Below are 57,671 nucleotides of genomic sequence, written 5' to 3' on the forward strand. Positions count from 1 at the left end.
CTCGCCTCGCGCCGCCGCAACGTCGTCGACCCGCTGCAGCTGAAGGCCGGCGACTACGTCGTGCACTCCACGCACGGCATCGGCAAGTTCGTCGAGCTCACGCAGCGCGAGGTGTCCAGCGGCGGGCGCAACCCGGTCAAGAGCACGCGTGAATACCTCGTGCTCGAGTACGCGCCGAGCAAGCGCGGGCACCCGGGCGACAAGCTGTACGTACCCACCGACCAGCTCGATCTGCTCTCGCGCTATGTCGGCGGCGACGCGCCGAGCCTGTCGAAGATGGGCGGCAGCGACTGGGCGCAGGCCAAGGGCAAGGCCCGCAAGGCCGTGCGCGACATCGCCGTCGAGCTCGTCAAGCTCTACTCGGCGCGGATGGCGTCGAAGGGGCACGCGTTCGGGCCCGACACGCCCTGGCAGCGCGAGCTGGAAGAGGCCTTCCCGTTCGCCGAGACGCCCGATCAGCTGCAGACGATCGACGAGATCAAGGCCGACATGGAGAAGCCGATCCCGATGGACCGGCTTCTGTCGGGCGACGTCGGCTTCGGTAAGACCGAGGTCGCCGTGCGCGCCGCGTTCAAGGCCATCCAGGACGGCAAGCAGGTCGCGATGCTCGTGCCGACGACGCTGCTGGTCAAGCAGCACCTGGAGACGTTCACCGAGCGGTTCGCGGGGTTCCCGGTGAAGGTGCGGCCGCTGTCGCGCTTCCAGACCGACAAGGAGGCGCGTCAGACGCTCGCCGGCCTCACCGACGGCACGATCGACATGGTCATCGGCACGCACCGCATCCTGACCGAGAAGGTCATCTTCAAGGACCTCGGCCTGCTCATCATCGACGAGGAGCAGCGGTTCGGCGTCGAGCACAAGGACGCGCTGAAGAAGCTCAAGCTGGGCGTCGACATCCTCGCGATGAGCGCGACGCCGATCCCGCGCACCCTCGAGATGGCGGTCACCGGCATCCGCGAGATGTCGACGCTGCAGACCCCGCCCGAAGACCGGCACCCCATCCTCACGTACGTCGGGCCGCGCAGCGACAAGCAGGTCGCCGCGGCCATCCGGCGCGAGATCCTGCGCGAGGGTCAGATCTTCTACGTGCACAACCGGGTGCAGTCGATCCAGAAGGTCGCGTCGCAGCTGGCCGAGCTCGTGCCCGAGGCGCGCATCGCGGTCGCGCACGGCCAGATGGGCGAGCACCAGCTCGAGCAGGTCGTCGACGACTTCTGGGAGCGCCGCGCCGACGTGCTCGTCTCGACGACGATCATCGAGACGGGGCTCGACATCTCCAACGCCAACACGATCATCATCGACCGCGCCGACAAGTACGGGCTGTCGCAGCTGCACCAGCTGCGCGGACGCGTGGGGCGCGGACGCGAGCGGGCGTATGCGTACTTCCTCTACGACGAGATGAAGCCGCTGAGCGAGACGGCCGCCGACCGGCTCGAGACGATCGCGGTGAACAACGATCTCGGATCGGGCATGCAGGTTGCGTTGAAAGACCTCGAGCTGCGTGGCGCCGGCAACATGCTCGGTGCCGAGCAGGCCGGCCATATCGCCGGAGTCGGCTTCGACCTGTACCTGCGGATGGTCGGCGAGGCCGTCGCCGCGTTCCGCGGTGAAGAGAACGAGGGGCCCGCCGAGCTGCGCCTCGAGCTGCCCGTGCAGGCGCGCATCCCCGAGTCGTACATCGACAGCGAGCGGCTGCGCCTGGAGGCCTACCAGAAGCTGTCGGCCGCGGCGGCAGTGACCGCCGCCGACGACGCGATCGACCTCGTGATCGACGAGCTGCGCGACCGCTACGGCGAGCTGCCCGGCGAAGTCGAGGGACTCGTGGCCGTCGCCCGGCTGCGACGTCGTGCCGCGCGCTCGGGGCTGGCCGATGTCGTGGCGATGGGACCGAACCTGCGCGTGGCACCCGCGAACCTGCCCGACTCGATGCGGGTGCGGCTGCAGCGGCTGTACCCGAAGGCCAAGCTCGTGGCCGGGGGAGAGGCGGTCGTCGTGCCGTTGCCGACGGCGTCGGGCGAGCGTCTCGCCGATGCCGAGCTGATCGCCTGGGTGGGGCAGCTGCTCGACCAGCTGTGGCCGCTGCCGGCGGCGGTCGCGGCCGCGGGGGTCGCGGGGGCCTGAGCGGGCGGTTCGCCGCGCACATCTGTCGCTGTTGCGCGGGGTAGGGCCGGAAAACGCGCAGCGCCGACAGATCTGGAGAGTGGATGCCGCGGGCCGCGGCATCCCCGTGTCCCGGTCACGCCTGCACAGCACAGTGGCCGCGATCCCGCACTGCCGAGGTCATCGGCGGGGGATCGCGGCCACTCTGCAACACAGCGCGCGGCGCGCGAGCGCCGCAGGTGCGCGTCAGCTCAGATGACGCCCTGCGCGTACATCGCGGAGGCGACGCGCTCGAAGCCGGCGCAGTTCGCGCCCACGACGTAGTCGCCCTCGTGGCCGTAGCGGCGCGCGGCGGCGAACGACGCGGCGTGCACATCGCGCATGATCGCGCGGAGCTTGTGCTCGCTGTCGGCGAAGCTCCAGTGCTCGCGGCCTGCGTTCTGGGTCATCTCGAGCGCGGAGGTCGCCACACCGCCGGCGTTGACGGCCTTGCCCGGTCCGAACAGCACATCCGCCGACTGGAAGACCTCGACGGCCTCGGGCGTCGAGGGCATGTTCGCGCCCTCGGCGACCGCACGCACGCCGTTGGCGACCAGCACGCGCGCGTCGTCGGCGTCGATCTCGTTCTGCGTCGCCGACGGGATCGCGACATCCATCGGGACTTCCCACGGCCGACCGCCGTCGACGTACTGCGCGCCGGGGCGGCGGGCCGCGTACTCGGAGATGCGGGCGCGCTCGACCTCTTTGATCTGGCGCAGCAGGTCGACGTCGATGCCGGCCTCGTCGATGACATAGCCCGACGAGTCGGAGGCGGTCACGGGCAGACCGCCGAGCTGGCGCGCCTTGTCGATCGCGTAGATCGCGACGTTGCCCGAACCCGAGACGCCGACGCGCTTGTCTTCGAGGGTCTCGCCCTGGACGGCGAGCATCTCCTGCACGAAGAAGACCGCGCCGTAGCCGGTCGCCTCGGTGCGCACCTCGGCACCGCCCCAGCCCAGGCCCTTGCCGGTGAGCACACCCGACTCGTGGCGGTTCGTGATCTTGCGGTACTGACCGAACAGGTAGCCGATCTCGCGGCCGCCCACGCCGATGTCGCCCGCGGGAACATCTGTGTGCTCGCCGATGTGGCGGTACAGCTCGCTCATGAACGACTGGCAGAAGCGCATGACCTCGGCGTCGGAGCGCCCGTGCGGGTCGAAGTCGCTGCCGCCCTTGCCGCCGCCGATGCCCTGACCGGTGAGCGCGTTCTTGAAGATCTGCTCGAAGCCGAGGAACTTCACGATCGACAGGTTCACCGATGGGTGGAAGCGCAGACCGCCCTTGTACGGGCCGAGTGCCGAGTTGAACTGGATGCGGTAGCCGCGGTTCACGTGCTGGACGCCGTCGTCGTCGACCCACGGCACCCGGAAGATGATCTGCCGCTCGGGCTCGACGAGGCGATCCAGGATGCCGGTCTCGACGTACTCAGGATGCTCGTCCAGCACCGGACCGATCGAATCGAGGACCTCGTGGACGGCCTGCAGGAACTCGGGTTCATGCGGATTTCTGGCGACAACGGTGTCGTAGACGGAGCGGACGGAGAGGGGAAGTGCAGTCAGAGTCGTTGTCACAGTGGGGGGCTTTCTGCCGAGATGCGGCGTGCCCACGGGGTGCGGGCCGTTTCACTTTACCCGGCGGTACTCTGTGACGGACGCGGATCGTCGTAACACAAGGGGTGCGGGATGCTGTTCGAACACGTGGGTGCGGGTCCGAAGATCGACGCGAGTGCGGTCGTGGCGCCGACGGCGGTGATCAGCGGAGACGTCACGATCGGCCCCGACTGCCAGGTGCTGCACGGCGCCGTCATCACCGCCGAGGGCGGGCCGATCACCCTGGGCACGAGCGTCATCGTGATGGAGAACGCCCTCATCCGCGCGAGCGCGACGAACCCCGTGCACATCGGCGATCACACGCTGGTGGGCCCGATGGCCAGCATCTCGGGCGCCACGATCGGGCAGGAGGTGTTCCTCGCGACCGGCACGCGCGTGTTCAACGGTGCGCACATCGACGACCGGTGCGAGGTGCGCATCAACGCCGTCGTGCACCTGCGCACGCACCTCGCGGCATCGACCGTGGTTCCGATCGGCTGGGTCGCCGTCGGCGAACCCGTGCAGATCCTGTCGCCGGACCGCCACGAGGACATCTGGAACGCCCAGCAGGAGCTCGACTTCCCCGGCTACGTGTTCGGCCTCGACCGCGAGACGCCCGACCTGATGGTGCAGCTGACCGAGCGCTACGGGCGCAGCCTCTCGCGGCACGCCGACGACCGGCGGGTCGACTGACCCGCCGCATCCGGCCGACCCGGCTCACCCGGTGTTCTGCAGTCCCGCCGCGACGCCGTTCACGCTGAGCAGGAGCAGCCGCTCGAGATCGGGGTCGGTGTCGTCCGGACCCGTGCGGATCGCACGCAGCGCCCGCAGCTGCAGCAGCGACAGCGCGTCGACGTAGGGGTCGCGCAGCCCGACCGCGCGCTGCAGCACCGGCTTGTCGGCCAGGAGCGCATCCACGTCTTTGACGATCGTGATCCACTGCCGTGTGAGCGCCATCTCGGCGAGCACCTGCTCGGTGAGGTCGTCGCGCCCGCCGAGGGCGAGGTAGCCATGCGCGATCCGCTCGTCGGTCTTGGCCATGCTCATCGCCACGTTGTCGATCATCGTGCGCAGCAGCGGCCACTCCCGGTACGCGGCGCGCAGCAGCGCGACATCGCCCACCGCCTTCAGCGCGGTGCCGAGACCGAACCAGCCCGCCAGGTTGATGCGCGCCTGCGACCACGAGAACACCCAGGGGATCGCGCGCAGGTCGTCGAGCGAGTCGACCGACAGGCCGCGACGAGCCGGGCGCGAGCCGAGGGCGAGGCGTCCGATCTCGGGCATCGGGGTGACGGTGGCGAACCACGCGGCGAATCCGTCGGCGTGCACGAGGGAGAAGAAACGATCGCGGGATGCCGCATCCATCGTCTGCGCGACGTCGGCGAACCGGCGCGCCGCCGTGCTGTTGCGGGTCTGCACCGACGGTGCCGAGGCCAGCAGCGTGGCAGCGGCGACCTGCTCGATGTGCCGCATCGCGATCGCCGGCTCGCCGTAGCGGGCGAAGATGACCTCGCCCTGCTCGGTGAGCTTGAAGCGGTCGTCGACCGAATGCGGCGGTTGTGCGAGGATCGCGCTGTTCGCGGGCCCGCCGCCGCGGCCGAGGGCGCCGCCGCGGCCGTGGAAGAGGGTCACCTCGATCCCCGCGTCGCGCGCCCAGGTCGAGATGCGCTCCTGCGCGGTGTAGAGCGCGAGGGTAGCGGCCACCGGGCCGACGTCCTTCGACGAGTCGGAGTAGCCGAGCATGACCTCCAGGCGCCGCCCCGTGCGCTCGAGCGTCGCCGCGAACTCGGGGGAGCGGACGACCTCGTCGAGGATCGCCGGCGCCGCCTGCAGGTCGGCGAACGTCTCGAACAAGGGGATCACATCGAGCACCGGGGCGTCCTGCCCGTCGCCTGTCGCATACGCGGCGAGGCGGTGCACAGCCAGCAGATCGGCGGCCGAACGCGTGAACGACACGATGTACCGGCCCGCGGCGGCGGGTCCGAACCGCCGCTGGACGTGTGCGACCGCGCGGAAGGTCGCCAGCACCTCTTCGGTCTGCGCGTCGAGCTCGCCGCCGGCGTCGAGCTCGGCCAGCGCCTTCGCGTGCACGGCCGAGTGCTGACGCACCTCGAGCTCGGCGAGATGGAACCCGAACGTCTCGACCTGCCAGATCAGGTGCTGCAGGTGGCCGTAGGCCTCGCGTGCGGCACCCCCGGCGACGAGCGACTTCTGCACGACGCGCAGATCGGCCAGCAGCTCGTCGGGCCCGGTGTAGGCGAGGTCCGCATGGCGCGCCGCGGTGGCGGCGATGCGCCGAGCGATCAGCAGCACGAGACGGCGGTGCGTCTCGTGCGGTGCGTGCCGGGCGATGCGGGCCGCGGCATCCTCGTCCTGATCGCGGTAGCGCCCCCAGAGCGCCGCCGCATCCGCACTCGGCGGGGTCTGCTCGTCGTCGAGGGTGAGGCTGCGCCCGGCACGGGTCGCCGAGCGCTCGAGCGCCTCGAGCGCATGTTCGGAGGCCACCTCGGCGGCGCGGCGCGTCACCGAGGCGGTGACGAAGGGATTGCCGTCGCGGTCGCCGCCCACCCAGGTGCCCAGCCGCAGGAACGGAGGCACGACCGGGGCCGTGCGGCCGGACGCATCGCCCTGCAGCGCATCGTCGGCGCGCCGGTACACGTGGGGCGCGCCGGTGAAGAGCGTCTCGTCGAAGACGGCGGTGACGGCGGTGACCTCATCGACCGGCGACGGCTTCTCGGGCCGCAGCGGCGACGTGCGCCAGAGCGTGTCGATCTCCTCCAGGATGCGGCGCCGGGCGCGGCGGCTGTCGGCGCCGTCGGGCACGGCGGCGTCATGCGAGTCGAGCAGGGCCGCCAGGCGCCGGATGCTCGTCGACACCGCGCGCCGACGCGCCTCGGTCGGGTGCGCGGTGAACACGGGGTGGAAGCGCAGCCGACCCAGGTGTCGGCGTGCCTCGTCGTCGCCGACCTCGGCGGCCAGCTGCACGAACGCCGCCGCCAGCGAGTCACCCGCGTCCTCACGGTCGGGCCGGCCCTCGCGCTCGCGCAGCACGCGGACGCGCTGGTGCTCCTCGGCGAGGTTCACGAGGTGGAAGTAGCAGGTGAAGGCGCGCGCGACCTCGTCGGCGCGGGTGACGTCGAAGCCGTCGACGATGCGCGCGGCGTCGTCGAAGGCCTCCTGCGTGCCCTCGGTGCGCGCCCGGAGCGTCGCGATGCGCAGCCGCTCGACGTCGCCGTACAGTCCCTCCGAGCCGCTCTCGCGCAGGACCTGGCCGAGCAGCCCGGCCAGCAGGCGCACATCGGCGCGCATTCGCTCGGGGACGTCGTCCGCACGTTCAGACCTCCCGAGGAGGGCGATCGCTTCGGTCGGGGTGGGTTCACGCATGCTTCCACGCTAGCCGGGTCGGGCGGTGTGGTTACGCCCGCTACGATGGAGCGCGGTGTGCCGGGAAGTCTGGTCGGCGGGCGTCGCGCGCGCGACGTCGACGACGATGACGGAGGCGATATGTCCCACCCCCTGCGTTCGCCCCGGCTGGCGGCGATCCTCCTGCTGGTCGCGGCCGCCTGCGGCATCCTGCTCGCCAACTCGCCTCTCGCCGACGCGGCCTTCGCCGCGCAGCACGTCAGCTTCGGCATCCCGCACACCCCGTTCGTGCTCGATGTCGGCGAGTGGATCGCCGACGGCCTGCTCGCGGTGTTCTTCTTCGCCGTCGCCGTCGAGCTGCAGTTCGAGCTGACGAGCGGCCAGCTGCGCTCGGCACGCAACGCGCTCCTACCGGCGATCGCGGCGGCGGGCGGCGTGGCGATGCCGATCGTCGTGTACCTGCTCATCGCCGCGCCCGCGGGCTGGCCGCAGGGCTGGCCGGTGCCGACCGCCACCGACATCGCCTTCGCCCTCGGCGTGCTCGCGGTGGTCGGACGCGGACTGCCCGCACGGGTGCGGGTCTTCCTGCTGGCGCTGGCGATCCTCGACGACATCATCGGCATCGTGTTCATCGCGGTGCTCTTCGCCCACGATGTGAGCTTCGGGATGCTGCTGCTCGCCCTCGTGCTCATCGTGGCGTTCGGGCTGCTCAGCCGTGCGCTGGGCGGGCGCGGCGGCCGGCTGATCGTCGCCGCCATGATCGTGCTGGCGCTCGCCGCGTGGGCGGCGATGCTCGCGTCGGGCGTGCATGCGACGATCGCCGGGGTGCTGTTGGGACTGGCGGTGTCGCAGCGGCCCGGAGTACGGGCGTCGCACGTGCTCGAGCCGTGGGTCAACGGCGTCGTGCTGCCGCTGTTCGCGCTCTCGGCGGCGCTCGTGGCGATCCCGAGCGCGGGCACGCTCTCGCCGGTCTTCTGGGGCATCGCCCTCGCTCTCCCGGTCGGCAAACTCGTCGGCATCGTCGGCACGGCGGCGATCGCGCAGAAGGCGCTGCGGGTGGCGCCGATCGACCGCATCCGCTTTTCCGATCTGATCGCCGTGGGGTCCCTCGGCGGCATCGGGTTTACCGTCTCCCTGCTGCTGGCGGACCTCGCCTTCCCCGCCGCCCCGGAGATCCGCGATCACGCGGTGCTCGGCGTGCTGTGCGGGTCGATGACGGCGCTCCTCGTGTCGGCGGTGGTCGTATCGTGGCGTGCACGAGCGCACAGGAGGCAGCAGGCATGACGACACGCATGACGTGGACGGTCGAGGGTGAGGGCCCTCTCGTCGTCTTCGGGCACGGGCTCACGAACGACGGCCGCACGATGGAGGACGCCGGCATCTTCGACTTCGCTCCGATCGTGGCGGCCGGCTTCCGCCTGCTGCGGCTGGACTGGCCCGCGCACGGGGCGTCCGATGGGCCGCTCGAGGACACCGCCTACACCTGGACGAGCCTCGCCGACGACGTCCTCGCCCTGATCGACGAGGTGCAGCCCGATGCGCCGGTCGCCGCCGTCGGCTGCTCGATGGGCACCGGATCGATCCTGACGGCCGCCGTGCGCCGGCCCGACCGCTTCTCGCATCTCGTGCTGACGGCGCCGCCCACCGCCTGGGAGACGCGCGCAGCCCAGGGCGACATGTACCGGCAGATGGCCGAGCTCGTCGAGACGCAGGGGCTTGCGACCCTCGAGCGTGCGCAGGCCGCGATGCCCGCGCCGGGCATCTTCGCCCAGCTCGACGCCCCGCTCCCGATGCGGGTTCCCGAGCGCCTGCTGCCCACGGTGCTGCGCGGGGCTGCGCAGGCCGATCTGCCGCCGCGCGACGCGGTCCGAGGGCTGGACGTGCCGACGCTGATCCTCAGCTGGAGCGACGACCCCGGGCATCCCGTCTCCACCGGTGAGCAGCTGCACGAGCTCATCCCCGACTCGCACTTCTCCGTGGCAGGCACTCTTGCCGAGACCCGGGCGTGGGGAGCGGTCATCGCCCGCTTCCTGGCGGAGGGGGACTGAGGATGCCGCAGCCCGGCCCCGCAGCATCAGATCCGCTCCGTCGGGTCGCCGAAGTGATGCAGGCGGTGCGCGACCGCTGCGTCTGGACGCAGCAGATCACGCACCGCGACCTCGTCCCGTACCTGGTCGAGGAGAGCGCCGAGCTCATCGACGCCGTCGAAGCGGGCACGCGCGACGACATGCGCGAAGAGCTCGGCGACCTGCTGTGGCAGGTGCTGTTCCACGCCGAGATCGCCGCGCGCGATCCCGACGAGCCGTTCGACATCGACGATGTCGCGCGCGGGCTCGAGGAGAAGATGGTGCGCCGGCACCCGCACGTGTTCGGCGATGCGGTGGCGCGCACGCCCGACGAGGTACTCGTGCTGTGGAATGCGGCGAAGGCGCAGGAGAAGCACGAGCGCCGGTCGGTGCTCGAGGGCGTGAGCGAGCGGATGCCGTCGCTCGCGCTCGCAGAGAAGCTGCTGGGGCGCGCGGGGGCGGTCGTCGAGACGCCGGCGCCGGCCACGCCGCCGCCGGCCACCGAGAGTGAGCTCGGTGACGCCCTGCTCGCGCTCGTGGCGGCGGCGCGGGTCCACGGCTGGGACGCCGAGCGCGCACTGCGCGAGCGGCTGCGCGCTCTGGAGGACGAGGTGCGGGCGGCCGAGGCATCCCCTCGCGACACGGATGGACGCGGCGACCTGGAAGAATAGCCGTCGTGCCCACCGTGAATCCGCCGCGCGGCATGCGCGACTTCCTCCCCGCCGACAAGGCCCGCCGCGAGCGCGTGCTCGCCGTCATCCGCGAGCGCTACCGCGCCCACGGCTTCGACGAGATCGAGACGCCCGTCATGGAGGAGTACGGCCGGCTGCATGCCGGCGTCGGCGGCGACAACGAGAAGCTCGCCTACAACATCCTGCGGCGCGGCCTGGACGCAGAGGCCATCCGTGCGGCGGCCGACGACCCGGCGGCGCTGACCGACCTCGGCCTGCGCTACGACCTGACCGTGCCGCTCGCGCGCTTCTACGCCAGCCACCGCGGTGAACTGCCGACGGTGTTCCACGCGATCCAGATCGCGCCGGTCTGGCGTGCGGAGCGCCCGCAGAAGGGCCGCTACCGGCAGTTCATGCAGTGCGACATCGACATCATCGGCGACGCCTCGGCGCGTGCCGAGGCCGAGCTCGCCGTCGCCACACTCGACACGCTCGACGCGCTCGGGCTCGACGGCGGCGGCATCCGGATCAATGACCGGCGGCTGCTCGACTGGATGCTGGAGCATTTCGGCTTCGCGGCAGACACCCGCCCGGGCGTGCTCATCACGATCGACAAGCTCGACAAGATCGGCCCGGAGGGCGTTGCCGCCGAGCTGCGCGAGCGCGGGGCGGATGCTGCCGCCGTCGACGCGTTCGAGGCGTTCCTGCGGCGCCCGCAGACGCTCGAGTACCGGCCGTTCGGCGAGGGGCAGATCCGCAAGGCGCTGCCCGAGGGTGCGCCCGACGACGTGGTCGCGCACCTGGTCGGCATCGGCGAGGCCGTCGCGGCGGCGCGGCCCGAGGGCGACGGCCCGGGCGGCGTGCCGCTCGTGTTCGACCCGTTCCTCGTGCGCGGCATGGGCTACTACACCGGCACGATCTTCGAGCTGGCGCACCCGAGCGTGGGCTATTCGCTGGGCGGCGGCGGGCGCTACGACGGCATGATCGGACGCTTCCTCGGGCAGGACGTGCCCGCGGTCGGGTTCTCGATCGGATTCGAGCGGATCGTCGACCTCGTCGAGCAGGGGGTGGATGACGCGGTCGAGGCGATCGTGCTCGTGCACGATAAGGACGTGCCGGTGTCCGAGCTTGCGGCCCACAAGGCGCGCCTGATCGCGGCCGGCGCCCGCGTGCGGCTGGAGACGCGCACGAAGAACCTCAAGGGACTGCTCGAGCGCGCGTCCGCCGACGGCTACACGGCGTTCGCCACCGTGTCGGCCGGGCAGGCCGAGCTGGAGACCAAGCCGCTGGGCTGAGAGGTCAGGATGCCGCAGCCTGCGTGATCCGCTTCTTCTCGCGGATGTACACCTCACGGCGCACATGCGCGACGACGTCGCCGTCGCGGTCGGTGATGTCGGTCTCGAACCACTCGAGCACCTTCGCCCCGCCCTGCGCCCGCTCGCGGATGTCGGCGACGCGCTCGGGCGGCACCTCGAAGTGCGCGGTGAGCACACCGCGCCCGGGCTTGACGAACTCGATCTCGCCCCTGGTGTCCCAGATCACGTAGCCGGGGCCGAGCTGGTGCATGACCAGCATGAAGTAGTACGGGTCGGTCATGGCCGACATCGAGCCGCCGAACGCCGTCTTCACATAGTTGCGCGTGAACACGTTCACGTGCAGCTCGACGGTGACGCGGGTCCAGTCGTCGGAGAAGCGTTTCACGCGGATGCCGCTGAACAGGTTGGGGATCCACAGGCTCATGCCGACGGCAAGACGGCGAGGGGTGACGCGCATGAGATTCAGGATGCCGAATCCGCCGCCGCTGCGGAGCATTCGCTGTGCTGAAGGCACAAAGAGTGCGGCTAGTTGTTCTAGTTGAAGTAGAATAGGCATGTGCTCATCCGGATAGACCCCGCCAGCGACACCGCGCTGTACGACCAGGTCGCGGCGTCGGTGCGTGCGGAGATGGCCTCGGGGCTTCTGACGGCGGGTGACCGGCTGCCGGTGGCGCGGGAGGTCGCGGCATCCCTCGGAATCAATGTGCACACCGTGCTGAAGGCCTACCAGAACCTCCGCGAGGAGGGACTGGTCGACATGCGCCGAGGACGCGGAGTCGTCGTGACCGACGCCGCCGCGTCGCTGGCGCTGCTCGCCGATGACATCCACGCCCTCATCGGGCGCGCCGCAGCCCTGGGGCTGTCGCCCGCCACCGTCGCCGCCCTCGTGAAGGAGACCGTCGTATGACCCCCGACGTCCGTGCTGCCCGCCGCGCCTTCCTGTGGGTCGGGGTGATCGTCCCGGTCGTGATCACGCTGCTTTCGGCGACCGTGATCGCGATCTGGCTGCCGCAGCTGCCCGATCCCGCAGCGACGCACTGGTCGGGCGGCGGCGGACCGGACGGCTTCGGGCCGGCGTGGACATACCTGGTGATCGGTCTGGCGGTGCCGCTCGGTCTCGTCGCGCTGTTCGCAGTGATGGCCCTCTTCTCGCACCGGATGCCGCCGCGCGACCCGGAAGGCCCGCAGTGGTCGTCGACCGCGCGCTTCCTGGGCGCGATGAGTCTCGGCGTGAGCGTGATGATGGCGATCACGATGCCGGCCAGCGTCGGCGTGCAGCGCGGCCTCGCCGACGCGGCCGACGCGCCCGACGTCACCGGCTGGATGCTCGCCGGCTTCGCTGCGGCGGCCGCGACGACGGTGCTGGGCTGGTTCCTGCAGCCGGCGGTGGCGGCGACCGCCGGGTCGAACGCCGCGGTGGCGCCGCTGCCGCTGGCGCCGGGGGAGCGCGCGGTGTGGACCTCGAGCGCCACGACCGGACGGGCCGGCGTGACGACGCTCACGGTGTCGCTGCTGGTGCTCGTCGCCACGGCGGTCGTGCTGTGGTCGCTCGATGTGCCGTCCTGGTGGATCCTCGCTCTGGTGTGCGTGATCCTGTGTGTGCTGATGCTCACGATGCTGAGCTTTCGGGTGCGGGTCGATGCCGCAGGGCTCCTCGTGCGTTCGACGGCCGGATGGCCGCGATTCCGCATCCGGCCTGAGGAGATCGCCGGTGTGCGAGAGATCACGGTGCATCCGTTCGCCGAGTTCGGCGGATGGGGTGTGCGGCTGGGGACCGACGGGCGTTTCGGTGTCGTGCTGCGCACCGGTGACGCGATCGAGGTGACGCGCCGCAGCGGTCGCATCTTCGTCGTGACCGTGGACGATGCGTCGACCGGCGCGGCGCTGCTCGAAGCGGTCCGGACCGGCGCGACGCAGCACCGGGGGTGACAGCCCGCCGCTGACGGGGCAGGATCGCAGCATGAGTCTGCAGATCCACACCGTTCTCGCGCCGCAGGGACCTGCCGCGGCGATCGAGCTCACCGATGCGCAGGTCGAACAGCTCGGCGGAGGGCGTCGCGCCGCCGTGCGGGTGACGATCGGCGATCGCTCTGCGCAGCTGCGGCTGGGCGTCATGGGCGGCAAGAACCTGATCGGCATGTCGAAGGCGGTGCGCGCGGAGCTCGGCGTCGAGATCGGTGACGCCGTCGACGCTCTCGTCGAGGTCGACGCGGGGGAGCGATCGGTCGAAGTGCCCGACGATCTTGCGGCGGCGCTGGACGCGGCGCCCGGTGCGCGGGCCGCGTTCGATGCGCTGGCCTTCACGTACCGCAAGGAGCATGTGCGCGCCGTGACCGAGGCGAAGCAGCCGGCCACGCGCGAGCGCCGCATCACGAAGATCGTGGAGGGGCTCTCCGCCGACGCCTGACGTCACGTCCATGGGCAGGGCGCGCGCCACTGAGTAGACTCATGCGCGGACCGACGACGCTCCACGAACTTCAGCCCACCACTCAAGGAGTCACCGTGGCACTTATCGAGGCAGTCAACGCACGCGAGATCCTGGACTCACGCGGCAACCCGACCGTCGAGGTGGAGGTGCTCCTCGACGACGGCATCGTCCAGCGTGCGGCCGTCCCCTCCGGCGCGTCCACCGGGGCGTTCGAGGCGTACGAGCTGCGTGACGGCGACAAGAGCCGGTACGGCGGCAAGGGCGTGCTCAAGGCCGTCGCCGCCGTCGTCGACGAGCTGGGACCTGCCGTGGAGGGTGTGGATGCCGCGGACCAGCGCGTCATCGACGAGATCCTCATCGACACCGACGGCACCGAGAACAAGTCGCGCACCGGCGCGAACGCGATCCTCGGCGTCAGCCTCGCGGTCGCACGCGCCGCCGCCGACAGCGCCGACCTGCCGCTGTTCCGCTACCTGGGCGGCCCGAACGCCCACGTTCTGCCCGTGCCGCTGTTCAACGTCATCAACGGCGGCGAGCACGCCGACAACGGCATCGACTTCCAGGAGTTCTTCCTCGCCCCGATCGGCGCGACCTCGTTCTCCGAGTCGCTGCGCTGGGGTGCCGAGACCTACCACGTCCTCAAGGGCGAGCTGAAGGCGGCGGGCTTCGCCACCGGTCTCGGCGACGAGGGCGGCTTCGCCCCCGACCTGCCCAGCAACCGCGAGGGCCTCGACTTCCTCGTCAAGGCGATCGAGAAGGCCGGCTTCACCCCGGGCCGCGACATCGCCGTGGGCCTGGATGTGGCCGCCACCGAGTTCTTCGCCGACGGCGTCTACACCGTCGAGGGCAAGCCGTGGTCGGCCGAGCAGCTCACCGACTACTTCGCGGGCCTGGTGAACGACTACCCGATCGTCACGATCGAGGACGCGCTGGCCGAGGACGACTGGGACAACTGGAAGGCCCTCACCGACAAGATCGGCACCCAGGTGCAACTGGTCGGCGACGACCTGTTCGTCACCAACCCCGAGCGCCTCGCCAAGGGCATCGACCTCGGCGTCGCCAACTCGCTGCTGGTCAAGGTCAACCAGATCGGCACGCTCTCGGAGACGCTCGACGCCGTCGAGCTCGCGCACCGCTCGGGCTACACCACGATGTTCTCGCACCGTTCGGGCGAGACCGAAGACACCACGATCGCCGACCTGGTCGTCGCCGTGAACTCGGGTCAGATCAAGTCCGGCGCGCCCGCCCGCAGCGAGCGCGTGGCGAAATACAATCAGCTTCTGCGCATCGAAGAGGAGCTGGGCGACGCGGCGGAGTTCATCGGCCGCGCGGCCTTCCCGCGCTACAAGGACTGACGCCGTCTCAGGCGCAGGAAGGGGGAGTCATGGTCCAGCGGCCGACTCCCCCTTCTTCCGTCTCCGGACAGAAGCCCGCATCCTCGCAGAAGACGAAGCCGGCGCGGGATGCCGCACCCGCCGCTCGCCGCACGGTCGATGTACGCGGCTGGCTCGCCGCCTCACGGCTGTCCGCCTTCACGGCGATCATGCTGGGGCTGGTGGTGATCGCGGTCTTCGTGCTCGTGCCCACGGTCGGCACCTACATCGGGCAGCGGCAGCAGATCGCCGCACTCGAGCATTCGGTGCAGGTCACCACAGACGAGATCGCCGACCTGAAGCGGCAGCGCGCCCGCTGGGACGATCCCGCATACATCACGACCCAGGCGCGGGAGCGGCTCTATTTCACGCAGCCGGGCGAGATCGTCTACCTCGTGGAGGACGATCTGCCCGACGCCGACATCCCGCGTGAGAAGGCGCCCGTCAGCGACACCGTCGGGACGACGAAGACCGACTGGATGTCGCAGTTCGTGCGGTCGGTCGCAGAATCGGGTCTGGCGTCGACCGCCGTGGCGGTCTCCGACGATTCCGGCTCGTCGCAGCATCCCTCGCCGTCGCCGACCGGTTCCCGGTGATCGTTCGGCCGACCCCCGCTAGCCTTGACGACGTGACCACCCCGCCGTTCGCCCCCGTCGACGACGCCGACCTCGTCGTGCTGCGCGCCCAGCTCGGCCGCCCCGCCCGCGGCGTCATCGGCATCGCCGCCCGCTGCGTGTGCGGCAACCCGACCGTCGCGGCCACGGCGCCTCGGCTGCCCGACGGCACGCCATTCCCGACGCTGTACTACCTGACGCACCCGGCTGCGACCGCCGAGATGTCGCGGCTCGAGGCGGATCACGTCATGCGCGAGCTGCAGGACGCCCTGGCCGACGACGCCGAGCTGCAGGACGCCTACCGGCGCGCGCACGAGGCGTACCTCGCCGATCGTGCGCAGTTCGGCGACGTGCCCGAGATCGAGGGGATCTCCGCCGGCGGCATGCCGACGCGGGTCAAGTGCCTGCACGCCCTCGCGGCGCACGCGCTGGCCGCAGGACCCGGCGTCAACCCGATCGGCGATCGGGCGCTGGAGCGCTCGCGCTGGTCTCCCGCGCGCTGCGCCTGCGCCGAGCCGGGACCGCTGCTGGCCGCCGATGAGGCGGACCCGACCGGGGGAGCGGCATGATCCGACGGCTGGCGGCCGCGCTGCTGGCCGGTGCCATCGCGGTGCTGGCCTGCACCGCGGCATCCGTCGCCCCCGCCGACGACGAGGGCGACGACGACTCGATCCGCGCACAGGAGTACTGGCTGGATCAGTACGGCATCACGAAGGCATGGGAGGTCACGAAGGGCAAGGGCGTGAAGATCGCCGTCATCGACACCGGTGTCGGCCACGCGCCCGAGCTCGATCCCGCCGTGGTGGGCGGCACGGATGTGTCGGGAGCCGGCTCTGCGGACGGCCGCACACCCGTGGGCACCCTCGACGCGAACCACGGCAGCTGGGTCGCCTCGCTCGCGGCCGCGCGCGACCACGGCGACAAGGAGGCCATGATCGGGGTCGCGCCGAAGGCCGACATCCTCTCCATCTCGATCGGCTTCCCCGACGCGAGCCCGCCGGTGCCGTTCGCCGAGCAGGTCGTCAAGGCCATGCACTGGGCCGTGGATCACGGTGCGAAGGTGATCAACCTGTCGTTCACGACGAACACGCTCGACTGGGACGAGAGCTGGGACGAGGCCTTCCTCTACGCCTATCAGCATGATGCGGTGGTGGTCGTCGCCGCCGGCAACCGGGGGAGTGGGACCGGCGTCGTGGGCGCACCCGCGACGATCCCGGGCGTCCTGACGGTGGCGGGCGTGACCCCCGAGGAGAAGGCCAGCAGAGACGCGTCGACGCAGGGCATCACGATCGGCGTCTCGGCCCCCAGCGAGCAGCTGCTCGGCGTGTCGGCCGACGGGGAGGTGGTCGTCTGGGACGGCACCAGCGGGGCCGCGCCGATCGTCTCGGGGATCATCGCCCTGGTCCGCGCCGCGCACCCGGAGCTCGACGCGGAGAACGTCATCGAGCGCATCACCGAGACCGCGCGCCGCGCACCCGGGATGACCGCGGTGCCCAGCCCGCTGTACGGGTACGGACTGGTGGATGCCGCCGCCGCCGTCTCCGATGACGTTCCGCTCGTCTCCGGCGACAGCCCCACGCATCAGCTCGAGGAATGGATCAGGCTCTATCGGCGCGCACCCGTGCAGGCGTCGCAGTCTCCCGCTCCGACCGAGAAGGCGGTCGAGGTGCCGCCGCTGCCGCGCGCCGACCCCGTCTCGACGCCCGTGTCACCGCTGCTTCCCGACCGTGACCGGGTCCTCTACGGGAGCATCCCGCTGATGGCGGTCACCGTGCCCGCTATACTGGTGCTGTTGGGTGTCACCGTTGCTGCCCGTCGTCTTCGTTCGGCGCGCCCTTCTGGCGCGCCACGCCGTAAGAATCTCTAGGAGTTCTCCACACCGTGAACACCGCCGCGACCACCACGCCCCGGATCCTCATCGTCGGCGGTGGGTACGCCGGCTTCTACACCGCCTGGAAGTTGGAGAAGCATCTCCGCAGGGGCGAGGCAGAGGTCACCATGGTCGACCCGCTGCCCTACATGACCTACCAGCCGTTCCTGCCGGAGGTCGCCGCGGGCTCGATCGAGCCGCGTCACGCCGTCGTCGCCCACCGTCGTCACCTCAAGCGCACGACGGTCATCAACGCCAAGGTGACGGGCATCGACCACGCGCACAAGACGGCGACCCTCACCGGCGCCGACGGGCAGACCTGGCAGCACGAGTACGACCAGATCGTCGTCACCGCCGGTGCCGTCTCGCGCACCTTCCCGATCCCCGGCATCGCCGACAACGCGATCGGGCTGAAGACCATCGAAGAGGCCGTCGCCGTCCGCGACCGCCTGATGAGCAACTTCGACCGCGCCGCGGCCATGCCGGCCGGTCCCGAGCGTGACCGGCTGCTCACCGTCATCGTCGTCGGCGGCGGCTTCGCCGGCATCGAGGCGTTCGCAGAGCTGCGGTCCCTGGCATCCGCCCTGCTGAAGAACTACCCGCAGCTCACGTTCGAAGACACGCACTTCCATCTCATCGAGGCGATGGGGCGCATCATGCCCGAGGTGTCGCTGAAGACGAGCGAGTGGGTGCTGAAGTCGCTCGCCACGCACGGCGCGTACGTCCACCTCGACACGCAGGTGACCAACGCCACGGACGGCAACGTCGAGGTGTCGACGGGCGAGGTCTTCCCGAGCGACCTGATCGTGTGGACCGCCGGTGTCATGGCGAACCCGACCGTCGTGCGCGGCGGCGACCTGCCCGTCGAAGAGCGCGGACGCATCCGGACCCGTGCCGACCTGCGCGTGGGCACGCCGGAGGAGTTCGTCGAGGGCGCATGGGCCGCCGGTGACGTCTCGGCCGTTCCCGACCTCTCGGGCGGCGGCGTCGGCGGCTACTGCGTGCCCAACGCGCAGCACGCGGTGCGCCAGGCCAAGCGTCTCGCCAAGAACCTCGTCGCCGTTCTGCGCGGTGAGAAGACCACGGACTACTTCCACAAGAACGCCGGTGCGGTTGCGGGTCTCGGCCTGTACAACGGCGTGTTCCAGTCGGGCGGGTTCGCGCTCAAGGGCTTCATCGCCTGGTGCGCGCACCGCGCCTACCACGGCCTGGCGATGCCGTCGTGGGAGCGCAAGTGGCGCGTGCTGTGGGGCTGGTGGAACAACTTCTGGCTCGGTCGCGACATCGTGAGCCTCGAGGCCGTGCAGACGCCGCGTGCGGTGTTCGAACAGTTCGCCGCCCGTCCGCGTCCGCCGCAGCCGGCCGAGGCTGCGCCCAAGAAGGACGAGCCGAAGAAGGACGAGCCGAAGACCGACGGCGCCGTCAAGAAGCCGGTGGAGTCGAAGGCCAGCGCCTGATCGATGTTCTTCGGAACGCCCGCGACCCATACAGGGTGGCGGGCGTTCCGCGTATCGGCGGCCGCTAGGCTGACGGCGACGGCCCCCATAGCCCAACGGCAGAGGCAGGCGACTTAAAATCGCTTCAGTCTGGGTTCGAATCCCAGTGGGGGCACTGTCCTGATGATGGACTTGCGCGTGATTGCGTGCGTCGGGCTCGCCAGCCGGATCGGCCTTCGGCCCGACGCCGGATCAGATCCGGCGTCCGTGGCACCTGATCTGCTGGTTCAATTCCGCGAGCACACCCGGGGGTCGAGGTGCACTCCTGCGAGCATGCAGCGCACTGATCCGCCCCCGAGCTCGACTGTCGGGATATCCAGCGGGAGAATCCGGTGCGTCCGTTCGATCGTCACACGCTGGGTGATGGTCAGAGCGGCGAGCGCGCGTGTGGAGAGACAGAGGAGCAATTCGCCTGTCCCTGGTGACAGCTCAAGGGCGTTCCCCGCGAACTCTCTCACCTGCTCTTCCGACAGCGAAAGGACCGAGCGTCCGTTCGCTCGGAGCCGGTCCGTCACCTCGGCGCGTCGGGTCTCATCGTTGATCATGTCTGCTCCGATAAGTGCGAAGGTGCTCGCGATGCACATGAGAACGTTGGTGTGATACACGGGCACGCCAGCCGCATCCAAAGCATCGAAGACCATCGGCTCATACCCGAATGTGGTGCAGAAGCGTTCAAGAACGAGGGGGTCGGCACGACGCGACCGCGCGACGTACGCGATACGTGATTCGTGATCGAGGACCATAGCTCCGGTGCCTTCAAGGAAGAGGCCGTCCTGTTCGAGACCCGAATAGTCAACGATCTCCTGCACTCGGTAGTGGAACTTGAGGAACTCCACGATGTCTCCCCGTCGCTCGATGCGACGATTCGGGGCATACATCGGGTAGAGCGCCACTCGTCCTCCTTGGTGGGTCGACAACCAGTTGTTCGGAAAGACGCTGTCGGGACACGTCGGACGGTCGTCATCGAACAGGTGCACCGTTACGCCTGCATCAGTCAATCGCCGCGCCACCTCCGTCACCTCTCGATAAGCGGCGGCTGCCGTTGAGGGGCGCGCGGTCTCAGCCTGAAATGTGTTGTCGCTCGCCGTCTGCGGGTTCGGCGAAAATGCGCGCGGACGAACCAGGACGACCGCGCCGGGAGCCTGGATCGCCATGTCACAGAACCGGGGCGGGCGCCCCGATCATTCCGAAGAGGTCCTTCGGGTCATCCGGTGCCGCTACCAGATCGATGGTCTCGACGAACTCACTTCCCCTCACCGATTCCTGAACGTACGTCAGAGCCGAATAGTCCTCAATCGCGAATCCGACCGAATCGAACAGCGTGATGCTCGTACTGTGCTGTCGGCCCGGACGGCGCTCTGCCAGCACTTCCCATAGTTCCGTCACCGGGAAATCGGTGCCACGAGCCTGGATCTCGCCTTCGATGCGGGTCTGCGGTGCGTATTCGACGAAGACCTCGGACCGGTCAAGAATCACGGGGTCGAGCTCTGTCTTGCCCGGGCAATCGCCGCCGATCGCATTGAGGTGCATTCCAGGTCGTACGTCGACATCCTGCAGCACGACGGCAAGAGCCTTGTCGGCTGTGCAGGTGGTGACCACGTCGGCTCCTCGCACGGCCTCAGCGACGCTGTCGCATACGACGAGGTCGAATCCCAGAGGTCCGAGATTGCGGACCAGTTTCGCAATCGCGTCCGGGTCGATGTCATAGACGCGCAGTGTCTCGATTCCGAGGGCGTCTCGCATGGCCAGTGCCTGGAACTCCGCCTGGCTGCCTGCGCCGACCAAGGCCATGACTGTCGAATCGCGTCGCGCGAGGGTCCGGGCTGCCAGCGCCGAAGTCGCGGCGGTGCGGAGCGCGGTGAGCAACGTCATCTCAGCGATGAAGGTGGGATAGCCGTTGTGCACGTCGGCGAGTACTCCGAACGCGGTCACCGTCTGATACCCCCGCGCTGGATTCGACGGATGCCCATTGACGTACTTGAAGCCATACGTCTCGTGATCGCTGGTGGGCATCAGCTCAATGACGCCGAACGGCGTATGGCTCGCGATTCGAGGAGTCTTGTCGAACTGCGCCCATCGACGGAAGTCGCGTTCCAGCCTCGCCCGCAGGCCTGAGATGATCCGCTCTGCTCCGTTCCGTGAGATCCAGCGCACCATGTTGTCAACGCCGATGAACTCCGTCATGCGTCCTCCAATCTTTCCTTCCACGCTAGGAGCTGACGTAATGACGAGGCAACTCGCAATATGTCTACATATTGAGTAGCAATATGCCTATATGCATGGCTAGTCTTGCCAGATGGTTAAATCTCTCGATGATCTTGACCGCGAACTGCTCTCTGCGCTGCGCAAGGACGGACGCGCACCCGTGGCCACTCTTGCGCGGGATCTGGGTGTCAGCCGCCCAACCGTCACGGGACGTATCAATCGACTGGTCGCTGAGGGGATCATCGTGGGCTTCACGGTTCGCGTACGTGACGAAATCGACCCACTCGCCATCCGCGCGATCTCATTCATAGAAGTGGTTGGACGCTCTACGGATTCGGTCATCCGCCGCCTTCGCGGGATGCCCGAGATCATCTCACTCCACTCCACAAACGGCGGCTGGGATCTGGTCGCGGAGATCGGAGCGCCCGGCCTGGGCGAGTTCGACCGCATTCTGGGTGCGATACGTTCGACCGAAGGCGTGGTCAACAGTGAGACGAGTCTCCTCTTGTCTTCGGTCCTGCGTTGAGATGTCCGGGTCACGGTCACCGATAATGTTCAGTGCACAGCCGGCGCGATCACCTGCCGCCAGCCGAGCGGGGGAAACGGTTCAGCGCGACGAGGGTTCATCACCAGTGCATTAGGAGGTGACATATGGAATCGGTTCAAGATGTGATCGAGAGCCTGGCGCAGTCACTGCAAAGATCTGTGGCCGTCGACGACGCCGACCTCAGGCTGGTCGCCTCAAGCACCCACTTCAACGATGCGGACGCTGCACGCATGCAGTCGCTCGTCGGGCGACGTGTGGAAGGAGACGCGCGGGAGTACGTACTCGGTTCGGGCGCACGCAGATGGCGAGAACCGCGCGAGGTGCCCGCAAATCCTTCGATCGGCGCGGATGCAGCGCGCTTCTGTCTTCCGCTCTGGTCGCGTTACGAGCTGCTCGGATTTCTCTGGGTCACGATGGCGGGGCCGTTGACCAACGAAGAGATGGCCGAGTGCATCGATGCCGCGGAGACTGTTCGCAGCCTGCTCGTGCGTCGTGCCGAGCAGGAGGTGGAGGACGCACAGAAGATCCAGCCACTGGTCACAGGACTTCTGTCCACGTCGCCAGCGGAGAGGGCGGCCGCAGCGGCGGAGCTGATCGAGCAGCGATTCCCGGACGCTTCCAGGTTCACCGTGGTCGCTGCTGTCACCGACCTCGCCGTCGATTCCTCCGGTGAGGCGCCGGTCGACTTGGTCCGGCGAGCACTGTCGCACGTTCAGCGGTCTCGGCTCGGAGAGATGAGTGTCGTGAGCGTGAATGATGAGGTGCCGATTCTGATCATCGGGCATCGCACGAGCTTCAGCGCCGCTGCCTTCGAAGATCTCTGTCAGCGCGTCTCAACCGAGTTGCGGCGCCTGGATCTGCGTCTCGCGGAGCGCGTCTCGCTTGGTGTGGGCAGTACGCGCACACGACTCGACGACATCGCGCTGTCCTTCGATCAAGCGCTCAGTGCGGCTCGGATCGCGTTGCAGCAGGGACAGCGGGTGAGCGTATGGGGTGAGGATGCGCTGACGACGTTGTTGACCGCAACCGTGCGGCCGATCGTGGATCGCAGACTATTGCCTCCCGTGCTGAGCAAGGTCGAACTCGAGCAGGCTGACGCCATCGATCTGGTCGCCGCATACCTCCGCAACGCAGGGAACGTCATCCGTACCGCCCACGACCTGCATCTTCATCGAACCACGGTCTATTACCACCTCACGAGATTCCGGGAAGTCACCGGGCTCGATCTCGACGACGGTGAGACGCGCCTGATGCTGCATCTGTGGTTGAAGGTACGCGATCGGCTGGCACCGGAGTAGGCCACACGTTGCGAGCGCCTCGTTTGTCCGTCGGTGCGACAAACGCCGATGGCGAGCCGATGGTGCTTCGACACCCGTAGGACGTGTCAATGGGGACCGATGGTCAGTGTTGATCCTGTCGGGTCGCGTCGCGACAGAATCAGACGGAATCAGCACTGAATCGGAGAGTGATGGATACGGAAGCATGGGTGCGGGACCAGTTGGCTATCTGTCGAGGCGAAGCCGGGCAAGTCGTCGATATCGAGTCGATCGAGATCCACCCACGGCTTCCGCTCGCAGTGCTGCGAGTGAGACGGCGTGTCTCCTGGGGCACGCGGTCGGAACTCGAGCTGTTCGACACCGTCACGGGTGAAGAGCGCACGATCCCCGGCTGCCAGGACGTCCGTGCAGCGACATGGCACGCGAACGGATGCAGGGTTCTGGTGGCCCGCGGTTCAGCGGGGGGAAACGAGATCGTCGAGGTCGACATCGACACTCTCGAGGCGGAGGTGCTGCTCGAAGTCACCGGGGCGATCGAATCGCTCCGCAGCACCGACGACGGCCTGTACTTCCTCGAGGCGGAGGTCGGTGCTGAACTCTCGGACGTCCATGGTTCCGGCGTTGTCGCCGACACGTCTCGGCCCAACTGGTACCCCCGAGTGATGCCTGCATCCGAGGGGCGGCGCGTCCTTCGGATACGTGACTCGGCCGGTCATGTGCGCACGGTGACGGATGCGAATGTCTGGGACTTCGACGCCCGCGGCGACTCCGTGCTGATGCTTGCGAGCGAACACGCAGGTGAAGGGGCCTGGTACGGCGCGACATTGCGGATCAGCGGTGGCGCGGGAGAGATCGAGGTCTGTCGATCGCCGTATCAGCTTGCATGGCCCCGGTTGAGCCACGACGGACTGCACTGGTCGGTGCTGACGGGCCCAGCGTCGGATCGAGGCGTTCTCGCGGGAGACGTGGTCATCGATGGTCGCCGTGTGGAACTCGACCAGGTGCACGCGTCGCTGAGCGAATGGACACCGAATGGACAATTGCTCGTCGTCGGACATCGGGGCTTCGAAGTGGTCATCGGGACTGTGGATCCCGCCGGCCAGCTCTTCCGGCCGTTGTGGAGCAGCACGACTTTGACGAGCGGCTCGGATGTGCCGATTGCCGGTCAGATGGCCAGCGGTGACGTGCTCGCCGTGCTGGAAGGCCATCGTGTTCCCCCTGCCCTGTGTCGAGTCGCCGGGGTCGGCATGCCGACACAGCTGCTGAGCACTGCGTCACCGGCCACTGACCGCGTCATTGAACTGTCTGGAGAGTGCGACGTCGTGGAGTGGGAGTCGAGTGACGGTGCACGGATTGAGGGTCTTCTCATTCGCCCGGAGAAGATCAGCGGACTGGTGGTTCTCGCCCACGGAGGTCCCATCAGTGCGTTCCACGTCAACTGGGTCGCGCGTGACGAGTATGTGTGGCTGCTGGTCTCAGCGGGCTACGCGGTGTTCTGCCCCAACCCGCGAGGAAGCTCCGGACGTGGGAACGAGTTTGCGGCCGCGGTACTCGGCGATGCTGGCGGCCAGGATGCGAAAGACATCACCACGGGCATCGAGCACCTTCTGCGGGAACGGATCGTGCCGCGCGTTCCTGTCGGAATCACCGGGAACAGCTATGGCGGCTTCCTGGCGGCATGGCTTCCGTGCGTGTGCAACCTCTTTGCGGCCGCGGTCGCACGATCCCCAGTGACGGACTGGCAGCTTCTCGACCTGACCACCAATCTTCGAGAGCTGAACCGACTTCTCGTGGGCTCGAATCCGTTGGACGGTGCGAGCCACTACATCGCGCGCAGCCCCGTTCGCAGGGTAACGCCGCCGCACGCCCCGACTCTTCTGACCGCAGGTCTCAGCGATCTCGCCACCCCGCCGTCGCAGGCTGAGGCGATGTACGCGGCTCTCAGCGACCAGGGCGTGGATGCCGCGTTCGCGATCTATCCCCTGGAGGGCCACGGCGTCCTCGGCTTCGATGCGCGCGTAGACCAGTGTGCCCGCATGCTCGACTGGTTCAGGGTCCATCTGCAACACGTCCAGTAAGACCTACGACATTTGTCTGAGAGTCTCCCGGCGGGTTCCGACAGGTGCTTGTCTTGTTTCCCCGCCACCCCACCGAAGATCGAAAGATACCGCGCTCTGCTGCTCAGCAGCCGCAGACGAGTTATTAAAGGAGATAACCCAAGATGCAGCAGTCCACATCTGGATCACGCGTCGGCATCGACGTCGGCGGAACGTTCATCGACTATGCGGTCGTGGATGTCGAGTCTGGGCTGGTCCGTTTCGACAAGCAGCCGGCGACCGCCGGTCGACTTCACGAGGAAGTGATGGCTGGCCTGGGCAATCTCGGGCTGTCGGGGGCTGACATCGTGCAGCTGTTCCACGGGACCACCGTCGCCATCAATGCTCTCGTACAGGAGCGGGGAGCCAAGGTCGCCCTGGTGACGACAGCGGGCTTCCGCGACGTGTTGGAGATCGGTCGGGGCGGCCGTCCGCAGATCTACAACCTCCGGTTCGCGCCCACGCCGCCGCTCGTGGCGCGCGAGTTCCGCTTCGAGATCGCGGAGCGGCTCACCGCTTCCGGCGACGTGCTCCAGCCGCTGACAGCGGGGGCCGTCAATGAGTTGATCGAGCAGTTGCGCGAGTCCGGTGCCGATGCCGTCGCGATCTGTCTGCTTCACGCTTACTCAAACCCGCAGCACGAGTTGGCGCTGGGAGATGCGATCCGTAACAGCCTCCCCGGCACTCGTCTGACGCTGTCGCACCAAGTGGCATCCGAATGGCATGAGTTCGAGCGCAGTTCCTCGGCCGTCATCAACTCGTACGTGCAGCCTCTGTTCGCCGACTACCTCGACAGACTGCAGACTGCGCTCAGCGACGGCGGATACCACGGCCCCATCGGAATCATGCAGTCCAACGGTGGTGTGCTCTCATCCGATCGTGCGGCCGCGTTGCCAGTCCGTACCCTGATGTCGGGCCCGGCGGGCGGCGTCGTCGCATGCCGTGAGCTGTCGGGGGAGATCGGCATCTCGCACGCCATCTGCGCGGACGTGGGCGGCACGACATTCGATGTCGCGCTGATCCTCGACGGCGAGCTCGTGGAGAAATCTGAGACGGCGATCGGGGGTCGCCCGGTGCTCGGGTCGATGGTCGACATCACCTCGGTGGGCGCCGGCGGAGGATCGATCGCATGGATCGACGCCAACGGTGCGCTGAAGGTGGGGCCCGAGAGCGCCGGCGCCGTGCCGGGACCCGTGTGCTTCGGGAAGGGCGGAACCAAGCCGACCGTCACCGATGCGCAGGTCATTCTCGGGCGTCTCGATCCTGGACGATTCTTCGGAGGGCGAATGGTCCTCGACATCGAAGGCGCACGCCGTGCGATCCAGACGCAGGTGGCTGACCCGCTCGGGCTGGCGCTCGAGCAAGCGGCGCTGGGAATCCTCCGCATCGCAGAGACGAACATGACAAATGCGATTCGAGCGATCACCATCCAGCGTGGGCTCGACCCGCGTGACTTCGCTCTCATCTCCTACGGGGGCGGCGGCGGTCTGTTCGCCACGCTTCTTGCCGAGGAGATGGGAGTGACGACGGTTGTGGCCCCCGCGGCGGCGGCCAATTTCTCCGCGTGGGGCATTCTGTCCAGCGACTACCGTGAAGACGTCGTCCGTACCCGAATCGTGGCGCTGGACACGGGGGCTTCCGAAATCGTCGCTGAACTGCGCGAACTCGCCGACGAGGTGCGCGAAGCGATGTCGGTGTACAGCGACACTCGTGCGGTAGACGTGTCGTTCAGCGTCGATGCGCGATTCGTCGGTCAGCACCACACGGTCGTCGTCCCCGTGGAAGCAGACCTCGTGGCCGACGAAGCGCGGCTCGTTGATCAGATCCGAGCCGGATTCGTTCGCCTGCACGATCGTATGTACGGACCTCGCACGATGGAGGCCAAGCTGGAGGTGGTGTCGTTGCGCGCCCACGGCACCGTGTCGGTGCCCAAGCCTCGCCTCGAGCAGCTGAACGGCGACGGGCGTGCGGTGCAAACGTCGCGGAGGGATGTCTGGTTCGGCGACGAGCCGAGCTCCGCCACCATCTTCCGTCGCGCCGACCTCGGTTCCGGATTCGAGTTCTCCGGCCCCGCCGTCGTCGATGAAGCGACGAACACGATCCTTGTGCCGCCTGGATGGACAGGCCGCATAGACCAACGAGGTCATGTCATCCTCACTCGCGAAGGAGCGCGCGCATGAGCACTACTCCGGTCACCGACCCGATCACCGCAGAGGTCGTCCGCAACGGCCTGGTGGCCGCGGCGAACGAGATGAACAACATCATCGTTCGAACGGCCTTCAACCCCCTGCTTTTCGACACGAAGGACTTCGGCATCGCCGTACTGTCCGCCGATGGCGAGCTGTGGGCGGAAGACTCCGGCCTGACTTCCTTCGTCGGATGCATGCCCGCAACGATCCAGACGGGCCTCCGCAAGCATGGGGCGGCGCACTTTCGGCCCGGCGACGTGCTGATCGTCAACGATCCATATCTGACGGGCACGCACATCTCTGACACGACCGTCTATATGCCGGTGCACCATGAGGACGCGCTGGTCGCCTTCGTTGCGGTCACGGCCCACTGGGCCGACGTCGGTGGACGCACCCCGGGCGGGTGGGACATGACGTCGACCGAGCTTTACCAAGAGGGCATGTGCTTCACACATCAGCGGCTCATCGCCGAAGATGCGCCCGTTGACGACCTGCTTGACTTCATCAGCGCGAACGTCCGGTTCCCTGAGATCGTGCGCGGCGACCTGGACGCGCAGATCGCAGCCTGCCGCGCCGGTGCGGCGCGGGTTCGCGCGCTCTGCGAGCGATTCGGTCCCGGAGCGGTCAACTCCTCCATGGACCGGGCGATCCAGTCAACTGCATCCACTGTCAGCGAGCGCATTGCTGCGCTGCCCGACGGCGTGCACGAACGGTCGATCGTCATGGACTATGACGGGATCGATCAGGCGGCCAGGCCTGTCGTCGCGGTGCAGGTCGCCGTCGATGGCGATCGCATCAAGGTCACTTTCGATGGGACGAGTCCCACGAGTCAGGGGTCGATGAACCTCACGGGGATCGGCACGCGGAGCGAGGTGCACGCGGCGCTCAAGGGGCTGCTCGCCCCACTTGAGCCTTCGAACGCGGGTCACTTCAAGAACGTCGACATTGAACTGCCGCAGGAATCACTCGTGAACCCGACTCGACCTGCCGGCAGTGACTCCTTCGGCTTCGTGGCCGGCGCACTCACGGAGATGATCGTGAATGCCCTCGCTGAGCTGTTCCCTGAAACGAGCCGTGCTGGCTCGTACCAGCTGTTCGGCGTCCACCTCATCCGCACCGACCCCCGGCATGGGGAGCCCTTCATCATGATCGACCCGTTGGACGGCGGTCATGGTGCCCACTCAGCCGGCGACGGTGCGACCGCGATCTTCCCCGGCGACGGCGACACCCTCAACCTGCCCGTCGAGGTGCTGGAGAACCGGTACCCGCTGCGCTGCCTCCAGTACGCGTACGTCGACGGCTCACGTGGACACGGAGAGCACAACGGTGGCTATGGGCTGGTGCGCGATTATCAAGTGCTTGAAGACGGAACCATCCTCAAGTACGCCAACGAGAACACCAAGAACGTACTGTCCATCGGCGTGGCCGGCGGTGACGACGGCGAGGCGAGCCGCATCATCCTTCGTCCCGGTGAGTCCGACGAAGTCGTGCTCACCGACCGCGGAAACGACGCCGGGGAGTTGCGTGCGGGGGACATCGTGCGCACCGTCAGCGGCGGCGGCGGCGGATGGGGCGGAGCCGCCCAGGCATAGCAGCCGACCTGGTCGGATGCCGTTGGACGAGGGCAGCGCTGCGATTGCAGCATTTCGCAAGGAGGCGAAACCATGAAACAGCAGTACCGGTTCCGGCGTGTTGCCGGGGCATTCCTCGGAGTGGCAATGGTGGTGAGCGCGCTGGTCGCTTGCAGCGGCACATCGAACACCACCACGCAGGACAAGGCGCTTCGAGTGGTGATGGCCACCGCGCCCACCTCGCTGGATCCGATTGATCAGTTCGGCGGCACCGACACACTGTCCGGGAACATGTATGTCACCCTGTTGAGGACAGGGACGAAAGACCTGGGAAACGGTCTGTCGACCGAGAACGGGGCCGACGTCGAGGGGTATCTCGCGAAGGACTGGAAGGTCTCGGATGACGGGCTGACCTATACGTTCCATCTCAAGCCCGGACTCACCTTCGCGTCGGGCACACCCGTCGACTCGGCCGCAGTCAAGTATTCGTTCGAGAGAGCACTCGACTCTACGGCTGAGGCATTCATCACCACCCTCACGCCTGGCCTCATCAAGAGCATCGACACTCCGGACGCTGACACCGTCGTCTTCACGCTGTCGGAACCGCGCCCGAGTGTGCTGCAAGCCTGGGCATCGTACTCTTCGGCCATTGTCGATCCGAGCGTCGTCAAGGCAAAAGGTGCGAAGTGGCTCGACACGAACGAGGCAGGATCCGGGCCCTACGAACTGGTCAGTTACACGCCCAATCGTGAGCTCGTCATGAAGGAACGGCCCGGATTCGCCAAATGGGCGGGCTGGGCACCGAAGCGCCAGAACGTCACGGTGCAGTTTGCAGCCGACGACTCGGCACTCCTGCTGGCGGTCAAACAGGGCGCCGACGTCGTGATCGGCCTCACAAGCCAGTCCGTCGCGAGTCTGAAGAATGATTCGGCGGTCCGGGTTGAGACGTTCGAGAGTGTGCGCACGAGGTTCCTGAACTTGGCGTGGTCGAAGGCGCCCTTCTCCAACGCGAAGGTGCGCGAGGCTCTCACCTACGCCGTGGACCTGAAGGCCATCCTCGACGGACCTGCGAACGGTGACGGCCAGCTGTACTACGGTCCCTCGAACCCGAATCTTCCGTTCTTCAACAAGGAACTGGCCACGCCGATCACGAGAGACGTCGCCAAAGCTGAACAGCTATTGAAGGACTCTGGCGAGACTCTCCCCATCCGGTTCACGCTCTCGATCGACCAGGGTGCGCCGGTAGACAAGCAGATTGCGCAGGTGCTGCAGTCGACGTTGAAACCCGCGGGATTCGACATCCAGATTGAAGTGCTGCCCACGGCAGAGTTTTCGGAAGCCACCTATGCCGACGGGTTTCAGGCTCAGATCCGTGAGGATGCACCGGGGTATGCCGATACGGGGTTCTATCTCGGCTACGCCATGGCGTGCGTGCTGAAGCCGGTCGGGACGAACGCCAGCCACATGTGCATGCCCGAGGCGGACAAGCTGCTCGCTGCGGCGAGAGCGACTACGGATCCCGAGAAGGCTCAGGCGAAGTACGACGAGATCACGCGCATATGGAGAGAGAACTACCCGCAGATTCCGCTGTTTGCAATGAGTCCGGCGATCGTGCTGAGCAAGAGTGTCACCTCGTTCGAGTACTCGTACGACTTCAGCAACCGAGTGACTGACTGGGGGTAGCCCATGACGGAGACAGAACGTATCGTCGCCGTTCGCGGATCCGGACAGGCGCGGAAGGCCGGTTGGTTCCGCCGGCTCTCCGGGTCCGCGCGGGTGAGCGTGATCGCGATCGTTGTGATCGCGGTGGCGGCCGCGACAGCGAAGCTGTGGTGGCCGGAGTCGAGCGATCAGACGAATGCAGCCGCCGCCCTTATGACGCCGAGTCTTTCGCACCCGATGGGCACAGATGGGCTTGGACGAGACGTCTTCGCTCGGGTTCTCGAGGGCGCCGGCATCTCGTTGGCGGCGGGGCTCATCATTGCCGTGGCTGCGGTCGCGGTGGGAGGAGCCCTCGCGATCATCGCGGGCCTCCGTCCGGGAGCAATCGATCTCGTCATCATGCGTATCACCGACTCGCTGCTCGCCTTCCCCGCGTTGATTCTCGCGATAGCGGTGGCGGCGGGCCTTGGGAGCGGGTTCTTCTCCGCCTGTGTGGCGATCGTTGTCAGCACCTTCCCGCTCGTTACTCGGGTGGTGCGCTCGGATGTGCTCAGGATCCGTGGTGGGGGGCACATCCAGGCCGCGCGAGCACTCGGCGTGACTCCGTCGCGTATCGTCTGGCGTCACGTGCTTCCGCACGTCTCTTCCGCGCTGCTTGTGCAGTTTGCTCTGGTCGTGGCATTCGGGATCATCGCACTGGCCGGTCTCGGGTTCATCGGCCTTGGGATCCAATTGCCTACGCCGGAGCTGGGAGCGATGATCCTCGACGGGGCCGCGCCGCTGATCGGGGGCGCCTGGTGGATAAGCATCTTCCCGGGACTGATGCTGCTGGCGATCGTTGCATCAGTGAACGTGATCGCTGACTCACTGCGTGTGATTCTGGACCAGCCCGATGAACTCACGGGGGCGGAGCTTTGATCTCATATATCTCGCGCAGGTTCGGTTTGGCGCTCCTTTCGATTCTCGGCGCATCCATCGTCGCCTTCATCGTGTTTCGGGTCGCACCGGGAGACCCTGCGCGGCAAGCACTGGGTCCGTTCGCCTCAGACGAGCAGCTCGCGCAATTCCGCGCCGACAACCTTCTGGACCAGTCGCTTCCCGCCCAGTACTGGGCATTCATCCGGAACTTCTTCACAGGGGACTGGGGCTACTCATACGGCAGCGGTGCGAAGGTGACGACGCTGTTCGGCGACACGCTCGCTCCCACGATCGAGCTGGCCGTCGTGACGTTCATCGTCACTGTGGCTTTGGCCACATGGCTGGCGCTCGTGTCGACCTACCGACCTCGCAGGTGGCTCGATCGGCTGATCAACGCGCTGGCATACGTCGGACTGGGGGCTCCGGCATTCTGGGTTGGCCTCGTCCTCGTCCTGGTGTTCTCGCAGTGGCTGCCGGTGCTGCCAGGTGCCGAGGGGCAACTCGACTTCACGTACTCGGTGCCGACGGTGACGGGGTTCATGTTGGTCGACACGCTTCTTGCAGGAGATCTGCCGGCGTTCGGGAACGCGATCACGCATCTGATCCTCCCGGTTGCGACACTGGGTCTGGCCGTGTTCGCGTACCTGGTCAGGATCCTGCGGGCCAGCCTGCTGGCGGTCGGAGATCAGCAGTTCGTTCTGGCTGCCGAAGCCAAGGGCGTCAGCCGCTGGACCGCATTTCGTCGACATGCGCTGCACAACGCACTGCTGCCCATGCTGACCGCAAGCGGAATCGTGCTTGGTCAGCTGTTGGCTGGGACGGTGCTTGTAGAGACCGTGTTCAACTGGCCGGGCGTGGGCAACCTGCTCACCCGGAGCATCGGGCTCAAGGACTACTCGGTCGTCGATGTCTTCGTGATGCTCTCGGCGACGGCCTACGTGCTGGTCAACTTCATCGTCGACGTCGTACAACTGCGCGTCGACCCCCGCATCCTGCAGGAGGAGCAGAAATGATTGACGTGGAGGCGATTCACGGGACTCCGGCGCTGCGCCTGCAGGACGTGTCGATCGGGTATTCGCACTTTGCCGATGCGGTCTCGTCGATCTCGTTCACCTTGGAGCGCGGGCGTCGTGTGGGCATCATCGGTGAGTCAGGCTGTGGGAAATCCACGCTGGGACTCGCCATCATGGGGCTGCTTCCCTGGAACGGCGAGGTCAGGGCGGGCAACATCCTGATCGACGGGGCGGACATGGTCACGATGCGGGAACGGGAACGTCGTCGACTCCGAGGAAATCGCGTCGGGCTGATCTACCAGGATGCATCGAGTTCGTTGGATCCGCTCAAGCGAGTGGGCACACAGATCGCAGAAGCCATCACGGCACACGCTCCCAAGACGAAGCAGATCAACGACCGCGTCGCGCACGCACTCGACGACGTGGGGCTCGCCGCAGCCAATGCCCAGAACTATCCACATGAGCTGTCCGGTGGAATGCGGCAACGCGTGGCCATCGCCATCGCCCTCGTCAACGATCCTGTCCTGGTCATCGCCGACGAGCCCACGACGGCACTTGATGTCACCACGCAGGCTCACGTACTCGATCTCCTCGAAGCGCGCGTGACGGAACGAGATGCGGCTCTGCTGCTGATCACGCACGACCTCGGTGTCGTCGCGGACCGTTGCGAACTGACGGGCGTGATGTATCGAGGGCGACTGGTCGAGTGGGGAGACACCAGCCGAGTGCTCACTGATCCCGAGCATCCATACACGCGAGCACTCGTGGAGTGCTCCCACGCTGTGATCGACAGCGACGCTGACCGACTTCCCACAATGACTTCATGGGACCATGACGAGGAGGGCGGCGATGATGCGCTCTGACGATGCTGGGCAGAACCGACGAGACCCCGTTCTCCTCGAAGCACACCGCCTTCGCCAGGAGTTTCGTCAGCGGGTATCGCCCGGTAGCGCACGCGGGACGGCGCGCGTTGCGGCGCTTGATGACGTGTCGGTCCAGGTGCGTCGCGGTGAGCGTGTGGGAATCGTGGGTGAGTCCGGAAGCGGCAAGACCACGCTTGGACGTGCACTCAGCGGACTCCGCCACCCGCAGCACGGCACAGTGGAGTTCGACGGCACCGATATATACCGGCTCCCTGCGAAGGAGCTTCGACGGCTGAGGGCGCGGCTGCAGATCGTCCTGCAGGATCCTTCGGGCATCCTCGATCCCCGAATGACTGTGCGGCAGGCGGTGGCCGAAGGCCTCCAAGCCCACTCACACATGAAGGATGCCGAGATCTCTGCTCTCGTCGAGTCGACCCTGCGTGAGATGCGAATCGCCCCAGAGCTGTTCGACCGCCTACCCCGGAACCTGTCTGGCGGGCAACGTCAACGCGTTGCCGTGGCACGATCACTCGTCCTCCGCCCTGAACTGATCGTCCTCGACGAGCCGGTGTCGGCCCTCGACACATCCGTGCAGGCGCAGCTGCTCAACCTCTTGCGCGATGTGCAAGACGAACACGACCTCACCTATGTGTTCATCGTCCATGATCTGGCAGTGGCACGATGGTTCTGCACCCGAATCCTCGTCATGCACAAGGGGAGGATCGTCGAAGAGGGCGACAGCGATACCATTCTGCGCTCTCCCCAGCATCCGTATACGGCCGAGCTCATTGCCGCCGTCCCAGGGCTCCGGTCCCGGGGGCTGTGAGCTCTCCAGCGATGGAGAAGCTCACAGGGAGTGTGTCCCGTGATTGGATCCCGGCGCAGTCGTTCCTCGCCGCCGCGGTCCGGCCGCGGAAGCGTCTCTCGCCCGGCGTTGGTGCAAGCGGTCTCCACTGGCGGCGGCGATGCCCTATGACGAGGGTGCCGCCGGTTCGTGAGTCGAGGGATTCCGCATCGCGCTCAGATGCCGGAAGAACACCTCGGCGCTGACGCCGCGCGATGCGGGGAGCCCCGCTGAGAACAGCCTCTTGCCGTCTTTCACTGAACCGATGTGGTCCCGGCGTATTCGTTCGCCGAAGGGGATGCGCCTGCGCGGGCCATCAGCACCGAAGCCCAATGTCTGCGGACGCAACCGCCTGGACGGCCGTCTTGCCGGCCATTTATGGCCGGCAAGAGGTCACGTCACACGTTGTAAATGGCGTCGACGCACGTGCGATAGGCGTTCTCTGTGGGAGTGATGCCCAGTGCGTGCGCCTGCTCGAGGTTCTGCCGGGTCTTCACGGGGACCGTTGCCTCAATGCGTGCGCGCAGCGTGGCGGGTGATGCGTTCGCGCCGTTGATGTACTCCTCGGCGCCGCACATCACGCCGGCGGTGTTGTGCCACCACTCTGTTTGGAAGAGGATGCCACGGTCGGCGAGCAACTTCGCCAGACGCTCCTCCTCAGCCTGGCTCGTGGCCTTCAACTGATTGTTGGCCGGACCGAAGACATACCGGAACTTCAGGCGACCGATCACGTCCTCATCGATGATCCCGCCCACCGCGGCCGGACACAGAATGTCGGCGTCGAGGTCGAGGATCTCTTCGACCTCGACGATGGTGACATCCGAGTCCCGCCGCTGGGCCGCGAAGGCTTCGCCACGTGCCGGATTGAGGTCGGCCACGTACAGCTTCACGCCGCCCTCAGCAAGCAGGTCTGCCAGGTGCCAGCCGACTGCTCCGAGGCCCACGACCGCAGCACTCATCCCTCGCAGCGAGTCGCGACCCTCCTGGAAGCGCACAGCTTCCTTCATAGCCAGGAAGGTGCCATACGCCGTCGGGGTGCCGCTCTCTCCCAGGGGAGAGCGGGGTCCTCCGGTGAACTGCTGGGAGAATCGTGCATTGATCACGTCTGCCATGGCTGTCGGGAAGTTCATGTCCGGGCCAGTCATTGTGCGACAACGGTCGATGGCGAAGGCGATGAATCCCAATGCGTGCAGGTCTTCGAGATCGAGCTCATCCATCTGCACCGTGGTCTTGCAACCGCCGAAGTCAAGATCCGCAGCCACGTTTTTGAAGCTCATCGCACGGCCCAAATTGAGGCCGTCGATGATGACGTCGATCTCGGGCTCGTTTCGCGGATGCCTGCGGATGCCGCCGGCCAGGATCGCATGCCGCTTCGTGTTCAGGCCGCGCTTGCGGCTGTGCTGGTGGCACATGAAGCGGATGTCACGCTCTGCGTCGTAATACGCCTCGATTCCTACATGGCGCCCTTGGCGAAGGAACTCGAGCACGCGATCCAGGTGAGCGTCGAGGCCGTATTCCGCGTAGAGCGCATGCGTCGCGTCGTTGTCGAGGGTGATCCCGGACGGGGTGAGGAGTGTCAGCGCGTCGAAGGCGGAGTTGTACTGGGAGAAGTCCAACCCGCGATCCCATTCCTTGGCGGCCCAGAGCCGGTGCTCGTCGGTTCGCCAGTCATACTGGATCTTGAGGCTGGTCAGCCCCGCGTCAGCGAGGGGTGTGAAGATGCTGTCGTCCAAGCGAGTTCGTCCTTCGATGGAGTGTTCGTCGCGGTTGTCTGGATCATCATCTGTCCGTGCCTTCGCGCACTTCTTCCGACATTCGATGGAATCGCCGCGAACATCTGTCGCACGCTCAAGGAGATCGAGAAGAGGGGCGTGTCGGATCACTCCGTCTCCTGCGGACGGGCATCGGGGACGAAACGACCCCTTTCTTCGTCGAACGGAGACCGACTCTGGGTGAAAGACCTGCCGCTCGTGCCCACGTGGGCCGGCGCCACCTGATCGGCGCCGCGCCGTCGACATCGGGCGCGCCGTTCACTACGTTCGAAGACATGTCGACCGATATATCAGACCAGCGCCTGCACGCCGTCTTCATCGTCGGCACGCGCCCCGAGGCGATCAAGATGCTGCCGCTCATCGTCGCCATGCGCGAGAGCGCCCGCTTCGAGCCCGTCGTCGTCTCGACGGGACAGCATGCCGAGATGGTCGCATCGGTGCTGTCGATCGGCGACATCCGGCCCGACGTGACGTTCGATCTGCCGGCCGGTCCGCGGACGTTGAACGAGCTGTTCGCGTTCATCCTCACGCATCTCGAGGACTACCTGGGCGACCGCTTCGGTCCGCCGGTGCCGCCCGAAGAGGCGAGCTATGCGACCGGCTACCCGGCCGCGTGCTTCGTCCACGGCGACACGACGAGTGCCGCCGCATCCGCGCTGGCCGCGTTCCACCTGCACCTTCCGGTCGTCCACGTCGAGGCGGGACTGCGGACGTCGAACACGCTCTCGCCGTTCCCCGAAGAGCTCAACCGGCAGTTGATCTCTCGGATCGCTGCGCTGCACCTCGCTCCGACCATCCGGAACAAGGCGAACCTCATGGGGGAGGGCATCCCGTACGGACGCATCTTCGTCACCGGCAACACCGCCATCGACGCGCTGCATCTGGCGGTGTCGCAGGACGACCGCTTCGAAGACGAACGGCTGACCGATCTCGATGTCCCCGAACCACCACGCGTCGTCGTGGTGACCGCACACCGCCGGGAGAACTGGGGCGCTCCGCTGGAACGGATCGCCGATGCCGTCGCGCAGTGTGCGCGGGCGTATCCCGACGTACGGTTCGTGGTCGCGCTGCATCCCAATCCGGCCGTTGCCGGCATCCTCACGTCCCGTCTCGGGGATCTCGAGAACGTGACGCTCATCGAGGCGATGAAGTACATCGAGTTCGCCCGACTGCTCAAGCTCGCGACCCTCGCCATCACCGACTCCGGCGGGATCCAGGAAGAGGCACCCGCACTGGGCACGCCGGTCATCTGCGTCCGCGAGAGCACGGAGAGGCAGGAAGGGGTGGATGCCGGAACCGTCGAACTCGTCGGCACCTCGACCGAGCGGATCGTGGCGTCGGTCCGCACGCTGCTCGACGACCCCGCGGAGCGCCGCCGCCGCAGCCGCACGGCGAACCCGTACGGCGACGGCAGGGCCTCGGCGCGGATCGTGCGGGCGCTCGAGCACATCGTCTTCAATTCGGAGGCCCCGACGCCGTTCGGCCCCGGCTTCGACCGCAACGAGGTCCTCGCAGCCGGCGGCAGCGGCGACCCCGTCGAGAAGGGCTGGGTGTCGACGTGGCCGCTGCCGAGCGAGGACGGATGAGCACGGTGATCGACCTCTACGGCAACGTGCCGACCTGGGGCCAGGTGCTGGATTGGGTGGTGCTGGTCGTCATCGTGTCATCGGCGGTGTCGCTGTGCACGCTCCTCGTCGTGGCGGCGCGCTACCGGCACGTGATGCGGCAGCGCACGGCGCGGGGCGACCTGCGCGACGAGAGCGAATTCCTCTGGGTGTTCCTGGTCCCCGCGCTCAACGAAGCGGTGACGATCGCCGACAGCGTCTCGAGGCTGTGCGCGACCAGGGCGACGCACGCGGTGTTCCTCGTCATCGATGACGGGTCCGACGATGACACCGGCCGCATCCTCGCCGGCATCGACGACCCCCGCTTGCGCATACTCACGCGCACGGCGCCGGATGCGCGGGTCGGCAAGGCGGCCGCACTGAACGCGGCCTACGCACATCTGCGCGAGCGGGTGCTCACCGAGCCCTCCTTCGCGCGGTGGGGCGAGGACGACGTGATCGTGGCTGTGGTGGACGCCGACGGGCGCGTCGATGCGCACGCCCCGCACGCCGTGAGCGTGGACTTCAGTGATCCGCTCGTGGGCGGCACGCAGCTGCTCGTCGAGATCTACAACCGGCGCACGCCCCTGACCTGGGCGCAGGACGTGGAGTTCTCGTCGTTCGGTCGGGTCTTCCAAGCGGGCAGGTCGTGGTGGGGCACGGCGAACATGGGCGGCAACGGCCAGTTCACCCGACTGGCGGCGCTGCACGCCGTGGACGACGGCGACGGGCCCTGGCGCGACCGGCTCACCGAAGACCAGGATCTGGGAGTGCGCATGGTCCAGGCGGGGTGGCGTGGCACGCAGAACAACGACGCCCGGGTGCGCCAGCAGGGCCTCAACTCGCTGCGGCGGCTCTACCGGCAGAGGGTGCGCTGGGCACAGGGCAACTGGCAGGCGCTGTCGCTGCTGCGGGGCGTCGGCAGGCCCTCGCTGAAGCTGTTCGGACGTCTGGACTGCGTCTTCTACCTGCTCACGCCGGCGGTCCAGCTGCTCACCGGACTCGCGTTCGTCGTGGCCATCGTGTTCTGGGCGTTCGGCATGTCCCCCTACCAGTCGGCACTGTGGTGGGTCGTGCTGCTGTTCGCCGTTCTCGCCTTCGGTCCGGGTCTGATCACGATGCTCATGCGAGCGGGCCACTGGTATACGGCGCCCCTCGCGGTCATCCTGGTCATCCCGTACCTCGTGTATGCGTGGATCGTGTTCCCGGTGCTGGCCGTCGCCCTGATCCGGCAGCTCGCGGGGCGCACCTCGTGGGCGAAGACGGCGCGGGAGAGTCTCACCGAGGCGGCGGCCACGGAAGTGTGATCGCACGGTCGCCGCCCGTTCTATGCTGGACGGGACGTCGAAGCGCGAAGGAGCCCGAACCGATGAGCCTCGACCTGCTCGCGGCACCCGACACCGCCGCCCGGACGTGGGACGACCCCGCGCGGTACTGGCGTGCGATGACGGATGCCGTCTCCGAGCTCTCCGGCCCGGTCGCAGCCATCAACCTCGACGCGTTGCGCTACAACGCCCTCGACATGGTGGTGCGCGCCGGCGGCGTGCCGATCCGGGTGGCCAGCAAGTCCGTGCGCGTCCGTGAGGTGCTCGATGCGACCCTGGCACTGCCGGGCTACCGGGGCATCCTCGCGTTCACCCTGCCCGAGGCGCTGTGGCTCGCCGAGACCGGCCACGATGACATCGTCGTCGGCTACCCGACGGCCGACCGCGGCGCGCTTCGTCGGCTGTGCGCGGATGAGGATGCCGCCTCCCGCATCACGCTCATGGTCGACAGCCTCGACCAGCTCGATCTCGTCGACGCCGTCGCGTCGCCGGCGACGCGTGCGCCGCTGCGGCTGTGCATCGACGCCGACGCGTCCTGGCGCGCGCCCGGGCTCGGGCACGTCGGCGTGCGGCGCTCGCCGGTGCACGACGTCGCCGAGGTCGCGACGCTCGCGCGGGGCATCGCCGCCCGGGCGGGCTTCTCGCTGGTGGGCCTCATGATGTACGAGGCGCAGATCGCCGGGCAGCCCGACAAGGACGGTGCCTCCGACCCGGTGATCCGATGGATGCAGCGGCGCTCGGCCGCTGAGCTGCTCGACCGCCGCGCGCACATCGTCGCGGCGCTGCGCGAGATCGCCCCGCTCGAGTTCGTGAACGGCGGCGGCACAGGGTCGCTGGAGTTCACCGCATCAGACCAGGCGGTCACCGAGGTCACCGCCGGTAGCGGCCTGCTCGCCGGTCACCTGTTCGACCGCTACCGCATCTTCGACCCGGCGCCGGCGGCGGCGTTCTCGCTCGAGGTCGTCCGCAAGCCCATGCCCGACATCGCGACGGTGCTCGGCGGGGGATGGATCGCCTCGGGGCCGCCGCTGGCGTCCCGCCAGCCGCTGCCCATCTGGCCGCAGGGACTGCACACCCTCGGGCGCGAAGGCGCCGGCGAGGTGCAAACGCCGCTGCAGGGGGAGAGCGCCCATGCGCTGCGGGCGGGGGACCGCGTGTGGTTCCGGCATTCCAAGAGCGGCGAGCTCGCGGAGCGCGTGAATGCGTATCACCTCATCGAGGGGGACCGCCTCGTCGGCCAGGCGCCGACGTACCGCGGCGAAGGAAGGGCTTTTCTGTGACACGACCGGGCGGCGAATGGCGCAACTGGGGACGATCGGCACACATCCGGCCGCAGCGGGTCGAGTACCCGAACAGCATCGACGCGGTGCGCCGTGCGGTGCAGTCGGCGGCCCGCGTCGGGCTGGCGGTCAAGGCGGTGGGCGCCGGGCACAGCTTCACCGGCATCGCCGCGGCACCCGGCGTGCTCCTCGACCTGCGTGACCTGACCGGGGTCGTCCGCGTCGACCGGGAGCGCTCGCAGGTCACCCTGCGCGCCGGCACCCACCTCTACAGCGTTCCGCGGCTGCTGGCGCCGTACGGCCTCGCGATGGAGAATCTGGGCGACATCGACCGTCAGACGATCGCGGGGGCCATCTCGACCGGCACGCACGGCACGGGCGCGCGCTTCGGCGGCATCGCCACCCAGGTCGTCGGGGCGGTCCTCGTCACCGCGGACGGCGAACTGCTGACCGTCGACGAAGAGCACGAGCCCGAGCTGCTGCCGGCGGTCGCTCTCGGCCTGGGCGCCCTCGGCATCCTCGTCGAGGTCACCCTGCAGTGCGTGCCGGCGTTCGTGCTGCACGCCGTCGACGAACCCGGCCCGCTGGGTGAGGTGCTCGACTCGATCCCGACGCGCGCCGCCGATGCCGACCATTTCGAGTTCTACTGGTTCCCGCACACCGAGGTCGGGCTGACCAAGACGAACACCCGGCTGCCCAAGACGGCCCCGCGGCATCCGCTCCCGCGCATGGCGAGGTGGGTCGATGAAGAGCTGCTGTCGAACGCCGTGTACGGCGGTGTCTGCGCGGCCGGCACCGCCGTTCCGGCCATCGTGCCGGCGTTTTCGCGGCTCGCGGTCACGCTGACCGGAGACCGCGAGTACACCGACTGGTCGAACCGCGTGTTCACCCAGCACCGCGGCGTCCGCTTCCGCGAGATGGAGTACGCACTGCCCGTCGAGAACGTGCGGCCCGCATTCGACCGGCTGCGCGCGCTCATCGCCGAGCATGGCTGGCGGATCTCCTTCCCCGTCGAGGTCCGTTTCGCCGCCGCCGATGATCTCTGGCTGTCGACCGCGCATGGCCGCGACAGCGGATACATCGCCGTGCACCGCTACTGGCGGGAGAACCCCAGCGACTACTTCGAGGCCGTCGAGCAGATCATGCTCGAGCTGGGTGGACGTCCGCACTGGGGCAAGATGCACACGCTCGACGCGCACATCCTGCGTGAGCGCTACCCGCGCTTCGACGACTTCGTCGCCCTGCGGGAACGCCTCGACCCCGAGCGGCGGTTCCAGAACGCGTATCTCCAGCGCGTACTCGGTGAGTAACGCCTGAGAGTCGCGCCGGCCGTGCCGGCGCTGTCGGAGTGCCCGGTTAGGATGGGCTCAAATCGAACGGAGTGGTGCCTGCAATGGAATGGCTGATCCCGGTAATCGTCGTGGTCGCAGTGATCCTCATCATCGGGATCTACCTGTGGGCGACCTACAACTCGCTCGTCCAGCTGAATGTGCGCGTCGACGAAGCCTGGAGCGACATCACGGTGCAGCTCAAGCGTCGCGCCGACCTGCTGCCCAACCTCATCGAGGCAGTCAAGGGCTATGCGGCGCACGAGAAGGCGGTCTTCGAGAACGTCACCCAGGCGCGTGCCGAGACGCTGAACGCCTCGGGACCGGCCGATGCCGGGGTCGCCGAGGGGCACATGCAGCAGGCGCTGAAGTCGATCTTCGCGGTCGCCGAGGCGTACCCGCAGCTGCAGGCGAGCCAGAACTTCCTCCAGCTGCAGCAGAACATCGTCGACACCGAAGACAAGATCCAGGCGTCGCGTCGGTTCTACAACGGCGGTGTGCGTGAGCTGAACACCAAGATCAAGGTGTTCCCGAACAACCTGTTCGCGCGCAACCTCGGTTTCCACGAGCGCGAGTTCTTCGAGGTCGTCGACGGCGCGGCCATCGCAGAGCCGCCGCGCGTGCAGTTCTGATGCACTGACCGTTGTACTCGGCGATCGCGCGCAACAAGCGCAACACGTGGTTCATCCTCATCGCGTTCGTCGTGATCCTCGGCGCCCTCGGCGCCCTGGCCGGCTGGCTGTTCGGGAACAACTGGTGGATCACCGGTTTCGTCCTCGTGTTCGCCGGCGGCTACGCGACCATCCAGTACTTCACCGCCGACCGTCAGGCCATCGCGCTCTCCGGCGCCTTCGAGGTCGACAAGCAGAGCGCGCCGCGGTACTACCGGCTTGTCGAGAACCTCTGCATCACGACCGGCACACCGATGCCGAAGCTCTACGTCGTCGAAGATCCGGCGCCCAACGCGTTCGCGACGGGGCGCGACCCCGACCACGCGGCGATCACCGTGACGACGAGCCTGTTCGAGATCATGACCGATCGCGAGCTCGAGGGCGTGCTCGCCCACGAGCTCGGACACATCCGCAACTACGACATCCGCGTGTCGATGCTCGTCTTCGGGCTGGTCGTGGCCATCGGCCTGATCGCCGACATCCTCCTGCGCGTCACCTTCTTCGGCGGTGCCCGACGCAGCAACAACCAGGGCGGGGGACAGGCGCAGCTCGTGTTCCTGCTCCTGGGCATCGTCGCGGCGATCGTCGCGCCGCTGCTGGCGGGCGTGGTGCAGGCCGCGATCTCGCGCCAGCGCGAGTATCTCGCCGACGCGACGAGCGCCCTGACCACGCGCGACCCCGACGGGCTCGCGTCGGCACTGAACAAGCTGCAGACCTACGGGCGACCGATGCAGAAGGCCAACACGTCGATGGCCCACCTGTGGATCGCCGACCCGCTGCGCCCCAACGCGCTCGAGCGCATGTTCTCGACGCACCCGCCGATCCCCGACCGCATCGAGCGCCTGCACACGATGGGCGGCAGCTTCTAGTCAACGTGCAGCGACACCGTCGCCCCATCGAAGACCACGCGGCCGCGCAGTGCCCAGTCGTCGGCGCGGTAGACGACGGTGCGGGATGCCCCGTCCCAGTCCTCTCCCCGTGCCGTGGCGGTGATCTCGCCGTCCGTGGCGGCGAACGAGGTGCCGTCGGGCGCGAGCGCGAGGGCGGGGCGCCGGTCGATGCGGAAGTCGAGCGAGCTGAGGGTGCGCAGGTCGGCCGCCCACGGCACGCGCAGGCCGCAGTGCGCGGGGACGGTGGTGGTGGATGCCGCGCAACGGTCTTCATAGGCCGTCAGGGGCTTCTGCACCGCATCCGTCGCGCCGGCCGCGAGCGCGACGTCGAGGTCGGCGGTGACCGGCTTCTCGTTCGTCACGGTGATGCGTGCGGTCCCGGTGAGGACATCGGCGGGGAGCGCGGTGACCGGATACTCCGCGGGCAGGAGAAGCGTCTGCGCTCCCGCTGCCACCGTGGCCCGACCCACGCGGACGGCGTCGCCGATGCGAGGCTGCACGGTCAGCGCGCCGAGGAAGTCGCCGTTCAGGTGATAGGCGCGCCCCTCCCGGCTGAGGATGAACCACACGGTGACGCGCTTGCCGGTCAGCCGTGCGGTCGCGCGCACGCTGCCATCGTCGCGGATCGACTCGATACGGGAGGCGGTGATGCGAGCGGATGCCCCCGCGTAGGCGTCGTCGATCGTCGTCCGCTCCTCCGCAGACAGTGAGGCACCGGCCATCATCGCGTCGAGCGTGCCGATGTCGCCCGACTCCAGCGCGCCCAGATACTGCTCTGCGGCGTCGTGCAGGGTCGGCGGCCGCAGCATCCACCATCCCGCGACGGCGGCGCCCGCGACGACGACGGCCGCCGCGGCGACCAGGGCGATGACGGTGCGGGACTTCACACCTCCACGCTAGCTGCCGCGCCGACGCACGGTCAGGTTCCCGACCGCGCCCGGCCATAGACTGGCCGGGTGGCACAGTCCGACGGCACCCCGCGGCCCTCGCTGCGCGAGGCCCTCATGCAGCGCGTTGTGAGCACCGAGACGAGCGCGACAGTCCCCAGCGGGCTGCGCATCGCCGCCGCCTATGCCTGGCGTCTGCTGGTCGTGGCGGCTGCGCTGGCTCTCGGCATCTGGCTGATCATCGAGCTGAAGCTGCTGGTGATCCCGTTGCTGGTGGCGATTCTCGTCACGGCGCTGCTGTGGCCGGCGTTCGCCTTCATGCTGCGGCACCGCGTTCCGAAGGTTCCGGCGATCGTCATCTCCGTCGTCGGCACGCTGGCGATCGTCGCGGGGCTGATGTGGCTCGTGGGCTGGCAGATCGGCGCACAGTGGGACTCGGTGCGCGAACGCACCCGGGGCGCCGTCGAGTCGCTGCGCGACTACCTCGTGACCGGCCCGCTGGGCCTCACCGAGGCGCAGATCGACGACATGCTGCACCAGGCCGGGCAGTTCCTGCAGCAGCAGGCCGATCTCCTCTGGTCGGGGGCTCTGGTCATCGGCAGCACCGTCGGGCACATCGGCACCGGGTTCGTGCTGGCCGTGTTCATCCTGCTGTGCCTGCTCACCGACGGCGCCGGCATCTGGCGCTGGACGGTCCGGCTGTTCCCGAAGCGCGCGCGGGTGGCCATCGACGGCGCGGGTCGCGCCGGCTGGAACACTCTCGTGAACTATGCGCGCACCCAGCTCCTCGTGGCGACGATCGACGCGGTCGGCATCGGCTTGGGCGCGTTCCTGCTCGGCGTGCCGCTGGCCGTGCCGGTGGCCGTCCTCGTCTTCCTCGGGTCGTTCGTGCCCATCGTCGGAGCGGTCGTCACCGGCGTCCTGGCCGTCTTCCTCGCGCTCGTCTACAACGGCTGGTGGATCGCGCTGTGGATGCTGGTGGTCGTGCTCGGCGTGCAGCAGCTGGAGGGGCACGTGCTCCAGCCGGTCGTCATGGGCTCGGCGGTCAAGGTGCATCCGCTCGCGGTCGTGCTCGTCGTCGCCGGCGGTGCCATGATCGCAGGGATCCCCGGCGCGCTGTTCGCCGTGCCGCTGGCGGCCTTCGTCAACGTCGTGGCGGTGTACCTCAGTCACAAGGCATGGAAGGGCGACGCCGCGCTCGACGACGTCGATCTCATCTGGAACACGGTGCCCCGCACCAGGAAAGGCAGCGCATGAGTGCACTCACCCTCGCCGACTTCGAAGACGCGGCCTCGGTGCTGAGGGGAGTGATCACCGAAACGCCGATCGATCAGTCGCTGTACCTGTCCGAGCTGCTCGGGGTGCCCGTGCATCTGAAGCTCGAGAACCTGCAGCGGACCGGTTCGTTCAAGGTGCGCGGCGCCAGCTACCGCCTGTCGCGTCTGACGGCGGAGGAGCGGGCGCGCGGGGTCGTCGCGGCATCCGCCGGCAACCACGCTCAGGGCGTGGCACTCGCCGCGCAGCAGCTCGGCATCGCGGCCACGATCTTCATGCCGCTGGGTGTGCCGGTGCCCAAGCTGCTGGCCACCCGCGGCTATGGCGCCGACGTGGTGCTCGAGGGGACGACCGTCGAGACGCCGCTGCGGCTTGCCGCGGAGTTCGCCGAGCGCACGGGCGCCGTGCTCATCCACCCCTACGACCACCTCGACGTCATCACCGGTCAGGGAACGCTGGGACTCGAGCTGTGGGACGCCCTGCCCGACCTCGACACCGTCATCGTCGGGATCGGCGGAGGCGGGCTCATCTCCGGCGTCGCCGCCGCCGTGAAAGCCCGTGCGGCGGCCGAAGGCCGCACCGTGCGGGTGATCGGCGTGCAGGCGGAGAACTCGGCGGCCTACCCGCCCTCACTGGCCGCCGGGCACCCGATCGGGATCGCCACGACACCCACGATCGCCGACGGCATCGCGGTCGCGCGCCCCGGCGACATCACCTTCGATCTCGTACGCGAGTTCGTGGACGAGGTGGTCACCGTGACGGAGGACGACATCGCCCGTGCGCTGCTCGTGCTTCTGGAGCGCGCCAAGCAGGTCGTCGAGCCGGCGGGAGCCGTGGGAGTGGCCGCGATCCTCGCCGGCAAGATCGAGGCGTCCGGGACGACCGCGACGATCCTGTCGGGCGGCAACATCGACCCGCTGTTGCTGCAGCGCGTCGTCGCGCACGGGCTCGCGGCATCCGACCGCTACATGACCCTGCGCATTCCGCTGCCCGACCGTCCCGGTCAGCTTGCACTCGTCTCGGAGCTGCTCGCGCAGGCCGGGGCCAATGTCATCGAGGTGCTGCACACGCGGCACGGCCAGGGGCTGCAGATCAGCGAGGTGATCCTGCAGCTGAGCGTCGAGACGCGCGGTGCCGAGCACCGTGCGCTCGTGATCGACACGCTGCGCGGCGCCGGCTTCGACCTCGAGGTCGTCGAGGACTGACGAGCGTCAGCTGGGGGAGTAGGTCTCGACCTTGACGACCTCCACCGCGATCTCGCGACCGTTCGGAGCCGTGTAGGACGACTTCTCGCCCTCCTTCAGGCCGATGATCGCGCTGCCCAGCGGTGAGGCCTCGCTGTAGACGTCGAGGTCGCCGCCCGCCGCGATCTCGCGGCTGCCCAGGAGGAACACCTCTTCGTCGCCCGCGACGATCGCGGTGACGACGGTTCCGGGCTCGACGACGCCGTTGCTGGCCGGGGCCTCGCCGACGACGGCGTTCTTCAGCAGCGACTGCAGCGTGCGGATGCGGGCCTCCTGCTTGCCCTGCTCGTCCTTCGCCGCGTGGTAGCCGCCGTTCTCCTTGAGATCGCCCTCTTCGCGGGCCGCCTCGATGCGCTTGGCGATCTCCTCCCGACCCGTCGTGGAGAGGTGTTCGAGCTCGGCGGTGAGACGGTCGTACGCCTCTTGCGTGAGGAAGGTCACTGCAGCATCGTCGGACACGTCTTCTCCTTCGGTCGGGGCGGACGGGGGTCGCACCGGATAAGCCGAGACGCCCCGGCACCCTGCCGGAGCGTCTGTTTCTGCAGGTACCCTATTCCACCCAGCAGGTGTTCACCAAACCGGTCGTCGCCATGCCGATCGTGGGGATCGTCTCACGATACGCGTTGGTGTGCTTCTCGGATGCCGGCAGGTGCACGACCTTCCATCCGACGATCCCGTGGTCCTCGTCGTCGGCCTCCAGAACGCACACGACGCCGCCGTCGGCGGTCGACGTGACCTGGAACGACAGGGTCACCGTGCGGGCGTCGACGACCTCGTAACCGGTGGCCGTGGCATCCACCGATGACGAAGTGCCTCCCCACGCCATCCAGATGAGCAGCGCACCCACGAGGACGGCGACGACGACACCGGCCACCCATGCCCACAGCCGCGCGTGCGGGGAGCGCACGCGCCCGTAGCGCTCGTCGAGCATCTGCTGCGTGGTCATCGCGGCTCCGTGGGGGAATAGGCTGGGATTCCAGGTTAAGCGCTCCGCGCGGAATGAGGAAAAATGCACGCTGCGATCGCCGCTCTCGCGATCCTCGCCGACGTCACGACCACCCCGAGTCCGTCCGGCACGCCCGACCCGGCCACGGTGACGCCGGGCCCGTGGGGTTTCGTCGTCGTCGCCCTCCTCGCGGTGGTCGTCATCCTGTTGATCTGGGACATGCTGCGTCGCATCCGCCGTGCACGTTACCGTGCGCAGGTGCGCGAAGAGCTCGACGCCGAGCAGGCCGAGGGTGCTGAGGCCGCGCGCGCCACGCAGACCGACGCCGAAGACGTCGACGCCTCCGGCGACGACCGCGGCTGATCGCGGCGGTCGCCCGTCACCCCAGGTGGTAGGCGGGGTGCAGGGCGATCAGCAGTGATGCGGCCCAGTGGCAGAGGAACGCGAGCACGGTGCACACGTGGAAGATCTCGTGGAAGCCGAAACGGCCGGGCCACGGGTTGGGGCGCTTCAGGGCGTAGACCACGGCACCGGCGGTGTAGAGCAGACCGCCCACGATGACCAGGATCATCATCGGCACGCTGGCCTGGAACAGCGGCACGATGTACATGATCGCCGCCCAGCCCAGTGCCAGATAGAGCGCGACGTAGAGCCAGCGCGGCGCGTTGATCCAGAACACGCGGAAGAAGATCCCGAGGATCGCGCCGGTCCACACGATGGCCAGCAGCAGGACCGTCTTGGGCGTGGGCAGGGCCAGCACGGCCAGCGGTGTGTAGGTTCCGGCGATCAGCAGCAGGATGTTCGCGTGGTCGATGCGCTTGAGCACGGCCTTCGTGCGGGGCTTCCAATTGAACCGGTGGTACAGCGCCGAGTTGCCGAAGAGCAGCAGCGAGGTCGCCATGAACACGGCGCTCGCCCACTTCGCCGGGGCGCCGTCGGCCAGCACGATGAGGATGACGCCGACGGCGATCGCGACCGGGAACGTGCCCGCGTGGATCCAGCCGCGCCAGGTGGGCTTGATCTCCTCCACCGCGTCGGCGGCTGCCGCCTCCAGCAGGGGCAGCTGCGGCATCTCCGCCTCTCCCGAGGCGGGAGAGGGCGCGGCGGAGGGGTCGGACGGTCGGGTGCGGCGGCTCATCTTCCGAGCCTAGGCCGTCGTGCATGCCGCGGCGGGAACATACGGGGTGCGCACACGTCCGGGGCGGTAGCGTTGTCTCGTGACGTCCGAGCGGTCGAACCCAGGGCAGGGACCCCTCTACCGGCTGTACATCAGCAGGCTGCGGCGGCAGATCCCGCCGGAGGCCGTCCCCGGGCACGTCGCGATGATGATCGACGGCAACCGGCGCTGGGCGCGCCAGCTCGGCTATCACACGGCGGCCGAAGGGCATCGGGCGGGCGCGGCGAAGATGCGCGAGTTCCTCGAATGGTGCGACGCGGTCGGGGTGAAGGTCGTCTCGCTCTACCTGCTCTCGTTGGACAATCTGCGCAAACGCGAGCCGCAGGAACTCGCCGACCTCATCGAGATCATCGCCGAACTGGCCGACAGCCTCTCGCACGTGAAGGACTGGCGGGTGCAGCATGTGGGGCGCAGCGAGGCCGTGCCGGAGGACCTCGCGCGCGTGCTGACCGCGGCTCAGGAGCGCACCAAAGACAACGACGGCCTGCACGTGAACCTCGCCGTGGGCTACGGCGGGCGCGGCGAGATCGTCGACGCCGTCCGCAGCATCATCCAGCAGCACGATGAGAGGGGCGGCACGCTCGAAGAGCTGGCGGCCAGCCTCACGCCCGAGCAGATCGGCGAGCACCTCTACACGGGCGGGCAACCTGATCCGGACCTCGTGATCCGCACCTCGGGCGAGCAACGGCTCAGCGACTTCCTGCTCTGGCAATCGGCCCACAGCGAGTTCTATTTCGTGGAGGCGCTTGGGCCCGATCTGCGCGAGGTCGACTTCCTGCGCGCGATCCGCGATTACGCCGACCGCGACCGCCGATTCGGCGGGTGAGTGCCTGGCCACCGGTCAGAGCGCCGGGGCGTGCCACAATGACAGCGTGAGCGATCTGGAAGGCTACCGCGCGTCGTTCGAGACGGAACCCGGCTATCTCGACTGGGCGGCGTTCGGGCCACTGTCCCCGCGGGTGCGCGACGAGATGCACGGCGATGCCGAACTGCTCGGAACGGGGAGGGGCTCGAGCATCGATCTCGTGCGCGGCCACACCGACGTCGCGCGCGAACTGCTGGGCGAACTGCTCGACACCGACGCCGACGAGGTGACGCTGCAGCCGTCGACGACCTACGGGCTCATGCAGGCGCTGTACGGGCTGCGTGGGGCACTGCTCGTCGCGAGGGGGGAGTTCCCCAGCCTCGCGGTCACCGCGGCGCGGGCAGCGGCGCTGCGCGAGGACCTCCATGTGCAGTGGATGGAGCCCGAACACGGATTCGTGACGCCGGATGCGGTCCGGTCGGCCCTGACCGACGAGACCACCGCCGTCGCGGTGAGCCTGGTCGACTTCCGCACCGGCTATCTCACGGACCTCGGCGCGCTGCGTGATGTGATCGACGACCGTCTGCTGATCGTCGACGCCATCCAGGGGTTCGGCGTGACCGATGCGGACTATGCGGCCGCGGACGTCGTCTGCGGCAATGGGTACAAATGGCTGCGTGCGGGTCGCGGTACGGGATGGGCCCGCTTCGGCGCACGTGCGCTCGAGCGACTCGAGCCCGCACTCTCCGGCTTCGCCGGTGCCGATGTCGACCTGCCGCTCGATGAGACGCCGGGCGTGGCATCCACCGCACAGCGGTTCCGCGTCACCGCCGACGACATGCTCGCGTCGGGGCGGCTGGCGACGGCTCTGGAGGAGGTCCGGGATGCCGGAGTGCCGGCCATCGCCGACGCCGTGGCCGACCGCGCCGACGAGCTGATCGGGTACGCCGACGGTCATGGCATTCCGGTCGTCACGCCGCACGAGCGGGAGCGCCGGGCGGGAATCGTCGTACTCCGGCCCGACGCGAGCGACGTGTCGGCGCTCTCGGCCGCGCTGGTGAATCGCGGCGTCACCTTCACCGCCCGTGCGGGATCGGTGCGGCTGGCCGTGCACGCCGGGACCGACGATGACTCGATGCGCCTGCTCGTCGAGGCGCTCGCGGCCTACGCCACATACCGGGCTCGCTGATCTTCGCGAAGAGTTAACGCGCCGTTCGCGTGTCGAGCCCGCACGGAGTCGTGACGGCGTCGTACGGTCATGGCATCGGGCAAGGTGCCCGGTCGAGTCGACCGATCGGATCGCGACTCGTGGCCCCGGGTCGACTTGTGGGAGCCGGGACGGACGTCCCGGGTCAGGAGCAGGTTGTGACCACTCGAGCCCTGCAGCAGGAGCAGTCCCGCACCCGGACTGCCGCTGACCGTGACACGGCGCTTCGCACCTATGTCCTCGACACCTCGGTGCTGCTGAGCGATCCGCGGGCGCTGTTCCGCTTCGCCGAGCACTCGTTGGTGATCCCCGTCGTGGTCATCACCGAACTGGAGGGGAAGCGGCACGATCCCGAGATCGGATACTTCGCACGCCAGGCGCTGCGACACCTCGACGACCTGCGCGTCGAGCACGGCCGGCTCGACTACCCCGTTCCCGTCGGAGACGGCGGCACGCTGCGGGTCGAGCTGACGAACACCGACGCGTCGGTGCTGCCCGCCGGCCTGCGGCTGGGCGACAACGACACCAGGATCCTCGCCGTCGCGATGCACCTGATGGACGATGGGCAGGACGTGACCGTGGTCTCCAAGGACCTGCCGATGCGGGTCAAGGCGGCGTCGTTGGGGATCAGCGCCGAGGAGTACCTCGCCGAGCAGGCGCTCGACTCAGGATGGACCGGCATGGCCGAGATCGACGTCTCGGGCGACGAGGTCAGCGATCTGTACGAGACCGAGGTCGCCGTCAGCGACGGCGTGCGCGGCCTCCCGGTGAACACCGGCCTGGTCATCCACTCCGAGCGCGGGTCGGCGCTGGGACGCGTGACCGGCGAGGGGGCCTTCCGCCTCGTGCGCGGCGACCGCGAGGTCTTCGGGCTGCACGGACGCAGCGCCGAGCAGCGCGTCGCGATCGACCTGCTCCTGGATCCCGAGGTCGGCATCGTCTCCCTCGGTGGACGCGCCGGAACGGGCAAGTCGGCGCTGGCGCTGTGTGCGGGGCTCGAGGCGGCGCTCGAACGGCAGCAGCAGCGCCGGATCATCGTGTTCCGGCCGCTGTTCGCGGTCGGCGGCCAAGAACTCGGGTATCTGCCCGGTGACGCGCAGGAGAAGATGAATCCCTGGGGACAGGCGGTCTACGACACGCTGGGTTCGGTGGTCTCCGCCAACGTCATCGACGAGGTGATGGAACGGGGGATGCTGGAGGTGCTGCCTCTCACGCATATCCGGGGCCGGTCGCTGCATGACGCGTTCGTGATCGTCGACGAGGCGCAGTCGCTGGAGCGCAACGTGCTGCTCACGGTGCTCAGCCGTATCGGTCAGAACTCGCGGGTGGTGCTGACGCACGATGTGGGGCAGCGCGACAACCTGCGCGTCGGACGACACGACGGTGTGGCATCGGTGATCGAGACGTTGAAGGGGCACGACCTGTTCGGCCACGTGACGCTGATGAGGTCGGAACGGTCGCCCATCGCCGCGCTGGTCACCGACCTGCTCGAGACGGGTGAGCTCTCCTGACTACAACGTGAGAAGAGTCTCACCGTAAGGAGTCGTTCATCTCCGGTCCGAAGCGGCACGATGGAGGGGCGGGGCATTTCGCCGCGTACGGGAGGGAACGTGGACGCACGGGCAGCGTTGCTTGCGGGAACGGGTACAGCCGTCGCGCTCGCTGTCGCGATGACCTGTGGCGTGGCGCTGAGCTCTGCGAGCGCCCTCGCCGACAAGCCGGGCACTGTTCTGCGCGGAACTGCCGTCGTCGTGCCCGGCAGTCCGCAGCCCACGACGACGTCCAGCGCCGCTGACGGTGCGCCCGAGACGGTCGCAGCGCCCGCGCCCAAAGACATCGGCGAGACGCACGACGACGTCGCAGCGCCCAAGAAGACCGTCTCTGCCGGTGGTGGCACCGAGACCAAGGCAGGCTCGGGCTCATCCGACGCTGCGAAGACCGCCGCCGAGAAGAAGGCGTCGACGGCAGACACGGCGAAGGCCGGCAAGACCGACGACAAGGGCTCGTCGGATGTGCGTCACGCGGACGGCACGGCGGCGTGGTCCGCAGACGACGCCGCGCAGTTCCGCGAGCGCATGCGCGCACTCGTCGAGCGCTGGGAGCGCCGACAGGCGGAGATCGGCACGCGCGCGAACGAATGGCGCGAACAGCAGACACAGAAGGAGTCCTCCGTCGGAACGACGGAGGAGGACTCCGGGTCGGTGCATCCCCGTGACCGATCCGGATTGCAGAAAGGGCAATCGCACCGTTCCCCAGACGACCGCGATTGACGTGGTGGGACTCCCCACATGCCCGCCACCCCACCCCCGGTGCCCCCAGCGCCGGGGGTTTCTGCGTGATCAGCCCCAGCGGTAGCCGGCGCCACGCACGGTGACGATGTGGTCGTGGCCGACCTTGCTGCGCAGGTAGCGGACGTACACGTCGACGACGTTCGAGCCGGGATCGAAGTTCAGGCCCCAGACCTCGCGGAGCAGCCACTCCCGGCTGAGCACCTCGCCGGGATGACGGAGGAACTGCTCGGCAAGGGTGAACTCGCGGGCGGACAGCTCGACGTCGCGACCGCCGACGGTCGCCCGGCGGGCCAGGAGGTCGATCTCGACGTCGTCCTGACGGAGCACGAAGCCGCGTCGCGGAGCGGACTCACGCAGCCGCGAACGCACGCGCGCGAGCAACTCCTCGAACGCGAAGGGCTTGGGGATGTAGTCGTTGGCGCCGGACTCGAGTCCGTCCACGGTGTCGCGAGTGCTGGTGCGCGCGGTCAGCATGATCACCGGAAGCGCCGAGCCGCCGGCGCGAAGGTTGCGCAGGACCTCGAATCCGTCCATCTCGGGCAGGCCGATGTCCAGAAGGACGAGGTCGACCTCACCGGAGAGCGCGATCTCGAGGGCCCGGTCGCCCTCTTCGGCCAGCTCGGTCTCATACCCCGCGGACTCGAGTCCGCGGCGGATGAAGGACGCGATCTGGGGCTCGTCCTCGGCGATGAGGATCCGTGTCATTCTGCCGCCTCTCTCTGCAACACCACATCTCCCGCACGCACCGGCTGGGGCAGCTGGGGCTCGGGTGCACGCACCGGGACCCGCAGCACGAAGGTCGCGCCGCCGCCCGGGCTGTCGACGATGTCGCATGCACCGCCGTGCGCCTTCATGATCGCATCGACGATGGCAAGGCCCAGGCCCGACCCGCCCACGCTGCGCCGGCCACCGCCGCGATCGAAACGGCGGAAGATGCGGTGACGCGCAGCCGGGGGGATTCCGGTGCCGTGGTCGCGCACCCACAGGCTCACCTCGGAGGATGACGCGGTGCTGCCGACTTCGACGGGCGTGCCGGCGGGCGTGTACTTCGCCGCGTTGTCGGCGAGTTGGAGCCATGCCTGCAGCAGGCGGTCGGGGTCGCCCTGCACGCGTGCGTCGGCGACGGCCTCCACGTGCCAGGTGTGTCCCGGGATCACCTCGACGAGCTCGCCCAGGCGCCGCGTCAGCGGTGCCACGTCGACCTCGTGCAGGGTCAGCGGCTCGCCGCCCTCCACGCTCGCCAGCATGTCGATGTCTTCGACGAGCCGCGTCATACGGTCCAGCTCGGCGATGCCGAGGGCGCGAGTGCTGTCGACGTCGGCCGGATCCGTGGCATCCATCAGCTCCAGGTGTCCGCGCACGACGGTGATCGGCGTCTTCAGCTCGTGGCGGACGTCGTCCAGGAGCTGGCGCTGCACGTCGACCGAGCCCTCGAGTCGGTCGAGCATCGAATTGACGGTGCGGGTCATGTCGGAGATGTCGTCGTTGCCCTGTGTGGGGATTCGGGTGCCGAGGTCGGCGATGGTGATGGAATCGGCCGTGTCGCGCAGATGACGGATGGGGGAGAGCAGCCGGCCCGCGACGAACCAGCCGACGGCGCCGATGGCCGCGAGGACGGCGAGTGCGGCGATGCCGTAGGTGATCATGGATGCGGTCATCGGTGCCAGCTCGGCACCGAGGTCGACGGCGCGGATGTACACGCCCTTGTCGGGATCGCCCGCCATCGTCACCGGGATGGCGATGTACCGGAGCGAGCCCTGGGGGGTGACGACGGTGCCGATCTTGGAGTTTCCGTCGACCGAACTCTCAGCATCGGCGACGGCACGGTCGATGAGCACGGTGTTGCCGGAGATGTCGAATCCGCTGAGGGTGCGCGGCTGGTAGCGCGGGCGCCCGTTGATGACGGCGACGGAGGCCTCATTCTGTGCCGGCACGAGACGTGCGACGGCGTCGTGCAGGTAGTCGGCCACCGACGAGTAGTCGGCGACATCGAGGGCCTCGGCGGCCGTCGCCGTGGTGGCGCTGGGCGACGGCGACGGCGTGGCGGCGGCGCTCTCGGATGCCACCGTGCGAAGCGCGTCGACCTGCGACTTCAGGCGGAAGTCGACGCCGTCGATGACGCGCTGCCGCTGTGCGATGAAGGTCACGCTGCCGACGATCGCCAGGCCCACACAGGCCACGGCGATGATCGCCCCCAGAATCCGGGTGCGCGCGGAGATGGGTCGGCGCGAGCGGTGCACGGTGCCATTATCGCCCCCGCCGGCCCATCTACCGCATTCGGGTCTCTCAGCCGGCGTGGGTCATCGACAACACGTCGAGCTTCTCGTCGAGCTGCGCCTCGGTGATCTCGCCGCGTTCCACGTAGCCGAGGTCGATGACGGCCTCGCGCACCGTGATGCCCTTCGCGACCGCGTGCTTGGCGATCTTCGCGGCGGCTTCGTAGCCGATGATCTTGTTCAGCGGGGTGACGATCGACGGCGACATGCCCGCGTACGCCGCGGCGCGCTCGACATCGGCCTCCAGGCCGTCGACCGCCTTGTCGGCCAGCGTCCGCATGGCGTTCGAGAGCAGGCGGATCGACTCGAGCAGCGCCGTGCCCATGACGGGGATGGCCACGTTCAGCTCGAACGCGCCGGAGGCACCCGCCCAGGCGACGGTGGCGTCGTTGCCGATCACGCGCGCGCACACCATGAGGGTGGCCTCGGGGATGACCGGGTTGACCTTGCCGGGCATGATCGACGAGCCGGGCTGCAGATCGGGGATGTGGATCTCGCCGAGCCCGGTGTTCGGGCCCGAGCCCATCCAGCGCAGGTCGTTGTTGATCTTCGTGAGCGAGACGGCGATCGTGCGCAGCGCGCCGGACGCCTCGACGAGGCCGTCGCGGTTGGCCTGCGCCTCGAAGTGGTCCTTCGCCTCGCTGATCGGCAGCTCGGTCTCTGCCGCCAGAAGCTCGATGACCTTCTGCGGGAACCCGAGTGGGGTGTTGATGCCGGTGCCGACCGCGGTGCCGCCCAGCGGAACCTCGCCGACGCGGGGGAGCGCTGTGCGCACGCGCTCGATGCCCAGGCGCATCTGGCGGGCGTAGCCGCCGAACTCCTGGCCGAGAGTGACCGGCGTGGCGTCCATCAGGTGCGTGCGGCCCGACTTCACGACGGACTTCCAGGCCTCCGCCTTCGCCTCGAACGCGACGGCGAGGTGGTCGAGAGCCGGGATGAGGTCGTCGATGAGCGCCTGCGTCACGGCGATGTGCACCGACGTCGGGAACACGTCGTTCGAGGACTGCGACGCGTTGACGTGGTCGTTGGGGTGCACCGGTGAACCGAGCTTGCGGGTCGCGAGGGTCGCGAGCACCTCGTTCATGTTCATGTTCGAGCTCGTGCCCGACCCGGTCTGATAGGTGTCGACGGGGAACTGGTCGTCGAACTCGCCGGTGACGACCTCGTCGGCGGCGGCGGCGATGGCATCGGCGACGGTGCCGTCGAGCACGCCGAGCGACTTGTTCGCGAGCGCGGCGGCCTTCTTGATGCGGGCCAGCGCGGCGATCTGCGCCGACTCGAGGCCCTTGCCCGAGATGGGGAAGTTCTCGACGGCGCGCTGCGTCTGCGCGCCGTAGAGCGCGGTGGCGGGCACGCGCACCTCGCCCATCGTGTCGTGCTCGATGCGGTATTCGGTGTCAGTCACTTCTTCGTTCCTCCTGAATGGGTCGTTGTGCGGATAGGGGTCACAGCCCCGGGATCGAGACGGCGCCCTTGACGACGTGCGGCACGACGGTGCCCTCGCCCAGGCGGTAGATGGCGCCGACGATGCCGAGTCGACCGGCCGCCACGGCGTCGGCGACGATGCTCGACGCCTGCAGGAGCTCGTCGACCGTCTCCTGGATGTGCTCGACGCCGACGGCGTCGGCGTCGGCGGCCGACGGCTCGGCGCTGCCGGCGCGCGCCACGCGGTGCACCGTGGGAACGATCGGGGCGATGAGGCGCCAGATCTTCGCGGGAAGCTCGGGAGCGTCGGGGCGCGTGCTGTCGATCGCTGCGCGGACCGCACCGCATGCCTCGTGGCCGAGCACCACGAGGATCGGCACATCGAGGATCGCCACCGCGAACTCGATGCTGCCGACCATGGACGGTGAGACGACCTGCCCGGCGTTGCGGACCACGAACATGTCGCCGAGGCCCTCGTCGAACACGATCTCGGCGGCCGGTCGCGAGTCTGAGCAGCCGAAGACGACGGCATGCGGATGCTGCCCATCGGTCAGTTCGCGGCGTCGGTCGGCGCTCTGACGCGGGTGGAGGACCGACCCCTTCACGAAACGGGCATTGCCCTCGGCCAGGCGGTCCCAGGCCTCTTGCGGGGTGAGCCTCACACTCGTCGACGTCATCGCGCTTCCTCTCTCATTTGTTCGATCTGGTCTGTGAGCCCGGAAGCGGCCACGGCTGCCGTCTTCGCATCGGTGGCGCCGTAGACGAGGATCCGGTCGGTGCCGGCATCCGTCCCGATCGCGTAGCTGATGTTGCCGGCGGCGCTGGGATCGGCGATCCGATAGCGCGTCCACTCGATGCCGTCGATGGTCACCGTGCCGTCGGCCGCCGCGCCGTCGAGCAGCCGCGCGTCCCACGCCGTGTCGGCATCGAAGCCCTGTGCGATGCGGATGAATCCCGCATCCTCACCGGTGGCGTACACGATGGTCCAGGTGGGGGTGGTGTCACCGGAGACACGCGCGGAGTTCGCGCGCCACGATGCGGGGACGACCGGCACGATGACCGTGCGGTCGTATGAGGACGCGGCGTCGTCGGCCACCGACGCCACATCGACCGCTGCGGGTTCGCGCACGTCGCCGCGGGGCACGATCAGGACGATCA

52 protein-coding genes and 1 tRNA gene (2 of these 53 cut by a window edge) are annotated in these 57,671 nt (G+C 68.3%); 38 read left to right on the forward strand and 15 right to left on the reverse strand.

All coding sequences use genetic code 11. The features are described from left to right. On the forward strand, nt 1–2,121 hold the 3' portion of the coding sequence (mfd, locus tag ABMQ42_RS14490) for a transcription-repair coupling factor (protein ID WP_349723706.1). It extends 1,500 nt beyond the left edge of the window; only the last 2,121 of its 3,621 coding nucleotides appear in the window; its start codon lies beyond the left edge, outside the window; it ends in the stop codon at nt 2,119–2,121. Between the two features lie 230 nt (nt 2,122–2,351). Here the strand turns inward: mfd and gdhA are convergent, their stop codons facing one another. After that, nucleotides 2,352–3,710 (reverse strand): NADP-specific glutamate dehydrogenase, encoded by a 1,359-nt coding sequence (gene gdhA, locus ABMQ42_RS14495; RefSeq protein ID WP_349723707.1) that lies wholly within the window; start codon nt 3,708–3,710, stop codon nt 2,352–2,354. Between the two features lie 111 nt (nt 3,711–3,821). Between gdhA and ABMQ42_RS14500 the strand changes: the two genes are divergently transcribed. Next, the gene (locus tag ABMQ42_RS14500; RefSeq protein ID WP_349723708.1) at nt 3,822–4,421 is read left to right on the forward strand and encodes a gamma carbonic anhydrase family protein; all 600 of its coding nucleotides are present in this window, start codon (nt 3,822–3,824) and stop codon (nt 4,419–4,421) included. A 24-nt stretch (nt 4,422–4,445) separates the two neighbouring features. Here ABMQ42_RS14500 and ABMQ42_RS14505 read toward each other — a convergent pair whose 3' ends face one another. After that, entirely contained in the window at nt 4,446–7,112 is a 2,667-nt protein-coding gene (locus tag ABMQ42_RS14505) for a phosphoenolpyruvate carboxylase (protein ID WP_349723709.1), read from the reverse strand. A 120-nt stretch (nt 7,113–7,232) separates the two neighbouring features. Between ABMQ42_RS14505 and ABMQ42_RS14510 the strand changes: the two genes are divergently transcribed. Genes ABMQ42_RS14510 through hisS form a run of 4 tightly spaced genes read left to right on the forward strand, consistent with a single transcriptional unit; the run spans nt 7,233 to nt 11,123 of the window. Then, the gene (locus ABMQ42_RS14510; protein ID WP_349723710.1) at nt 7,233–8,375 is read left to right on the forward strand and encodes a Na+/H+ antiporter NhaA; all 1,143 of its coding nucleotides are present in this window, start codon (nt 7,233–7,235) and stop codon (nt 8,373–8,375) included. After that, complete coding sequence (locus ABMQ42_RS14515) at nt 8,372–9,139, forward strand: alpha/beta fold hydrolase (protein ID WP_349723711.1); 768 nt, start codon at nt 8,372–8,374, stop codon at nt 9,137–9,139. The genes ABMQ42_RS14510 and ABMQ42_RS14515 overlap by 4 nt, the downstream gene beginning before the upstream one ends. Before the next feature lie 2 nt (nt 9,140–9,141). Then, nucleotides 9,142–9,828, forward strand: a complete 687-nt coding sequence (locus tag ABMQ42_RS14520; protein WP_349723712.1) for a nucleoside triphosphate pyrophosphohydrolase — start codon at nt 9,142–9,144, stop codon at nt 9,826–9,828. A gap of 32 nt (nt 9,829–9,860) precedes the next feature. Next, a complete protein-coding gene (hisS, locus tag ABMQ42_RS14525) occupies nt 9,861–11,123 on the forward strand; it encodes a histidine--tRNA ligase (RefSeq protein ID WP_349723952.1) in 1,263 nt (420 codons plus the stop codon). A 4-nt stretch (nt 11,124–11,127) separates the two neighbouring features. Here hisS and ABMQ42_RS14530 read toward each other — a convergent pair whose 3' ends face one another. Next, on the reverse strand, nt 11,128–11,601 hold the full coding sequence (locus ABMQ42_RS14530; RefSeq protein WP_349723713.1) for a PaaI family thioesterase: 474 nt from the start codon (nt 11,599–11,601) through the stop codon (nt 11,128–11,130). Between the two features lie 99 nt (nt 11,602–11,700). Between ABMQ42_RS14530 and ABMQ42_RS14535 the strand changes: the two genes are divergently transcribed. The 9 genes from ABMQ42_RS14535 to ABMQ42_RS14575 all read left to right on the forward strand — a co-directional run bounded on the left by ABMQ42_RS14535 (nt 11,701) and on the right by ABMQ42_RS14575 (nt 19,040). Then, nucleotides 11,701–12,051 (forward strand): GntR family transcriptional regulator, encoded by a 351-nt coding sequence (locus ABMQ42_RS14535; RefSeq protein ID WP_349723714.1) that lies wholly within the window; start codon nt 11,701–11,703, stop codon nt 12,049–12,051. Beyond that, entirely contained in the window at nt 12,048–13,073 is a 1,026-nt protein-coding gene (locus ABMQ42_RS14540; RefSeq protein WP_349723715.1) for a DUF1648 domain-containing protein, read from the forward strand. The genes ABMQ42_RS14535 and ABMQ42_RS14540 overlap by 4 nt, the downstream gene beginning before the upstream one ends. Before the next feature lie 31 nt (nt 13,074–13,104). Next, nucleotides 13,105–13,551 carry a YdeI/OmpD-associated family protein gene (locus ABMQ42_RS14545; RefSeq protein ID WP_349723716.1) on the forward strand — a complete coding sequence of 149 codons (447 nt, stop codon included), beginning with the start codon at nt 13,105–13,107 and terminating at the stop codon, nt 13,549–13,551. A gap of 95 nt (nt 13,552–13,646) precedes the next feature. Then, nucleotides 13,647–14,927: a phosphopyruvate hydratase gene (gene eno, locus ABMQ42_RS14550; protein ID WP_349723717.1), complete on the forward strand. Its 1,281-nt coding sequence runs from the start codon at nt 13,647–13,649 to the stop codon at nt 14,925–14,927. 29 nt (nt 14,928–14,956) lie between these two features. Next, nucleotides 14,957–15,541 (forward strand): FtsB family cell division protein, encoded by a 585-nt coding sequence (locus ABMQ42_RS14555; RefSeq protein WP_349723718.1) that lies wholly within the window; start codon nt 14,957–14,959, stop codon nt 15,539–15,541. Between the two features lie 32 nt (nt 15,542–15,573). After that, on the forward strand, nt 15,574–16,128 hold the full coding sequence (locus ABMQ42_RS14560) for a DUF501 domain-containing protein (protein WP_349723719.1): 555 nt from the start codon (nt 15,574–15,576) through the stop codon (nt 16,126–16,128). Next, nucleotides 16,125–17,426 carry a S8 family serine peptidase gene (locus tag ABMQ42_RS14565; protein WP_502884718.1) on the forward strand — a complete coding sequence of 434 codons (1,302 nt, stop codon included), beginning with the start codon at nt 16,125–16,127 and terminating at the stop codon, nt 17,424–17,426. Before ABMQ42_RS14560 ends, ABMQ42_RS14565 begins: the two co-directional genes overlap by 4 nt. Nucleotides 17,427–17,440: 14 nt before the next feature. Further along, nucleotides 17,441–18,886: an NAD(P)/FAD-dependent oxidoreductase gene (locus ABMQ42_RS14570; protein ID WP_349723720.1), complete on the forward strand. Its 1,446-nt coding sequence runs from the start codon at nt 17,441–17,443 to the stop codon at nt 18,884–18,886. 81 nt (nt 18,887–18,967) lie between these two features. Then, nucleotides 18,968–19,040, forward strand: a tRNA-Leu gene (locus ABMQ42_RS14575). Between the two features lie 112 nt (nt 19,041–19,152). Here ABMQ42_RS14575 and ctlX read toward each other — a convergent pair. Both ctlX and ocd read right to left on the reverse strand, forming a co-directional pair. Then, a complete protein-coding gene (ctlX, locus tag ABMQ42_RS14580) occupies nt 19,153–20,079 on the reverse strand; it encodes a citrulline utilization hydrolase CtlX (RefSeq protein ID WP_349723721.1) in 927 nt (308 codons plus the stop codon). Between the two features lies 1 nt (nt 20,080). Next, complete coding sequence (gene ocd / locus ABMQ42_RS14585; protein ID WP_349723722.1) at nt 20,081–21,109, reverse strand: ornithine cyclodeaminase; 1,029 nt, start codon at nt 21,107–21,109, stop codon at nt 20,081–20,083. Between the two features lie 112 nt (nt 21,110–21,221). On the opposite strand from ocd, the gene ABMQ42_RS14590 reads away from it, so the two are divergent. The 10 genes from ABMQ42_RS14590 (at nt 21,222) to ABMQ42_RS14635 (ending at nt 34,092) form a co-directional block, all read left to right on the forward strand. Continuing rightward, nucleotides 21,222–21,656, forward strand: coding sequence for an Lrp/AsnC family transcriptional regulator (locus ABMQ42_RS14590; RefSeq protein WP_349723723.1), 435 nt, complete (start codon nt 21,222–21,224; stop codon nt 21,654–21,656). 125 nt (nt 21,657–21,781) lie between these two features. Beyond that, the gene (locus tag ABMQ42_RS14595; RefSeq protein ID WP_349723724.1) at nt 21,782–22,975 is read left to right on the forward strand and encodes a PucR family transcriptional regulator; all 1,194 of its coding nucleotides are present in this window, start codon (nt 21,782–21,784) and stop codon (nt 22,973–22,975) included. 188 nt (nt 22,976–23,163) lie between these two features. After that, the gene (locus ABMQ42_RS14600) at nt 23,164–25,032 is read left to right on the forward strand and encodes an alpha/beta hydrolase family protein (protein WP_349723725.1); all 1,869 of its coding nucleotides are present in this window, start codon (nt 23,164–23,166) and stop codon (nt 25,030–25,032) included. 143 nt (nt 25,033–25,175) lie between these two features. Then, on the forward strand, nt 25,176–27,230 hold the full coding sequence (locus tag ABMQ42_RS14605; RefSeq protein ID WP_349723726.1) for a hydantoinase/oxoprolinase family protein: 2,055 nt from the start codon (nt 25,176–25,178) through the stop codon (nt 27,228–27,230). After that, the gene (locus ABMQ42_RS14610; RefSeq protein ID WP_349723954.1) at nt 27,227–28,831 is read left to right on the forward strand and encodes a hydantoinase B/oxoprolinase family protein; all 1,605 of its coding nucleotides are present in this window, start codon (nt 27,227–27,229) and stop codon (nt 28,829–28,831) included. The genes ABMQ42_RS14605 and ABMQ42_RS14610 overlap by 4 nt, the downstream gene beginning before the upstream one ends. A 72-nt stretch (nt 28,832–28,903) precedes the next feature. Beyond that, nucleotides 28,904–30,493: an ABC transporter substrate-binding protein gene (locus ABMQ42_RS14615; protein WP_349723727.1), complete on the forward strand. Its 1,590-nt coding sequence runs from the start codon at nt 28,904–28,906 to the stop codon at nt 30,491–30,493. Nucleotides 30,494–30,496: 3 nt separating this feature from the next. After that, entirely contained in the window at nt 30,497–31,390 is an 894-nt protein-coding gene (locus ABMQ42_RS14620) for an ABC transporter permease (protein WP_349723728.1), read from the forward strand. Further along, entirely contained in the window at nt 31,387–32,403 is a 1,017-nt protein-coding gene (locus ABMQ42_RS14625; protein WP_349723729.1) for an ABC transporter permease, read from the forward strand. The genes ABMQ42_RS14620 and ABMQ42_RS14625 overlap by 4 nt, the downstream gene beginning before the upstream one ends. After that, nucleotides 32,400–33,266 carry an ABC transporter ATP-binding protein gene (locus ABMQ42_RS14630; RefSeq protein WP_349723730.1) on the forward strand — a complete coding sequence of 289 codons (867 nt, stop codon included), beginning with the start codon at nt 32,400–32,402 and terminating at the stop codon, nt 33,264–33,266. The genes ABMQ42_RS14625 and ABMQ42_RS14630 overlap by 4 nt, the downstream gene beginning before the upstream one ends. Beyond that, nucleotides 33,253–34,092 (forward strand): ATP-binding cassette domain-containing protein, encoded by an 840-nt coding sequence (locus ABMQ42_RS14635; protein ID WP_349723731.1) that lies wholly within the window; start codon nt 33,253–33,255, stop codon nt 34,090–34,092. The genes ABMQ42_RS14630 and ABMQ42_RS14635 overlap by 14 nt, the downstream gene beginning before the upstream one ends. Before the next feature lie 416 nt (nt 34,093–34,508). Here ABMQ42_RS14635 and ABMQ42_RS14640 read toward each other — a convergent pair whose 3' ends face one another. Further along, nucleotides 34,509–35,843: a Glu/Leu/Phe/Val dehydrogenase family protein gene (locus ABMQ42_RS14640; protein ID WP_349723732.1), complete on the reverse strand. Its 1,335-nt coding sequence runs from the start codon at nt 35,841–35,843 to the stop codon at nt 34,509–34,511. A 314-nt stretch (nt 35,844–36,157) separates the two neighbouring features. Between ABMQ42_RS14640 and wecB the strand changes: the two genes are divergently transcribed. From wecB to ABMQ42_RS14670, 6 genes are all read left to right on the forward strand, one after another. Next, nucleotides 36,158–37,468, forward strand: a complete 1,311-nt coding sequence (gene wecB / locus ABMQ42_RS14645) for a non-hydrolyzing UDP-N-acetylglucosamine 2-epimerase (protein WP_349723733.1) — start codon at nt 36,158–36,160, stop codon at nt 37,466–37,468. Beyond that, nucleotides 37,465–38,793, forward strand: coding sequence for a glycosyltransferase (locus ABMQ42_RS14650; protein ID WP_349723734.1), 1,329 nt, complete (start codon nt 37,465–37,467; stop codon nt 38,791–38,793). Before wecB ends, ABMQ42_RS14650 begins: the two co-directional genes overlap by 4 nt. Before the next feature lie 62 nt (nt 38,794–38,855). Then, complete coding sequence (locus tag ABMQ42_RS14655; RefSeq protein WP_349723735.1) at nt 38,856–40,091, forward strand: amino acid deaminase/aldolase; 1,236 nt, start codon at nt 38,856–38,858, stop codon at nt 40,089–40,091. Then, entirely contained in the window at nt 40,088–41,401 is a 1,314-nt protein-coding gene (locus ABMQ42_RS14660) for a D-arabinono-1,4-lactone oxidase (RefSeq protein ID WP_349723736.1), read from the forward strand. The genes ABMQ42_RS14655 and ABMQ42_RS14660 overlap by 4 nt, the downstream gene beginning before the upstream one ends. Nucleotides 41,402–41,484: 83 nt before the next feature. Continuing rightward, nucleotides 41,485–42,051 carry a LemA family protein gene (locus ABMQ42_RS14665; RefSeq protein ID WP_349723737.1) on the forward strand — a complete coding sequence of 189 codons (567 nt, stop codon included), beginning with the start codon at nt 41,485–41,487 and terminating at the stop codon, nt 42,049–42,051. A gap of 11 nt (nt 42,052–42,062) precedes the next feature. Further along, a complete protein-coding gene (locus tag ABMQ42_RS14670) occupies nt 42,063–42,959 on the forward strand; it encodes a M48 family metalloprotease (protein WP_349723738.1) in 897 nt (298 codons plus the stop codon). Here ABMQ42_RS14670 and ABMQ42_RS14675 read toward each other — a convergent pair. Further along, entirely contained in the window at nt 42,956–43,867 is a 912-nt protein-coding gene (locus ABMQ42_RS14675; RefSeq protein ID WP_349723739.1) for a hypothetical protein, read from the reverse strand. The two genes, ABMQ42_RS14670 and ABMQ42_RS14675, sit on opposite strands and share 4 nt — an antisense overlap. A 117-nt stretch (nt 43,868–43,984) precedes the next feature. On the opposite strand from ABMQ42_RS14675, the gene ABMQ42_RS14680 reads away from it, so the two are divergent. Both ABMQ42_RS14680 and ilvA read left to right on the forward strand, forming a co-directional pair. Next, nucleotides 43,985–45,124, forward strand: coding sequence for an AI-2E family transporter (locus ABMQ42_RS14680; protein ID WP_502884736.1), 1,140 nt, complete (start codon nt 43,985–43,987; stop codon nt 45,122–45,124). Next, nucleotides 45,121–46,347 (forward strand): threonine ammonia-lyase, encoded by a 1,227-nt coding sequence (ilvA, locus tag ABMQ42_RS14685; protein ID WP_349723741.1) that lies wholly within the window; start codon nt 45,121–45,123, stop codon nt 46,345–46,347. Before ABMQ42_RS14680 ends, ilvA begins: the two co-directional genes overlap by 4 nt. Nucleotides 46,348–46,353: 6 nt before the next feature. On the opposite strand, the gene greA is transcribed toward ilvA, so the two are convergent. Then, a complete protein-coding gene (gene greA / locus ABMQ42_RS14690) occupies nt 46,354–46,845 on the reverse strand; it encodes a transcription elongation factor GreA (protein WP_349723742.1) in 492 nt (163 codons plus the stop codon). Between the two features lie 91 nt (nt 46,846–46,936). Further along, nucleotides 46,937–47,332 (reverse strand): DUF4307 domain-containing protein, encoded by a 396-nt coding sequence (locus ABMQ42_RS14695; protein WP_349723743.1) that lies wholly within the window; start codon nt 47,330–47,332, stop codon nt 46,937–46,939. 63 nt (nt 47,333–47,395) lie between these two features. Between ABMQ42_RS14695 and ABMQ42_RS14700 the strand changes: the two genes are divergently transcribed. Next, nucleotides 47,396–47,695 carry a DUF4381 family protein gene (locus tag ABMQ42_RS14700; protein ID WP_349723744.1) on the forward strand — a complete coding sequence of 100 codons (300 nt, stop codon included), beginning with the start codon at nt 47,396–47,398 and terminating at the stop codon, nt 47,693–47,695. A gap of 16 nt (nt 47,696–47,711) precedes the next feature. On the opposite strand, the gene trhA is transcribed toward ABMQ42_RS14700, so the two are convergent. Further along, complete coding sequence (gene trhA, locus ABMQ42_RS14705) at nt 47,712–48,404, reverse strand: PAQR family membrane homeostasis protein TrhA (protein WP_349723955.1); 693 nt, start codon at nt 48,402–48,404, stop codon at nt 47,712–47,714. 145 nt (nt 48,405–48,549) lie between these two features. On the opposite strand from trhA, the gene ABMQ42_RS14710 reads away from it, so the two are divergent. From ABMQ42_RS14710 to ABMQ42_RS14725, 4 genes are all read left to right on the forward strand, one after another. Next, nucleotides 48,550–49,335, forward strand: a complete 786-nt coding sequence (locus ABMQ42_RS14710) for an isoprenyl transferase (RefSeq protein ID WP_349723745.1) — start codon at nt 48,550–48,552, stop codon at nt 49,333–49,335. Between the two features lie 46 nt (nt 49,336–49,381). Then, nucleotides 49,382–50,503, forward strand: a complete 1,122-nt coding sequence (locus ABMQ42_RS14715; RefSeq protein WP_349723746.1) for an aminotransferase class V-fold PLP-dependent enzyme — start codon at nt 49,382–49,384, stop codon at nt 50,501–50,503. A gap of 176 nt (nt 50,504–50,679) precedes the next feature. Further along, nucleotides 50,680–52,032, forward strand: coding sequence for an RNA 5'-3' helicase PhoH2 (gene phoH2 / locus ABMQ42_RS14720; protein ID WP_502884719.1), 1,353 nt, complete (start codon nt 50,680–50,682; stop codon nt 52,030–52,032). Between the two features lie 99 nt (nt 52,033–52,131). Further along, a complete protein-coding gene (locus tag ABMQ42_RS14725; RefSeq protein ID WP_349723747.1) occupies nt 52,132–52,791 on the forward strand; it encodes a hypothetical protein in 660 nt (219 codons plus the stop codon). A 69-nt stretch (nt 52,792–52,860) separates the two neighbouring features. Here the strand turns inward: ABMQ42_RS14725 and ABMQ42_RS14730 are convergent, their stop codons facing one another. The 5 genes in view from ABMQ42_RS14730 to ABMQ42_RS14750 are tightly spaced (at most 46 nt apart) and all read right to left on the reverse strand, a layout consistent with a single transcriptional unit that may run on beyond the window. Next, nucleotides 52,861–53,517 carry a response regulator transcription factor gene (locus tag ABMQ42_RS14730; RefSeq protein ID WP_349723748.1) on the reverse strand — a complete coding sequence of 219 codons (657 nt, stop codon included), beginning with the start codon at nt 53,515–53,517 and terminating at the stop codon, nt 52,861–52,863. Beyond that, nucleotides 53,514–55,052: a sensor histidine kinase gene (locus tag ABMQ42_RS14735; RefSeq protein ID WP_349723749.1), complete on the reverse strand. Its 1,539-nt coding sequence runs from the start codon at nt 55,050–55,052 to the stop codon at nt 53,514–53,516. The genes ABMQ42_RS14730 and ABMQ42_RS14735 overlap by 4 nt, the downstream gene beginning before the upstream one ends. Before the next feature lie 46 nt (nt 55,053–55,098). Continuing rightward, nucleotides 55,099–56,493: a class II fumarate hydratase gene (locus tag ABMQ42_RS14740; protein ID WP_349723750.1), complete on the reverse strand. Its 1,395-nt coding sequence runs from the start codon at nt 56,491–56,493 to the stop codon at nt 55,099–55,101. Between the two features lie 40 nt (nt 56,494–56,533). Continuing rightward, a complete protein-coding gene (locus tag ABMQ42_RS14745; protein WP_349723751.1) occupies nt 56,534–57,190 on the reverse strand; it encodes a carbonic anhydrase in 657 nt (218 codons plus the stop codon). Continuing rightward, nucleotides 57,187–57,671, reverse strand: partial view of a DUF4245 family protein gene (locus ABMQ42_RS14750; RefSeq protein ID WP_349723752.1) — the 3' portion only. The gene runs 157 nt beyond the window's last position; the window shows 485 of its 642 coding nt (coding positions 158–642); its start codon lies beyond the right edge, outside the window; the stop codon is at nt 57,187–57,189. Before ABMQ42_RS14750 ends, ABMQ42_RS14745 begins: the two co-directional genes overlap by 4 nt.

Source organism: Microbacterium sp. KR10-403, assembly GCF_040196215.1.
Taxonomy (GTDB): domain Bacteria; phylum Actinomycetota; class Actinomycetes; order Actinomycetales; family Microbacteriaceae; genus Microbacterium.

Coding starts and splice junctions, on each gene's coding strand:
- ABMQ42_RS14510 (WP_349723710.1), top strand. CDS start 7,233: ATGTCCCACCCCCTGCGTTCGCCCCGGCTGGCGGCGATCCTCCTGCTG.
- ABMQ42_RS14745 (WP_349723751.1), bottom strand. CDS start 57,190: ATGACGTCGACGAGTGTGAGGCTCACCCCGCAAGAGGCCTGGGACCGC.
- ABMQ42_RS14630 (WP_349723730.1), top strand. CDS start 32,400: ATGATTGACGTGGAGGCGATTCACGGGACTCCGGCGCTGCGCCTGCAG.
- ABMQ42_RS14565 (WP_502884718.1), top strand. CDS start 16,125: ATGATCCGACGGCTGGCGGCCGCGCTGCTGGCCGGTGCCATCGCGGTG.
- wecB (WP_349723733.1), top strand. CDS start 36,158: ATGTCGACCGATATATCAGACCAGCGCCTGCACGCCGTCTTCATCGTC.
- ABMQ42_RS14545 (WP_349723716.1), top strand. CDS start 13,105: ATGAGTCTGCAGATCCACACCGTTCTCGCGCCGCAGGGACCTGCCGCG.
- ABMQ42_RS14730 (WP_349723748.1), bottom strand. CDS start 53,517: ATGACACGGATCCTCATCGCCGAGGACGAGCCCCAGATCGCGTCCTTC.
- ABMQ42_RS14520 (WP_349723712.1), top strand. CDS start 9,142: ATGCCGCAGCCCGGCCCCGCAGCATCAGATCCGCTCCGTCGGGTCGCC.
- trhA (WP_349723955.1), bottom strand. CDS start 48,404: ATGCCGCAGCTGCCCCTGCTGGAGGCGGCAGCCGCCGACGCGGTGGAG.
- ABMQ42_RS14620 (WP_349723728.1), top strand. CDS start 30,497: ATGACGGAGACAGAACGTATCGTCGCCGTTCGCGGATCCGGACAGGCG.
- ABMQ42_RS14615 (WP_349723727.1), top strand. CDS start 28,904: ATGAAACAGCAGTACCGGTTCCGGCGTGTTGCCGGGGCATTCCTCGGA.
- ilvA (WP_349723741.1), top strand. CDS start 45,121: ATGAGTGCACTCACCCTCGCCGACTTCGAAGACGCGGCCTCGGTGCTG.
- ABMQ42_RS14700 (WP_349723744.1), top strand. CDS start 47,396: ATGCACGCTGCGATCGCCGCTCTCGCGATCCTCGCCGACGTCACGACC.
- ABMQ42_RS14530 (WP_349723713.1), bottom strand. CDS start 11,601: ATGCGCGTCACCCCTCGCCGTCTTGCCGTCGGCATGAGCCTGTGGATC.
- ABMQ42_RS14610 (WP_349723954.1), top strand. CDS start 27,227: ATGAGCACTACTCCGGTCACCGACCCGATCACCGCAGAGGTCGTCCGC.
- ABMQ42_RS14695 (WP_349723743.1), bottom strand. CDS start 47,332: ATGACCACGCAGCAGATGCTCGACGAGCGCTACGGGCGCGTGCGCTCC.
- ABMQ42_RS14665 (WP_349723737.1), top strand. CDS start 41,485: ATGGAATGGCTGATCCCGGTAATCGTCGTGGTCGCAGTGATCCTCATC.
- ABMQ42_RS14650 (WP_349723734.1), top strand. CDS start 37,465: ATGAGCACGGTGATCGACCTCTACGGCAACGTGCCGACCTGGGGCCAG.
- ocd (WP_349723722.1), bottom strand. CDS start 21,109: ATGACGGAGTTCATCGGCGTTGACAACATGGTGCGCTGGATCTCACGG.
- ctlX (WP_349723721.1), bottom strand. CDS start 20,079: ATGGCGATCCAGGCTCCCGGCGCGGTCGTCCTGGTTCGTCCGCGCGCA.
- ABMQ42_RS14590 (WP_349723723.1), top strand. CDS start 21,222: ATGGTTAAATCTCTCGATGATCTTGACCGCGAACTGCTCTCTGCGCTG.
- ABMQ42_RS14500 (WP_349723708.1), top strand. CDS start 3,822: ATGCTGTTCGAACACGTGGGTGCGGGTCCGAAGATCGACGCGAGTGCG.
- ABMQ42_RS14555 (WP_349723718.1), top strand. CDS start 14,957: ATGGTCCAGCGGCCGACTCCCCCTTCTTCCGTCTCCGGACAGAAGCCC.
- ABMQ42_RS14655 (WP_349723735.1), top strand. CDS start 38,856: ATGAGCCTCGACCTGCTCGCGGCACCCGACACCGCCGCCCGGACGTGG.
- ABMQ42_RS14635 (WP_349723731.1), top strand. CDS start 33,253: ATGATGCGCTCTGACGATGCTGGGCAGAACCGACGAGACCCCGTTCTC.
- ABMQ42_RS14515 (WP_349723711.1), top strand. CDS start 8,372: ATGACGACACGCATGACGTGGACGGTCGAGGGTGAGGGCCCTCTCGTC.
- ABMQ42_RS14595 (WP_349723724.1), top strand. CDS start 21,782: ATGGAATCGGTTCAAGATGTGATCGAGAGCCTGGCGCAGTCACTGCAA.
- ABMQ42_RS14540 (WP_349723715.1), top strand. CDS start 12,048: ATGACCCCCGACGTCCGTGCTGCCCGCCGCGCCTTCCTGTGGGTCGGG.
- ABMQ42_RS14505 (WP_349723709.1), bottom strand. CDS start 7,112: ATGCGTGAACCCACCCCGACCGAAGCGATCGCCCTCCTCGGGAGGTCT.
- hisS (WP_349723952.1), top strand. CDS start 9,861: ATGCGCGACTTCCTCCCCGCCGACAAGGCCCGCCGCGAGCGCGTGCTC.
- ABMQ42_RS14680 (WP_502884736.1), top strand. CDS start 43,985: ATGCAGCGCGTTGTGAGCACCGAGACGAGCGCGACAGTCCCCAGCGGG.
- ABMQ42_RS14605 (WP_349723726.1), top strand. CDS start 25,176: ATGCAGCAGTCCACATCTGGATCACGCGTCGGCATCGACGTCGGCGGA.